At 43.8% G+C, this 56548-nt stretch carries 62 protein-coding genes and 1 tRNA gene (2 of these 63 cut by a window edge); 16 read left to right on the forward strand and 47 right to left on the reverse strand.

Annotation, left to right across the window (positions count from 1 at the left end; genetic code table 11):
* The 16 genes from D1155_RS07940 to D1155_RS08015 all read right to left on the reverse strand — a co-directional run.
* Window positions 1–141: the 5' portion of a hypothetical protein gene (locus D1155_RS07940; RefSeq protein ID WP_160201860.1), read on the reverse strand. 81 nt of this gene lie to the left of the window's left edge; only the first 141 of its 222 coding nucleotides appear in the window; the start codon lies at window positions 139–141; the stop codon falls past the left edge of the window.
* The gene (locus tag D1155_RS07945) at window positions 138–1796 is read right to left on the reverse strand and encodes a phage minor capsid protein (RefSeq protein WP_160201861.1); all 1659 of its coding nucleotides are present in this window, start codon (window positions 1794–1796) and stop codon (window positions 138–140) included. Before D1155_RS07945 ends, D1155_RS07940 begins: the two co-directional genes overlap by 4 nt.
* Complete coding sequence (locus D1155_RS07950) at window positions 1789–1974, reverse strand: hypothetical protein (RefSeq protein WP_243153693.1); 186 nt, start codon at window positions 1972–1974, stop codon at window positions 1789–1791. Before D1155_RS07950 ends, D1155_RS07945 begins: the two co-directional genes overlap by 8 nt.
* A complete protein-coding gene (locus D1155_RS07955) occupies window positions 1931–3520 on the reverse strand; it encodes a phage portal protein (protein ID WP_201759561.1) in 1590 nt (529 codons plus the stop codon). Before D1155_RS07955 ends, D1155_RS07950 begins: the two co-directional genes overlap by 44 nt.
* A 14-nt stretch (window positions 3521–3534) precedes the next feature.
* Window positions 3535–4893, reverse strand: coding sequence for a terminase (locus D1155_RS07960; protein ID WP_160201863.1), 1359 nt, complete (start codon window positions 4891–4893; stop codon window positions 3535–3537).
* On the reverse strand, window positions 4893–5390 hold the full coding sequence (locus D1155_RS07965) for a terminase small subunit (protein ID WP_160201864.1): 498 nt from the start codon (window positions 5388–5390) through the stop codon (window positions 4893–4895). The genes D1155_RS07960 and D1155_RS07965 overlap by 1 nt, the downstream gene beginning before the upstream one ends.
* 125 nt (window positions 5391–5515) lie before the next feature.
* Window positions 5516–6739, reverse strand: coding sequence for a hypothetical protein (locus tag D1155_RS07970; RefSeq protein ID WP_160201865.1), 1224 nt, complete (start codon window positions 6737–6739; stop codon window positions 5516–5518).
* Window positions 6740–6935: 196 nt separating this feature from the next.
* Window positions 6936–7367 carry a hypothetical protein gene (locus tag D1155_RS07975; protein WP_160201866.1) on the reverse strand — a complete coding sequence of 144 codons (432 nt, stop codon included), beginning with the start codon at window positions 7365–7367 and terminating at the stop codon, window positions 6936–6938.
* A 28-nt stretch (window positions 7368–7395) separates the two neighbouring features.
* The gene (locus D1155_RS07980; protein ID WP_160201867.1) at window positions 7396–8202 is read right to left on the reverse strand and encodes a hypothetical protein; all 807 of its coding nucleotides are present in this window, start codon (window positions 8200–8202) and stop codon (window positions 7396–7398) included.
* Between the two features lie 137 nt (window positions 8203–8339).
* Complete coding sequence (locus D1155_RS07985) at window positions 8340–8561, reverse strand: hypothetical protein (RefSeq protein ID WP_160201868.1); 222 nt, start codon at window positions 8559–8561, stop codon at window positions 8340–8342.
* An 11-nt stretch (window positions 8562–8572) separates the two neighbouring features.
* Window positions 8573–8839, reverse strand: coding sequence for a hypothetical protein (locus D1155_RS07990; RefSeq protein ID WP_160201869.1), 267 nt, complete (start codon window positions 8837–8839; stop codon window positions 8573–8575).
* An 11-nt stretch (window positions 8840–8850) separates the two neighbouring features.
* Complete coding sequence (locus D1155_RS07995; protein ID WP_160201870.1) at window positions 8851–9294, reverse strand: single-stranded DNA-binding protein; 444 nt, start codon at window positions 9292–9294, stop codon at window positions 8851–8853.
* 198 nt (window positions 9295–9492) lie between these two features.
* Window positions 9493–10473 (reverse strand): DUF3102 domain-containing protein, encoded by a 981-nt coding sequence (locus D1155_RS08000; protein WP_160201871.1) that lies wholly within the window; start codon window positions 10471–10473, stop codon window positions 9493–9495.
* A gap of 6 nt (window positions 10474–10479) precedes the next feature.
* Window positions 10480–11997, reverse strand: coding sequence for a PcfJ domain-containing protein (locus D1155_RS08005; RefSeq protein ID WP_160201872.1), 1518 nt, complete (start codon window positions 11995–11997; stop codon window positions 10480–10482).
* A 9-nt stretch (window positions 11998–12006) separates the two neighbouring features.
* The gene (locus D1155_RS08010) at window positions 12007–12321 is read right to left on the reverse strand and encodes a Cas9 inhibitor AcrIIA9 family protein (protein ID WP_160201873.1); all 315 of its coding nucleotides are present in this window, start codon (window positions 12319–12321) and stop codon (window positions 12007–12009) included.
* Entirely contained in the window at window positions 12302–12643 is a 342-nt protein-coding gene (locus tag D1155_RS08015; RefSeq protein WP_160201874.1) for a hypothetical protein, read from the reverse strand. Before D1155_RS08015 ends, D1155_RS08010 begins: the two co-directional genes overlap by 20 nt.
* A 55-nt stretch (window positions 12644–12698) precedes the next feature.
* On the opposite strand from D1155_RS08015, the gene D1155_RS15970 reads away from it, so the two are divergent.
* Window positions 12699–12827 carry a hypothetical protein gene (locus D1155_RS15970; RefSeq protein WP_279261630.1) on the forward strand — a complete coding sequence of 43 codons (129 nt, stop codon included), beginning with the start codon at window positions 12699–12701 and terminating at the stop codon, window positions 12825–12827.
* A gap of 4 nt (window positions 12828–12831) precedes the next feature.
* On the opposite strand, the gene D1155_RS08020 is transcribed toward D1155_RS15970, so the two are convergent.
* The 9 genes from D1155_RS08020 to D1155_RS08055 all read right to left on the reverse strand — a co-directional run bounded on the left by D1155_RS08020 (window position 12832) and on the right by D1155_RS08055 (window position 15239).
* Complete coding sequence (locus D1155_RS08020) at window positions 12832–13047, reverse strand: hypothetical protein (RefSeq protein ID WP_160201875.1); 216 nt, start codon at window positions 13045–13047, stop codon at window positions 12832–12834.
* Between the two features lie 9 nt (window positions 13048–13056).
* Window positions 13057–13188, reverse strand: coding sequence for a hypothetical protein (locus D1155_RS15975; protein WP_279261631.1), 132 nt, complete (start codon window positions 13186–13188; stop codon window positions 13057–13059).
* Window positions 13154–13513, reverse strand: a complete 360-nt coding sequence (locus tag D1155_RS08025) for a hypothetical protein (RefSeq protein ID WP_160201876.1) — start codon at window positions 13511–13513, stop codon at window positions 13154–13156. Before D1155_RS08025 ends, D1155_RS15975 begins: the two co-directional genes overlap by 35 nt.
* A complete protein-coding gene (locus tag D1155_RS08030; RefSeq protein WP_160201877.1) occupies window positions 13510–13905 on the reverse strand; it encodes a hypothetical protein in 396 nt (131 codons plus the stop codon). The genes D1155_RS08025 and D1155_RS08030 overlap by 4 nt, the downstream gene beginning before the upstream one ends.
* The gene (locus D1155_RS08035) at window positions 13902–14267 is read right to left on the reverse strand and encodes a hypothetical protein (protein ID WP_160201878.1); all 366 of its coding nucleotides are present in this window, start codon (window positions 14265–14267) and stop codon (window positions 13902–13904) included. The genes D1155_RS08030 and D1155_RS08035 overlap by 4 nt, the downstream gene beginning before the upstream one ends.
* A complete protein-coding gene (locus D1155_RS08040) occupies window positions 14267–14518 on the reverse strand; it encodes a hypothetical protein (protein WP_160201879.1) in 252 nt (83 codons plus the stop codon). The genes D1155_RS08035 and D1155_RS08040 overlap by 1 nt, the downstream gene beginning before the upstream one ends.
* A complete protein-coding gene (locus tag D1155_RS08045) occupies window positions 14490–14717 on the reverse strand; it encodes a hypothetical protein (RefSeq protein WP_160201880.1) in 228 nt (75 codons plus the stop codon). The genes D1155_RS08040 and D1155_RS08045 overlap by 29 nt, the downstream gene beginning before the upstream one ends.
* Window positions 14718–14720: 3 nt before the next feature.
* Window positions 14721–14873 (reverse strand): hypothetical protein, encoded by a 153-nt coding sequence (locus tag D1155_RS08050; protein WP_160201881.1) that lies wholly within the window; start codon window positions 14871–14873, stop codon window positions 14721–14723.
* A 156-nt stretch (window positions 14874–15029) separates the two neighbouring features.
* A complete protein-coding gene (locus D1155_RS08055; protein WP_160201882.1) occupies window positions 15030–15239 on the reverse strand; it encodes an antitoxin Xre-like helix-turn-helix domain-containing protein in 210 nt (69 codons plus the stop codon).
* 163 nt (window positions 15240–15402) lie between these two features.
* Here D1155_RS08055 and D1155_RS08060 point away from each other — a divergent pair, with 163 nt between their 5' ends.
* The 4 genes from D1155_RS08060 (at window position 15403) to D1155_RS08075 (ending at window position 18999) form a co-directional block, all read left to right on the forward strand.
* The gene (locus tag D1155_RS08060) at window positions 15403–15747 is read left to right on the forward strand and encodes a helix-turn-helix transcriptional regulator (RefSeq protein WP_160201883.1); all 345 of its coding nucleotides are present in this window, start codon (window positions 15403–15405) and stop codon (window positions 15745–15747) included.
* 22 nt (window positions 15748–15769) lie between these two features.
* Window positions 15770–16186: a hypothetical protein gene (locus D1155_RS08065; protein ID WP_160201884.1), complete on the forward strand. Its 417-nt coding sequence runs from the start codon at window positions 15770–15772 to the stop codon at window positions 16184–16186.
* A 368-nt stretch (window positions 16187–16554) separates the two neighbouring features.
* Window positions 16555–17418 carry an Abi family protein gene (locus tag D1155_RS08070; RefSeq protein WP_160201885.1) on the forward strand — a complete coding sequence of 288 codons (864 nt, stop codon included), beginning with the start codon at window positions 16555–16557 and terminating at the stop codon, window positions 17416–17418.
* An 18-nt stretch (window positions 17419–17436) separates the two neighbouring features.
* The gene (locus D1155_RS08075; protein ID WP_160201886.1) at window positions 17437–18999 is read left to right on the forward strand and encodes a recombinase family protein; all 1563 of its coding nucleotides are present in this window, start codon (window positions 17437–17439) and stop codon (window positions 18997–18999) included.
* Window positions 19000–19005: 6 nt separating this feature from the next.
* Here the strand turns inward: D1155_RS08075 and D1155_RS08080 are convergent, their stop codons facing one another.
* Window positions 19006–19569 carry a glycosyl hydrolase family 18 protein gene (locus D1155_RS08080; protein WP_160201887.1) on the reverse strand — a complete coding sequence of 188 codons (564 nt, stop codon included), beginning with the start codon at window positions 19567–19569 and terminating at the stop codon, window positions 19006–19008.
* A 48-nt stretch (window positions 19570–19617) separates the two neighbouring features.
* A complete protein-coding gene (locus D1155_RS08085) occupies window positions 19618–20118 on the reverse strand; it encodes an NUDIX domain-containing protein (protein WP_243151049.1) in 501 nt (166 codons plus the stop codon).
* Between the two features lie 65 nt (window positions 20119–20183).
* On the opposite strand from D1155_RS08085, the gene D1155_RS08090 reads away from it, so the two are divergent.
* Window positions 20184–20357: a hypothetical protein gene (locus tag D1155_RS08090; protein ID WP_160201888.1), complete on the forward strand. Its 174-nt coding sequence runs from the start codon at window positions 20184–20186 to the stop codon at window positions 20355–20357.
* A 223-nt stretch (window positions 20358–20580) separates the two neighbouring features.
* Here D1155_RS08090 and D1155_RS15980 read toward each other — a convergent pair whose 3' ends face one another.
* From D1155_RS15980 to D1155_RS08110, 4 genes are all read right to left on the reverse strand, one after another.
* A complete protein-coding gene (locus tag D1155_RS15980; RefSeq protein WP_279261632.1) occupies window positions 20581–20709 on the reverse strand; it encodes a hypothetical protein in 129 nt (42 codons plus the stop codon).
* Window positions 20710–20824: 115 nt separating this feature from the next.
* Window positions 20825–21247, reverse strand: coding sequence for a flavodoxin (locus D1155_RS08100; RefSeq protein WP_160201889.1), 423 nt, complete (start codon window positions 21245–21247; stop codon window positions 20825–20827).
* Between the two features lie 32 nt (window positions 21248–21279).
* Window positions 21280–21828, reverse strand: a complete 549-nt coding sequence (locus tag D1155_RS08105; RefSeq protein WP_160201890.1) for a DUF3793 family protein — start codon at window positions 21826–21828, stop codon at window positions 21280–21282.
* A 164-nt stretch (window positions 21829–21992) separates the two neighbouring features.
* On the reverse strand, window positions 21993–22520 hold the full coding sequence (locus tag D1155_RS08110; protein ID WP_160201891.1) for a hypothetical protein: 528 nt from the start codon (window positions 22518–22520) through the stop codon (window positions 21993–21995).
* Window positions 22521–22747: 227 nt separating this feature from the next.
* Here D1155_RS08110 and D1155_RS08115 point away from each other — a divergent pair, with 227 nt between their 5' ends.
* Both D1155_RS08115 and D1155_RS08120 read left to right on the forward strand, forming a co-directional pair.
* The gene (locus tag D1155_RS08115; RefSeq protein ID WP_160201892.1) at window positions 22748–23068 is read left to right on the forward strand and encodes a helix-turn-helix transcriptional regulator; all 321 of its coding nucleotides are present in this window, start codon (window positions 22748–22750) and stop codon (window positions 23066–23068) included.
* Window positions 23069–23216: 148 nt separating this feature from the next.
* The gene (locus tag D1155_RS08120) at window positions 23217–23450 is read left to right on the forward strand and encodes a helix-turn-helix transcriptional regulator (RefSeq protein WP_160201893.1); all 234 of its coding nucleotides are present in this window, start codon (window positions 23217–23219) and stop codon (window positions 23448–23450) included.
* 717 nt (window positions 23451–24167) lie between these two features.
* Here D1155_RS08120 and D1155_RS08125 read toward each other — a convergent pair.
* Window positions 24168–24242 (reverse strand) — tRNA-Arg (locus tag D1155_RS08125).
* A gap of 508 nt (window positions 24243–24750) precedes the next feature.
* Here D1155_RS08125 and D1155_RS08130 point away from each other — a divergent pair.
* Window positions 24751–26109, forward strand: a complete 1359-nt coding sequence (locus D1155_RS08130) for an acetyl-CoA hydrolase/transferase C-terminal domain-containing protein (RefSeq protein ID WP_160201894.1) — start codon at window positions 24751–24753, stop codon at window positions 26107–26109.
* Window positions 26110–26188: 79 nt separating this feature from the next.
* Here the strand turns inward: D1155_RS08130 and D1155_RS08135 are convergent, their stop codons facing one another.
* The 4 genes from D1155_RS08135 to D1155_RS08150 form a co-directional block, all read right to left on the reverse strand.
* Window positions 26189–28627: an ABC transporter ATP-binding protein/permease gene (locus D1155_RS08135; RefSeq protein ID WP_160201895.1), complete on the reverse strand. Its 2439-nt coding sequence runs from the start codon at window positions 28625–28627 to the stop codon at window positions 26189–26191.
* A gap of 3 nt (window positions 28628–28630) precedes the next feature.
* Window positions 28631–30901: an ABC transporter ATP-binding protein gene (locus D1155_RS08140; RefSeq protein ID WP_160201896.1), complete on the reverse strand. Its 2271-nt coding sequence runs from the start codon at window positions 30899–30901 to the stop codon at window positions 28631–28633.
* Between the two features lie 192 nt (window positions 30902–31093).
* Window positions 31094–32224 (reverse strand): DUF362 domain-containing protein, encoded by a 1131-nt coding sequence (locus D1155_RS08145; RefSeq protein ID WP_160201897.1) that lies wholly within the window; start codon window positions 32222–32224, stop codon window positions 31094–31096.
* A gap of 61 nt (window positions 32225–32285) precedes the next feature.
* The gene (locus D1155_RS08150) at window positions 32286–33020 is read right to left on the reverse strand and encodes a potassium channel family protein (protein WP_160201898.1); all 735 of its coding nucleotides are present in this window, start codon (window positions 33018–33020) and stop codon (window positions 32286–32288) included.
* A gap of 452 nt (window positions 33021–33472) precedes the next feature.
* On the opposite strand from D1155_RS08150, the gene purB reads away from it, so the two are divergent.
* From purB to alr, 3 genes are all read left to right on the forward strand, one after another.
* Complete coding sequence (gene purB, locus D1155_RS08155) at window positions 33473–34906, forward strand: adenylosuccinate lyase (protein WP_160201899.1); 1434 nt, start codon at window positions 33473–33475, stop codon at window positions 34904–34906.
* A 60-nt stretch (window positions 34907–34966) separates the two neighbouring features.
* On the forward strand, window positions 34967–36256 hold the full coding sequence (locus tag D1155_RS08160; RefSeq protein WP_160201900.1) for an adenylosuccinate synthase: 1290 nt from the start codon (window positions 34967–34969) through the stop codon (window positions 36254–36256).
* A 125-nt stretch (window positions 36257–36381) separates the two neighbouring features.
* Window positions 36382–37521, forward strand: a complete 1140-nt coding sequence (alr, locus tag D1155_RS08165; RefSeq protein WP_160201901.1) for an alanine racemase — start codon at window positions 36382–36384, stop codon at window positions 37519–37521.
* A gap of 433 nt (window positions 37522–37954) precedes the next feature.
* On the opposite strand, the gene D1155_RS08170 is transcribed toward alr, so the two are convergent.
* Window positions 37955–38671 carry a TIGR01906 family membrane protein gene (locus D1155_RS08170; RefSeq protein WP_160201902.1) on the reverse strand — a complete coding sequence of 239 codons (717 nt, stop codon included), beginning with the start codon at window positions 38669–38671 and terminating at the stop codon, window positions 37955–37957.
* Between the two features lie 163 nt (window positions 38672–38834).
* Between D1155_RS08170 and D1155_RS08175 the strand changes: the two genes are divergently transcribed.
* Together D1155_RS08175 and D1155_RS08180 are read left to right on the forward strand one after the other, a co-directional pair.
* The gene (locus D1155_RS08175; RefSeq protein ID WP_160201903.1) at window positions 38835–40193 is read left to right on the forward strand and encodes an NCS2 family permease; all 1359 of its coding nucleotides are present in this window, start codon (window positions 38835–38837) and stop codon (window positions 40191–40193) included.
* Between the two features lie 143 nt (window positions 40194–40336).
* Window positions 40337–42331, forward strand: a complete 1995-nt coding sequence (locus tag D1155_RS08180; protein ID WP_160201904.1) for a thioredoxin domain-containing protein — start codon at window positions 40337–40339, stop codon at window positions 42329–42331.
* A gap of 8 nt (window positions 42332–42339) precedes the next feature.
* Here the strand turns inward: D1155_RS08180 and D1155_RS08185 are convergent, their stop codons facing one another.
* The 3 genes from D1155_RS08185 to D1155_RS08195 are packed head-to-tail and all read right to left on the reverse strand — an operon-like array spanning window position 42340 to window position 46146.
* Window positions 42340–43278 (reverse strand): glycosyltransferase family 2 protein, encoded by a 939-nt coding sequence (locus D1155_RS08185; RefSeq protein ID WP_160201905.1) that lies wholly within the window; start codon window positions 43276–43278, stop codon window positions 42340–42342.
* A complete protein-coding gene (locus D1155_RS08190; protein ID WP_160201906.1) occupies window positions 43271–43669 on the reverse strand; it encodes a GtrA family protein in 399 nt (132 codons plus the stop codon). Before D1155_RS08190 ends, D1155_RS08185 begins: the two co-directional genes overlap by 8 nt.
* Window positions 43666–46146 (reverse strand): YfhO family protein, encoded by a 2481-nt coding sequence (locus tag D1155_RS08195; protein ID WP_160201907.1) that lies wholly within the window; start codon window positions 46144–46146, stop codon window positions 43666–43668. The genes D1155_RS08190 and D1155_RS08195 overlap by 4 nt, the downstream gene beginning before the upstream one ends.
* A 343-nt stretch (window positions 46147–46489) precedes the next feature.
* On the opposite strand from D1155_RS08195, the gene D1155_RS08200 reads away from it, so the two are divergent.
* Both D1155_RS08200 and D1155_RS08205 read left to right on the forward strand, forming a co-directional pair.
* Window positions 46490–48076 carry a D-aminoacylase gene (locus D1155_RS08200; RefSeq protein WP_160201908.1) on the forward strand — a complete coding sequence of 529 codons (1587 nt, stop codon included), beginning with the start codon at window positions 46490–46492 and terminating at the stop codon, window positions 48074–48076.
* A complete protein-coding gene (locus D1155_RS08205; protein ID WP_160201909.1) occupies window positions 48076–48861 on the forward strand; it encodes a serine hydrolase in 786 nt (261 codons plus the stop codon). The genes D1155_RS08200 and D1155_RS08205 overlap by 1 nt, the downstream gene beginning before the upstream one ends.
* A gap of 497 nt (window positions 48862–49358) precedes the next feature.
* Here the strand turns inward: D1155_RS08205 and D1155_RS08210 are convergent, their stop codons facing one another.
* The 7 genes from D1155_RS08210 to D1155_RS08240 all read right to left on the reverse strand — a co-directional run.
* Entirely contained in the window at window positions 49359–50159 is an 801-nt protein-coding gene (locus tag D1155_RS08210; protein WP_160201910.1) for a M55 family metallopeptidase, read from the reverse strand.
* A 14-nt stretch (window positions 50160–50173) separates the two neighbouring features.
* Window positions 50174–51199 (reverse strand): P1 family peptidase, encoded by a 1026-nt coding sequence (locus tag D1155_RS08215; protein WP_160201911.1) that lies wholly within the window; start codon window positions 51197–51199, stop codon window positions 50174–50176.
* Window positions 51200–51464: 265 nt separating this feature from the next.
* A complete protein-coding gene (locus D1155_RS08220) occupies window positions 51465–53024 on the reverse strand; it encodes an ABC transporter substrate-binding protein (protein ID WP_160201912.1) in 1560 nt (519 codons plus the stop codon).
* A gap of 101 nt (window positions 53025–53125) precedes the next feature.
* Window positions 53126–54100 carry an ABC transporter ATP-binding protein gene (locus D1155_RS08225; protein WP_160201913.1) on the reverse strand — a complete coding sequence of 325 codons (975 nt, stop codon included), beginning with the start codon at window positions 54098–54100 and terminating at the stop codon, window positions 53126–53128.
* 1 nt (window position 54101) lies between these two features.
* A complete protein-coding gene (locus tag D1155_RS08230; protein ID WP_160201914.1) occupies window positions 54102–55076 on the reverse strand; it encodes an ABC transporter ATP-binding protein in 975 nt (324 codons plus the stop codon).
* Window positions 55077–55096: 20 nt separating this feature from the next.
* Window positions 55097–55942, reverse strand: a complete 846-nt coding sequence (locus D1155_RS08235) for an ABC transporter permease (RefSeq protein WP_160201915.1) — start codon at window positions 55940–55942, stop codon at window positions 55097–55099.
* A gap of 1 nt (window position 55943) precedes the next feature.
* Window positions 55944–56548 carry the 3' portion of an ABC transporter permease gene (locus D1155_RS08240; protein WP_330588366.1) on the reverse strand. Its footprint extends 355 nt past the window's final position, so only the last 605 of its 960 coding nucleotides appear in the window; its start codon lies off the right edge, out of view; the stop codon is at window positions 55944–55946.

The following is a 56548-nucleotide window of genomic DNA, read 5'->3' on the forward strand; positions in this document are numbered from 1 at the left end:
CGCCCTAAGATGCTCTTTATACTCTTCAAATCCTGAATAACAATCGTGATTAAAGCCAAGATGTCGACCTGTCATATCATATAGCTGCTTTCGCAATTCTTGAATTTCTTCGTTTGCCAATAATCTATCAATTATTTTCAACCAATCATCTCCCTATATGCTTCATATAATTCATAAAAAATGTCATTGAATTCTTCTTTCTCCAGAAGATTCAACACTTTAATCGTATTAAGATTCGCAAAAATCTCCGCCGCTTTCGCCCCTGGTTTCGACCAATAACTTTCTCTATGTCCTACCATTCCCGAAATTCTTGCATCAGATAAAGCACTGACGATATCAGAAATAGCAAAACTCGTTTCGTATTTACCCCCTGGCTCAAACCATTTCCTTATTCTTTCTTCTTCAGCATACACTTTTTCCGAGCAGATTTCAATAGCTCTGATAAAATTATCGTTTTCCCAACTATGATACTCAAGACTATCTATCCTGTGTGATAACTCGTGTGCAAAAGAGTAGTCTAAATCGTAATCTTCCAAGGATAACTTTGGATTATAAATCATAGCATCCAGCTCAATGTCATATGCAAGGGGAGACCTGCAGTTTAGGTCCTCTCTTAGTTCCGTAAATTCTGCATAAAGCGCCATTTTGTTTTTCTGTGAATCCGAATCTTCTCTTAGTCTGCGTATAAATGCATCGTACTCCGTTTGTACTTCTATTTTTTTACCCTTTAACGAATCGGCCTTATCCTCCCATTCGGCGAGCTTCCATGCATATTTTTCTTGGTTCTCCGAATCCTGTGAGTATTTTTTAAGTCTATCATATTTCTCAATTTGACGCTGTATGTGCTGTTGCCTCTGTTCATGTGCGTACTCACGCTTGACTTCACTGATTTCTTTTGTCGTAATCTTCCCATCCGGCGGCGTACTGATTCCGGGAAAATACGTAGTGTGACTATCCTTGCAATTTGGGTGATATAAGCCGGCGGCGATGGCGCTACTCAGCAGTGGGTATGGTCCGTCACCCTTCTTTCCACCACTCCATACGTCATCAATCAGTACTTTCCCACAAAATGGCAAACATTTCGGGCAAGGGTTTCCGCGTTTATTTACAATTACGGTACTGATTCCCCATTCCTGCCGCTTCTCTCCCTCTCCCTGCAGATATGCCCTCTTGCTGGCTGTCCTAATTGTCATCATCGCATAGTTTTTCAGCGTGTGACGTGCACCGTTCGCATATTCCACGCAATTTAATCCGGCTGCAAGAAAATCGTGGGTCGCCATATCAACCGCTTTTTCATAGGTTCCCGCTCCACTGTTTGCATAAACCTGCGCATCAAAGATGATTTTCCGGTACTTGTCATTTGCCATACGCAAGACCGCCGTTTCCGCTTTCTCCACATCCTTGATTGTGGCGCTTATTAATGCATCCATTTTGCGGTCATTCAGGCGAAAAAACGCAGCCTGAGTCTTTACTGACCCGCTGCGTGACTTTGGAGGTTTATAACCTTTTCGGAGTGCTTTTAGAATCTCAATTTCCTGTGCCATGTTCCCGTCTTTTCTCGCCTCTTCAATTGCCTCTTTGATTCTGCTGTTAATCTGGGAAAACTGCTTGCTGAATTTTTTCTTATTAATCTGCTTATACTGATCCAGCGCTTTCAGCTGCTCTGCCTGCCACATGGACCAGTTAAAGCCCTCCGCATCTTCCCATTCGCTATGCTTTTTCATGTTCCGAATCATGGAACGCAGAAGTTCATCTTCAACTCTGGCAAAGGCCCTCTCAAAATCATAATCAGCCATTATAGCGCACCTTAAAACCTTGACTTCTCAGATTTCGTTTCAGTTTTTTCAGTTCAGTAATACTTTCGCACTTATAATTGCAGAGTTCTGCATATCCTTTTTTCTCAATCGCATAAATACCAAAAGACACTTGCTCACTTGCTATCTGCAGCAGTCCCTGATACTCCTTCTGGCTCATTTGGTACAGATTGTTTGCCACCTTTACTTTCATCGTCTACCTCCAAAGAAAAAGAACCTGCCCCATGGTTGACTGCCGGTTCTTCTATTTCTGTGATACCCTGCTCCTCTTTCAGGCGTTTTACCTCTTCAGCTTTCCAATCTTCATCCTTGCTGTCGCCGTAAAGTTCCTCCACCGCTGCCTCAATACTCATGATTCCGCCCGTCTTTGCCTTGGTCACTGTTTCAACCTGACTTTCAAAGCTTGGATTTGCGTATTCGCCAAAATCAATAGTGACCTCCGGTTCCTCCTCGACATTACCGATATGATTAATCTCTTTATAGGCTCGCACAACCGTTATTACTACCTGTGGCAAATCCTCTTCAAGGGCGGATACAATCGCATTTCTCGTGTAAAGCGTCGCTTTCTCCTTTTCGCGCTGCGCCTCAGCGTTGTCAAGCTTTTTCACATCGATGCCAAGCGTCGACGGAGAGATAAGCCCCTGCAGGCACTGATCCAGCGCCGTAATATACGTCGCAGCATAACTGTCGTGTGGAATCTCCGGCTGCTCCAAAGAAATTTTGTTGGCTGCACCTTCCGACATATCCGAATCCGTTTTGATGTACCTGTTATCAAAAGCGTTCGGCTTTAGAACTTCTCCGGTGTGAGGGTCTCTTGGCAGCAAACACTCTGGGATATACTCTTTACTTCTGCCGGCACGCAGCGCATCCATCCACTGAGACCAGGCTTCATCCAAACTGTCAAAGTTATCTACTTTCTTGTCAAAGATACTCTGACCCCGTTCTTCCCAGCGCCCCGACTCATAAAACTTGATAGGTACCGCAAGCATATACTTGCCCTTCTGTGTTACTTCCCCGGCTGTATTTTCCGTGTATCCTGAGAAAGTGACATCTTTTAGGCCCTTCGTCTGCGGAATTTCATCCAGCGGTACCTCTGCTTCGCCCCTGTATAAATGGTTTTTAATGTAACCATACCCATAGTGCTCGTAAAGACAGTATCTTTTGCTTTCCTGTTCGTACATGGTTTTGAAAATTATCTCTCTAAGCCTGCCTCGATCACTCCTGATTTCGATCCGGTCACCAGCGTAATATTCAATGATTGGATAATCCGATATTGCACTGTCATAGGTGACTTTAAATGCACCATCTCCGATGTATAAAGTCTCTTTCACGGCTTTTTCCAGCCTCTTCATAAACCGGTTATCCTGGCATATCTGTTCCCAGATTTCCTTGTCCAATCCTTTGCTGATATCAAATTCTCCAATATCAGCAAGCACGACGGCTGTCAACATGTCTACGATGAGCCCCGGAAGTCCTGTGTGAATCTTTCGGATTTCCATGCCCGGGCTAGACTTGCACGCCCAGAATTTATACTGGTCTACGCCATTTCTCAGCTGAGCGTAAAGCTGTTGCAGCTCATTGCTGTCTCCCCGATACCAGATTCTGTTCTTTATCGCATTTCCTTCATAGTCCAGCGTCTCAGTGATGTCTATGTATGTAGGGTCCGCCGCCCTGACATTCAGCCAGCTTCTAATGCTTTGTTTCATTCTCTCTACTATCCTCACTCTTCTTTTACTCCTATCTCAAAACGGTACGGAATCCATCCGTATTGACTGGCATTGATGGTATGGTCATTTCCGTCTTCCGGTTCAGGCTTATCCTCCTGCCAGCTATAAATTTCAAGTTCCCGTATATGCTCTGCGCAGTTCTCACAAACTAAATAGCAGCCCTGCTGAATCCAGCTGAGCTGCAGATTAATTCTGTCTATAATTTTAATTTTCTTGTAACTATCTATGAAATTGTATAGACAACCATGCTGGCGTTTATACTTTCTCAGCTCTGTTATAGTTGCCTGGTCAGCGTTGTCTATAAAGACATCCCGTGCGATGCCCCACTGCCTGCCGCATTCATCAAGAAAGTTCACAAATCTTACTACTGTGTCTGACGGCGCCAAGGGATTGCCGAGCATTGCGTTATTGTACACCTGTTCTTCCAGCGTAATTACTTTTCCGCACTCCGTAATTCCCTGAAAAAGCATCGCTATAGTATCTGGGCTTTTCTGGGAGTAGGCAGTATCAAGTCCGGCCGCAAACCTCTTCATTCTGATATTTCCGGCTCTGACTTGCTGTTTCACCCACTCTTTTGTCACTACGTGTTTTGCCCGCTCAAAGTTCGGAAATACAAGCCCTGTTGCTCTGCCCCGAAGCCCTTTGATTTTGTTCTTCCAAATTTTTGTTCCTTTCGGAGTATTGCTGATAATCTTTTCCAGCTTTTCTTTGGTTAAACCCGAATTATGGGTAAAAGAAAAGAACCAATGTACCCATCCAGGTTTCGGTTCTTCTTTTAACTCTGCTATAATCTCCGGTGGTGTTTCTTCCGCCCATTCTGGAAGCGGTCTTGCGCAATTAATGTACTCCTTGTAAATCGGCAAACTTGGATCATCGGGATTCAGCGTTGCCATTAGATAGTCAGACCTCATGGCCGCTTCCCTGACAAAGTCAATGTCCGCCGTGTTGATTTCATCAATGTACAGGCAGCCGTACTGACCGCCCAGTGCATCTTTCCACTTTCGCTTGTTGCCATAGCCTATGACGAATATAATCTTATCTCCGGCAGAAGTGTGGAAAATGATGTGCGGCATCTTGTACTCGCCGGAGCCATTTCCTTTGTATTCTGCCAGCACACCGAAATCGTCTAGTATGCCCAGTTCCTTGTTGATGATGTTCTTTTCAGCAGCACCGGTATCGTCTGCTGCAAGAATGTGCAGTTTCTTTGGAGACTGCGCCACTTTGAGCATGAATTTGAATAAACCCACTGTGGTTTTTCCCGCCGCAGTGGTGCCTTCGAGAAATTCCACAGGGGCGGTGCAGCGGAGGAAGGCTTTGTATTTTGGAGAAAGAATCAAGTGCTCAAATCCCATTACGCCTCCTCTAATTGAGAAATAAGTTTGTCCAGTTTCGACTGTTCCTCTTCAAGGCCAGAAATTTCAACACGATTTTTGAACATTCCCAAGTGTCTTCCAATAAGCTCCAAGGCCTTCAGTTTATCCGCAACTTTGACCTCCCGTTCTATGCCATCATCAAATCGTTTTACCTTCACGGACTGAATTGCCGCGGTATCTTCTGCTACTGCCATTGGTTTTACTGTTGCAGTCTCGGTGTCAATCAAATCAATTGGATTTATAAAAGCTATCTTTGCCAGTTCTCTGATAACCCTGTCTGCATTTACACCTGTTCTTCTTGATCTTTCTGCCATAGCTTTATTTATACGCGAGGCAATGTCAGGTTTTGTTAGGTTTTCTGAGCCAATCTCTTTTGCGCTGGCCGGCGAATATCCGGCTCTGATTGCTGCCTGTGTAGCGTTTAAATCTATCAAGTACTCTTCTACAAAGAGTTTCTGTTTTTTCGTAAGTCCCATCAATCTGCCTCCTTTCATGGTATAAAAATACCCCGGGTCTGAAGGACACCGGAGTACATTCACTCAAATATTCAACTCGAAAATCTCGCCACAATTGCATGACTCATAACATATCATCTCTTTAATTATGATATACTCAGTATTCCTGTTGATTCTGATAATAGCCTTACACAATCTCTTTGATCCAAGCTCCCCTGTTTAAATTGCTCAAACATTTTCAGCAATGTGAAAGTATCTATAATCAAACTTCCATTTCTTTTCGCCAAATTAATCTGTGTTTCATGTATCTCACCTCTTTCCGATAAAGGTTTGTTCCTCTGATAATTCATTATTAACAATGCTTTAGTTTTATCTAAATTGTCTGGATAATCTTCAATATACGACTGATAATGCACATCTAATTGAGATACATTTTCTGACCGGATATTATGGTTTACCCCTTTGATTTCACCTATAAACACATAGCCCATTGCCTCAAATAAGAAGTCTTCATGCTTTTGATCAACAAAATTAGACAAATCGCCTCCTGTCATTTCTTGTAACATCTCAAATACTACTTCCACTAATTCGTCTGATTGAGTGTACAAAATAGATTTGTAGCGGTTATTTCTCGCTAAAACAAGTTCAGCCTCATCTATATTTTTTTTATATTGCTCAATTAGTGCACTATTTTCATTTATCAATTCAAGTTGCTTTTCATCATCAAACATCTTTATTTCCTCAATCCATTCAGGTATAGATTTTTTACTTTCAATTAAGCCAATACCTTGTAAAAAAGCTTGTATATCTTTTTCAGTTTCTAAATTTAATGTTGTGAAAATAAGTTTTCCATCTCTTATCGTAGTTGCTTTTTTACTCCTGTCGGACTTTGTTAATATGTTTTTTGCATCTACCCCATTAAAATAAAAGTCCGCTTCAATCATATGGTTTTCAAAATTAGTCTTAGTCCGTTCATAAAACAAGTCGTGCCATTGTAATCTACTTGATAATGCTTTTAGAATTAATCTCAGTTCTTCTATCATATCTTTTAAAACGCAACTAGCTAGGGGTTCTTCATTCCAAAAATTATACAAAAATTTGATATTCTGTGGTAGAACTACAATAACTTGTGCGCTAGTGCAGTTCTCTATAATTTTATTTATACTTATAAAGTCATTTTGCGCCTTTACTCTGTCCGTATTATTCCCTCTATTTTGCCATATATTTTTATCGTTTAAAAGAATAATATCTATGTCATATGCATCAAAAGATTGTGGTCGGCTAAGACCGGAAATTTCCATTTTAAGCTCTGTCTTCGCTTCAGTTTTCAAATCAAATCTCCCTGCATAGTTCACAATCTGTATCTTCATTGAAACTTTCTCCTTTTTCTTTTAATTATACCTCATCTTAGGTATTTTGCCAACACAAAAGCGCCACCGCTCGGCAGCGCCTTGATGTCAGCAATCATAAAAATAAGGAGATTCACCAGAACGTTAGAGTTGTTAAACTCTTTTACTTTTTCCAGTTTAACTATATCACAAAAAAAGCGGACATAACCGGACATTTTTATTGCTTATCAGAAAAATATTCTCTTACAAGTCTTCTCGCATGGTCCGGCGCAATGAAATTCTGTTCTCCAATTTCTTCCCATTTCATGCAATCTATGAATCTACACCTCATTACTTCTCTCAGCTGCGGATTATCAATACTCTGTACACATCGTTCCACCTTCACCGCCTCTGCCTGAGATTCTTTGATGTTCTTTTCAATTTCCTCTTCAAGAAGCTTTATCATGAGCGGAAGAGTAAACTCCTCTTCAGGCACACCCTCTATCCGGACAGGAATTCCTTTACCCGTTTTATAATCTCTGACCGTATCTCCTACTTCGCCCTGTTCTCTAATGAGCTGCTGTTTTTTTCTCAATCGAGCCAGGCGCTTTTCCTGTCTCTTCACTTCATGCTGCAACCAAAAGTGTCTGCTCAGTTCCTGTTTTGTCATAACTCCCCTCCTCGCACTGCAAAGAAGCCTATTTCCATAGGCTCTGCTGCTCCTCTTCATAGTTGATATACTGTCGGTAATTTTCTTCCCGCTTTTTAGGTTTTCCCTTGTAATACTTCTTGATCCTCGGTTCTTCGTCTATCGATATCATCATGTACTCAAGGTGCTCTAGTCCTGTTATGGGATGCTCAAATCTTCTTACAGTATCCCAATCTATGTAATATCCTTCTCTCGGTTTTGGATCTGCAAACAGCTGTCTCTCGTCCACCTCTTCAATGTTTGGTGTCGGTATAATAAGACCTCTCGAATGACTATACCTGCTTCCAAACGGAGATTCTTTTTCTCTGAAGCTTTTAGAAGTCTCTTTGATTATGTATTCTGCTAATTTATAATAATTGGGATTTTCATCGAATGGTCTTGGCAGGATGTGCCCTTCTTTCCAACATTCTCTAACCATCTCTACTGGGGCATTGGTTATCAGGTGATGGTGGAGCTTGCTGTTTTGCCATTCTGTTGTGACTACCCACTTGAATTTCAGTCCTCTTTTTTTCATGCGATACCTAATTCTTCCCAAACACCGATCCAGTTTTTTCTTTGCTTCCTCCGGCGACGGATTTCCCGCATAGGTCATAGTATCATGCCAGCATGTTTTATCAAAATTCGCATTGATGATTCTTGCCAGCTTTTTAATTGCCATTCTGTCGTTATTCTTTTGTACTTTTTCAGCAGTCACAGTTCTTTTTTTTGCTCTCGGCTCTGTATGGCGTCCACTCGGAACTCTAACTGTCACATCAATCACTCTTCCCGCTATACAGGTCTCTCTGACAACTTTCATCTTTTGCTCCTAACTTTAATACTCTAATCAAGGTTTAAAAGGAGGCTTTCACTCCCTGCTCTGTTTTCCTATAGGTATGCCTGGGACTGCTTTTAGGGCTTGTCCCAGGCTTGTTTCTTCTTATATTTAATGTAGGTTTAAATCAATTCTTCGTTCAGAATGACTTTTAGTCTTTCGACTTCTTCCCTAGTCAGACCAACTCTTCTCTTGGGTGTTCCGTCCGGGGCAAAGGTTCTCACTTCGTAGACCGGCGCTTTGCCGAACCATTCTGCTTTGATGAAATGCTTTACATTGCCTTTCTGGTCTTCTCCGACTACGCCGTAGTCTTCAATGATTTTTACGTTGACTTTCTTTTCCATCTGGATCCTCCTTACTTCATATATATTTGGATATTCAATTCTGTTTTTGCATCTTCCTTTAAACGGGCTAAAATTGATTCAACATTATGTAATAAGTGCATTACTTTTGCAATGCTTTCCTCTGCTTCTTTAATCTGGTGCGGGCTTACGCTTCCGCGTGCAGCACTTAACGTCAGCCTTTGTATTTCTTCGTTCACCTGGCTGGTGGTATATTTCAGTCTCTCAGACCGGTCATATAGCTGTGCTGCGAAAATCATGATTTTCTCTTGGCTGTTCATACTCTCCTCCTTTAAAATGGTACATCGTCTTCAATTGGTTCAAATCCTCGCGGTATCTCCGGCTTAAGCTCTGCCATGCTAGTTTGCTTTGTTTGCTCGCCTTGGGCTCCTTGGTTCTGTCCATTTCTCTGCGGTCTGTCGCCCCACTCTAAAAATTCTACTCTGTCTGCCACAACATCGGTTGTGTAAACAGTGACGCCGTCCTTGTTCTGATAGCTTCCGGTCTGGATTCTACCCTGAACACCGACTAATCTGCCCTTTGCCAGGTACTTCTCGCAGTTCTCTGCCTGCTTGCCGAAAACGGTCACGCGAGGAAAATCTGTCTGCTTCTCACCACCTGCTCTTACAGGTCTGTCAATGGCAACGGTAAAGGTTGCAACTGCCATCTGTGTGCTTGCGGTATATCTGACTTCCGGGTCACGGGTAAGTCTTCCGATTAGAACTACACTATTCATCTTCCTGCCCCTTTTATTGCGCAATTTGTGCAAGCCTTTAATATGCCCGGCATTTTTCGCATTAAGATTCGGGCTTGTCCGGATTCCCAGCAGTCTGCGCCACATATAGGGCATATCGCCGGTTTCCAGTCATCATGCCTTGGTGCAGGTACGTTTTCCTGCAGTGGCATCATCAAAATATTTCCTATCGTCATGTCCTTAAATCCTCTCTATCATCTGCGTCATAATCTGCTTTAGGGCACAGCGCATTTTTTCTGCCTGCTCTGTGTCTTCGGTTTCCATGGTCACAATAGACTCTGCGCAGCTGCCGAATGCTTTCTGCAGCTGGTCAGCGTGAACTTTGAAGGTGGCAACTTCAACATTTGAATTGTTATCCAGTTTACGGGTTAAGCGTTCTATTTCCTCTGCGGCTTCCCTGTTGCTCTCCTGTAAGAGTCGCAGTTCTTCGTCTACCTTCGCTTTAGCTTCCCTCTCTGCTTTTGTCCGTGCCTCCGCTGCTGCCTTTTCTTTCTCTGCGTCTATGGATTCTTTCAGCTTCTTGGACTTTTCTTTTTCCTTGTCCAGCTTGTCCTGCATGTTCTGCAGTTCTTTCTCTTTTTCAGCAAGGATAGCAGGATTCATTTCTGACCGGTTTCTGAGTTCTCCCTTTAGCGTTTCAATCTCCATTTCTAAAACAGTTCTGTCCGTTTGCCATGTGTCTTCGCAAATTACCAGCTCTTCCTCTATTTTCTTCTTTTCCTCTTTGATGCGCTTAATTTCGTCCTTTAATTCTCGTACGCTCATGTCTGGCATTTCGGGGTTTTCCATGACCTTTTCTGCCACCTCTTCCGGCGCTGCTAAGAGTTCCCAAACCTTTGAAATTCCAATATCCGACAACTTGTCGTTTTTGCAGAAAAAGCTGTCTTCATCAGTCATTTTTTCCGCCAGTTTCATCATTCTATTTGCCTTTCTTGTAGAAAAGCATAAATTATTCTCTGCCCAGTCTTCCCACTCTCCATGTTTCAATCTTGACTTGATGACATTCAGCCTCTGCCCTGCTCTGGCGGCAAATTCAAAGCCGAGTCTTCCTAATGCCTCCATCTGATTCCAATAAAGGTTTACTTCCTGACAGAGTTCTTCGTTGGTCTTATCTTCCAGTTCCGTAATTTCTTTAAACTCTACATCTATAATTTCTCCCATGGTTCTTTACGCTGCAGGCGCAGCTGCTCCTTTCTTCATTTTGTTCAAAATATCTTTCTTCCACTGCTCAATAAACGCTTCAACCTCCGGGGGATATGCACAGTTGTGATTGCCACGACACTGAACAATCTTCCTTTCCCAGTTCAGTTCAAGGGTAAAATATGGCTTGTCCGGTTCGTTTATCTTGCGAATGAATAAAATAGCACATCTTTTTTTGCATACTCTATCAACATAGGTTCTAACGCAATGATTGAGTGCCTGGCTCTCCTTGTGTAATTCCTCTATGGATACCGCTGACCTTATCAATAAATCTCCGCACTGATATGCCTCTTCTGCATAAATGCTTTTCATGCCGACCGCAAAGTCTTCCTTTTTCTTTTTATCTTTTTCTATAGCGACTTGCATCGAGGTCTTCTCGTGGGCTTTCTGAAGATTCTTTGGTCTAAGTACGCGCTTATCTTTCATGTCATAGCCAAGTGAATTGCATTCTCTGAGATAATCTGCATAGATTCCCATATCATTATTTCCGCCCTGCTTTTCCAGATATTTCACCGCACTGTCAAGGGATATGTATTTTTCAATTTCCTTTATATTTTCTTTCCTTCCCCAATATCCAAAAAGATCTAACTGACTAAAATTAACCTTCGGGTAGACTTTCTGAATCTCTCGATATTTCTTCAGTGTCTGCATCGTGCCTCCAGCAGTTCTAAAGTCTCTGATTTCTTTTGCGTTCATCTTTAGTGTCTTTCGCAAGTCTTTTGCTCTCCAGTTGATATACCTGCATCTGCCCCCGCTTGCCCGAGCACCAACCAGCTTTTCAAATCCGGCTTTTTCTAGAATCTCAATGCTGGGATACTTCAGGAAATTTGACAGGTAGCCGATAATTCCATATGGGTTTTCTGGATCCTCCCACCCTTTGATGCGCATGTCTGTATTAGCATATTTCAAGTCTGTTCCAAGTCCGTCAATATGTGATGTATGTGTCACCGTTTTTTTATAGCGGCTCATTTTATTGCTGTTCCACATGCCACATTCCGGATTCGGCAATTTTATTTCCTTTCGCTTCTCCCAGTATTCCGAATTCCAGTATCCTACTGGAATGCACTTATAATATGCCTGGCTTTCTTTGCAGAATCTGTACTGTGCTGATGCCCAAAAAGAAACGCTGGGCATGCTAGTACTTTCTGTGTAATCAATCTGATATTCGTCCAGCTGGGCATAGGTAACTCTGCCATACTTTCTAAACCAAAGTACCCGCCCGTACTCTGTGATATTCTTTCGCCCATACTGGGCAGCCTTTCCGATTGCTTTTTCTCCGCAAAACGGACAGTAGGTCTCAGCATTATGTTTGTATACGCCTTCTGCCAGATTTGACAATTTGCCGATTTTTCCACAGCAGGTGCAGCGCACCTTGTCCTGTTTTTGGTCAAAGATTACGTAGGTATAGTCAGCAGTTGCCAATATAAACTCCTTTAAATCTGCAGGTCTTCTGATGTTGTAAGGCGGTTTTGTTCTTACTTCCATGTCAGCCTCCTATAACAGGTCGGTTATGTCTATGACACTTCCAGCAGTTTTCTTTAAATCCGAATCTGTAATCTCATAATAGTCTCTGATGATTTCAAATCCTTCCTCATTGGGGATATATGCACAGCCGTTTTTCTGCCTGCTCCTGGCCACTTCCTTCATCTTCTTGAAGCAGTCTTCCAGCGTCTTGTCCTCTTTCAGGATTTTTTCTGCAACTGCGTCGTTGCAAATGGATGTCAGATATTCCTCAAAAGGGATCAGGTAGTCCTTTCCTTCGCATTCCGCTGTAAGCTTGGCGATGGCTTCATCTGTTTTCTTGCTCATTTCTTCCTCCTAATTTCAGCATATACATAACCTGCTGCAGTTCGCCGTAGGTCATGTGCTTTTCTTTAGCCAGCTGGTTCTTTTCTGTTAAAGATAGTTCTTCCCACATGTGGCAGGCGGTTTCAACTGCTACTCGGAAGTCCGCAAGAAAGCGCTGTACGTTTTCCACCGGCACCCTGATGGCACCTGTGGTTGTTACGATAGCAATTTCTCTTGGACTTATCGCAAAGCAGCGGCTTCTTCCGCTTTGCATCACCTCACAGCCTGCCTCTTTTGCAGCTTTTTCAAATTCTTTTAAATTGATTTTTTGATTTAGATTCATTGCTTTTTCTCCGTTTTTATGGTAAATTAGGAGTAGGTATTGCAGTACCTACTCAATGACTGGACTTGCTTCGGCAAGTCTTTTTCTTTTGGAAACAGGTTTCGTTGCCGCATGGCCAGCGACCGCGCCTGCGGTAACCTACGTGCAAAGGGCACGCCGGACAGCGCCGGATCCGGTGCCATAGTTTCTTAATTATGTTCATGTCGTTTTCTCCATTCTTCTTCTACTTCTTCCAGTATGCCGGCACATTCCAGTCCCGTTTTGAAAGCCCATAGCTTCTCTTTTGCGATTGTCTCTTCATGGATGCTTGCTATAGTTGGGCTTTCCTCGCAATCGTCCTGTGCTTTTCTCAGTGACTCTTTCATGATTTGATAGTGTTCTGCGGCCAGTCCAATGTCTTTCATCATTTCCTCCTATCTGCAGCCGGCGCCATAAAGGAGCAGCCACAATGTGATGAGCGGCGCCGCTGTCAGTGCCAATGCGCACGCCGCGTATATGTAAGTTATCACACTATATGTCATTGCCAGCTTTTTTAGTTTCTTCATCTCGTTTTCTCTCCCATTCTCTTTTCTGTCCCCGGAGCCAGCTTACTTCTCGCTCGATTTTCTCAGCAATCCAAGGCTTGTTATCCCGATAAAAGTGCTCCGCCTGTCGCTCTTTGATTTCAATCTGTCTGCGCAGTTTATCGATTTCTCCGTCGTAGTCTGGCCTAGGATTGTAGATGTAGTACCTGCAGTGCAGGCCCATCGGAGACGGATTATAATATCCGCACTCCCGGCAGCACCTGATGCAAACCGGCTTTCCATCGTACTGTGGACAGCACCGGCCCTCTCGGTAGTCAAAATTTCCACATTTCGGACAAGGTATCATCTCGGAATCAACTCCTCTATGTAGTTGCGGCCGATTAGGCGCATCCAACTCTGCAGAGCATCTTCTTCTCTTTCTCCCTCATCCATTAGGCGGTCAATGTATGCTCGTTCATAGGTTGACCTCCATTTCTGGTTCTCTGCCTTTGCCCAGGGCGTGATGTTGTCTTGAAGCTCCCGGTGCTTCTCCGGGCAAATGTCCACTTGGAAACCATACTCAATGCTGATTTGCCGGTTCGGTCTTCCGGGGAATACCTCATGGCGTTCGGCATACGGTCGTCCGGTATAGAAACAGATCCGCTCCGGCTTGTCCTTGTAGCCGTTGTATTTTTTCTTCTCCCGGGAAGCACGCTCCATCTGCTCTGCTGCGTAGCGATAGTATTTGTCATCAATCATGCCTCTGCCTGTTCCTCTCTGGTTGTGGTTCGCTTTACTTTGTACTTTTCACCTGCATCCCAAATCGTCACTTTTGAACTTCCAAAGTCAAAGACAGCTTTAAGGCAGTTGCCGTCAACGATTTCAGAGGCTGCCCGCTTTAACAGTTTCACCTGCTCTTCTGCCAGCTGAGACAGTGCTTTCCCCTCGTTTTTCCTTGCTATAAAGTTGATGTTCGCCATCAGCCGTGCTTTAACTTCTTCCAGCTTCGCGCCGCCGCAGGCGCATTCATTGCTGACTCTTTCGTCAGCGGCTTCCTGGCTTTCTTCTATGATCGGTTTCATGTTGCCGCAGTACTTACATGTACCCTGGTATGTATCCATCAGTAGACCTCCTTTACAATTGCCTTTAATATGGCGCCATTGCTGTATCCTGTTACCAGTAGCTTTTTAGCGCCGCCTGTCTCCCAGGCGATTCCAACATATTCGTCATAAACTTCGCCGGCTTCATCCTGCATATCAAACTTGTATATGAGGCTGTCCACCATGCTATTTTTGTCCAGGCTTAAAAGCGTTTCTATTCCCCTGACAAAGCGTGACTTTTCTTCAATCATCTGCACTGTCTCTGCTCTCATTCTTCCTCCTTTGGTTTAGCTGGGTTATAACGAACTCGCGCGACGGCGTCTTTACTCCTTGTAAAATCTCATCAAGGTGGCGTCGCTGTGCTTCCATCTGCAGCTGGCACGGTTCTTTTTCTTCCGTCGTTTCTTCTCTTCGAGGCGCCGGCACTTGTCCAACTTTCTTCCGGCGCCGGCGATGTGATTTTCTTGGCATGCGTCACCTCCTTGGGTTCAGCAAAATCTGCGAAATTACCTTATTCACATTCTCCCGCAGCTTCTGCTTTTCTTCCTCAGTCTTATCTGCGTAAGCTGCATCATTAAACCTTATAATCACGCCCTTGGCGGTCTTGTACTCTTTTATGATTGCCATATTATGTACCTCATTTAATTCATACAGCTTTACGGTTTGTCCTATGCTTCAAATCACAGAGTTGCCCGCATCAATATCACGCAATCCCGATGCAACATATTCCGTTATTTTCAGAAATTCCGTTTAGCTTTTACTTTCCTCTTCAAATTCTCGCATTTATGCGAGTTTCTTTCCAAAAAAAATTTCATATGCTTCATTTGCATCTAACTTCAATAACTTGCTAATTCTTTGTGCTTCATCAACCGAAAAACTTTTCTTTTTCAGTTTTCTATAAAACGTCGATTCTGCCATTCCTAATTCTTCGGCAAATGTTTTATTTTCATATCCAGCACGTTTTACGAATTCAATTAGCCTATCTGTATTCATTTGTACTCCTTTCTAGCATTTATGCGAGTTTTGTTTTTATATTACTATCATTCATGCCAGTTGTCAACAGATAATCGCAAATCTGCAAGTTTTTCTATTTTCACTTGCAAATTTGCAAGTCATGTTGTATATTATAACTAAACCAAATGGGAGATATGAAAATATGGATATTGGAAAAAGAATAAAGGCACGCAGAAAAGAATTAGGTTTATCTGCGGAAGAGGTGGCGGAAAGAATGGGGGTCTCCGCTGCCACCGTCTATAGATATGAGTCAAACTATATTTCTAATATGGGTGTAGATAAGCTCACACCAATTGCTACAGCTCTAAAAACCAGCGAAGCTTACCTTATGGGTTGGACGAATAATAAATCCGAAATTGACAATCCCTCTGATCTTACCGACGCAGAACAACAGCTACTCGAAAAATACCGAAAACTGAATCCGGAAGGTCGAGCAAAATTGCTGGATTATGCCATCGATCTAGTTGTCGGTGGTCGATATGCTTAATTTTTTAAGGAAGGATTATACTATGGCTCTATTTAAGAAAAACAAAACTGAAAACATTATGGAAAAATATAGCACATCAAATATGCCAAAGTGCAACTGTGATGGCTGCCCAAAACAAGATACTTGTCAATATGGTCATGTGATTACCGATTATTTTGACGGTTCTAGGCTTTCGCTTGCAGATAAATATATGCTTCTCGACACTTCTGAGCCGGAAGCACCTAAAGGTATTGCCACTTTGGAACAATGTCACGATGTTCGGAAGTTAAAAAAACTAAATAGGGAATGTTTGCAAGAAACCCTCGAATATCTGGTTCAACTACGACAATATTATTATGACTATGGCAAATGTGGTTCAGCCTATTATCGATTTATGAATATGTCAGGTGAACTTCAATTAGTAAAGCAAGCACTAAAAGAACTTAATTCTTCTAAGTGAAGACTTACAAAAGTATCTAATTATGAAAGAATTCTCGTTCGGAATTGCAAGGCATTTTAACACTGAAGATGAAATCATTAGTAAACCGGTTAATATTATTGGCAAAGTTGTCGAGCTGAGAGCGAAATTTTAGAAAATACGATTATAAAAAAGAAAAACAGTCTTCAAAAATTTGAAAACTGTTGAAATTACTTATGACAGCCTATTAAGTATACTACCTTTGTGCTGTTTATGCAAGAAAAAAATCAAAATTGGAATTTATTTACATTGACAATCTGAGAGATTTCGCATATACTATGTACTAACAGAAGCTCCCACACCTCTCAACGATGTGTCAAATGGGAGCACATTTATTTTTTGGAGAAGCTATGAAACTAAAAGAAGCAACTACTTTTGAGGAACAAATTGAATTACTCGAACAAAAGAATATCCTCATAGACAATCGCGAGCAGTGCCTTAATCTGTTGAAAAGAATTAACTACTATAGACTGTCTGCTTATTATTTGCCGTATAAAGGTCCTGACGGGAAATGCATTTACAACATTCCCTTTTCACAAATTGCAGAAATTTATGAGTTTGACAAAGAACTCCGAAAGTTAATTCTGTCTACCGTTGAGCAGATTGAAATCTTTCTCAGAACACAAATGGCTTATTATCACGTACATAAATATGGGCCCGATGGCTATATGTCCCCAAAGGTGTACAACAAAAAACACAATCACGCCCTTTTCTCTAAACATGTTACATCATGTATAAACGAAAACAGCAAGACTCTCATCGTGCAGCACCATATGCAAAAATACAATGGCAAGTTTCCACTATGGGTGATTATTGAATTTTTCTCAATTGGAATGCTCTCTCACTTTTATCGGGGAATGAGTAATCCGGATAAAGCAGCACTAGCCAAGTCTCTCTATGGTGTAAATTATCAAACTATGGATAGTTGGTTGCGTTGTTTAACAGATTTAAGAAATAGATGTGCTCACTATTCAAGATTGTACTACGTAAAATTCCCTGCAATACCAAAAATGCCAAAAGGGGAGAGTTATACGCCTACTCGCAGACTTTTTGCACAATTTTATATGCTGAAATTGATGTACCCTGAAAAAGATAAGTGGAATGATGATGTTTTAAAACAATTAGATAAGCTGATGAAAAAATACAAGCCGTACATCAGCAAAAACCACCTTGATTTTCCTTACCGTTGGAAATCATTACTAACCATAAAGTAACCCTTTAGGAGGTATCCCATGCACACCAACCTCTCAAACGGCCTATACTCCATCTACCTCCGTAAATCCCGCGAGGACATGGAAGCGGAGCTGCACGGCGAAGGTGACACCCTGCTGCGTCATGAGCGCCGGCTAATGGAGCTTGCCAAGAAAATGAATTTGAATATTGGCCAGGTTTACCGGGAAATCGTTTCCGGTGAATCTATCGACGCCCGCCCGGAAGTCAAGAAGCTGATTCGCGATGTGGAACAAGGCAAATGGAAGGGTGTTCTTGTGGTGGAAGTAGAAAGGCTTGCCCGCGGCGACACCCTGGATCAGGGTATCATTGCCAGGGCCTTTACAATCTCCGGTACCAAGATTATCACACCGCTGAAAATCTACGACCCGGCAAACCCTTCCGACATGGAATACTTCGAGTTCGGCCTCTTCATGAGCCGCAGAGAATATGCCACCATCAACCGCAGAATCCAAGACGGCAGAAAGATTTCCACCATAGAAGGCAAATGGATTTACGGCGATGCCCCTTACGGCTATGAGCGCATTAAAATCTCAAACGATAAAGGCTACACGCTGAAACCTCTCGAGGAAGAAGCGGCAGCCGTTCTTTTGATGTATCAGTGGTATGCGAACGAGCATATTGGCTCCTATACCATTTCAATCCGTCTCGATGAGCGCGGGTACCGCAACCGGCGGGGCGAAAAATTTTCACCCTCCTCAATTCGTGATATCCTGAAAAATCCGGTCTACGCCGGATATGTAACCTGGGGCAAGCGCCCGGAGGTCAAACAGATTGAAGATGGTCACGTCGTAAAAAAGAGAATCCAGGGCGGCCCCGAAATGATTCTGAAGCGCGGGCTTCACGATGCCATTATTCCGCAGGAACTTTTTGACGCTGCGCAGGCAGTTCGCTCCACAAGAGCAGTCAGACCTAATAACTTTGTCTCAGGCAGCCTGCAGAACCCGCTGGCCGGCATTGTTTGCTGTGCGTGCTGTGGGCACACTATGCGCCGACAGAAAGATAATAAAGGCACCGACCGTTACCGCCTTGTCTGCAACACGGTCCGCTGTGAGAATATCTCAAGCCGCTTTGACCTTGTGGAAGACGCCGTCATCGACGCCCTGCAGGCATGGACCGATAACTATATCCTGAAATTGGAAAAGCATACGAAAGAAACAGATACCTTTGAGGAAGATTTAGAGCGCCTGAAAAACGAGCGTACCACGCTGGAATCCCAGAAAGGGAAACTCTTTGATTTTCTGGAACGCGGCATCTATGATGAGGATACCTTCATCGAGCGAAACAAAAATCTGGCCGGCCGCATCGAAGAGGTGCAGCAGCACATTGAAAATCTGATTGCCCGCCATCAGGAGCAGGCTGCGCAGATGAGCACAGAAGAATTTATAAAACAGGTGCAGCACGTCCAGGACGCTTACGGCAGCTGCAGTACCAATGAAGAGAAAAACATGCTTCTGAAGAGCATTTTCAAGAGAATTGACTATGTCAAAAAAGAAAAAGGCCCGGGAAAAGAAACCGCCTTTAGCCTTGATTTCTACCCGGTTGTGGATTTTTCGCGCCATTGACATTCATCATTGATGGTAGTACGTGTAGCCCCACTCATAGGTCATAATCAGCGCATAATCCACAATTTCCCCAATCTGCCTGTAATCATGCCCCTGATAAATGCTTCCCTGCTGCGCATCGGAAGTCTTAGGTGCCAAAGCCGCCGTTACATAGTAGCCCTGCGGTCCCAGCAATTCTTTCGTCTGTCGAATCAATTCTACATAGTCCTGCCTATTTTCCACTGGTACAAACTCAAAGTCAAAATCTATCCCTGCGAGTCCTTTTCTTTGAATCGTCTGCAAGATGTTGTTTACCAAATTTGTGCGTGCCTGCGGATTCGAAAGTAAAATGCCTGCGGTTACATCATTAAAAGTTCCCGACTCGTCCAAGGGTGTCAGCACCATCATCGGTTTTACCCCTGCAGTGTATGCTGCCTGAATCAGGTTCTCGTCGTTCAAATCCACAACACCGCCCTCTGCAGTGATTCCATAGCTAAAATTTCCCAGAAATGTCAGATCCGGCAGCCAGGAAGAAAGTACCCATGGCTCAATAGACGGATAAGCATAGCCGCTCACAACAATTATTTTCATTTATAAGCCCCCATTCTCATATTACAGAATACGGAGCCGGGCATCTTTTTAGAACTCCTGCAGCACAGCAAATTCCATTCCCGCTTCACCAGTCACGCCGCAATAAATTTCCTCAGTAAAGCGTCCAACCCCAAAATAGTGCGTCAGCATTTGTTTTGCCGTTACGGGCATTTCCAACTCTAAAACGTCCTTTATAGGGATCCAACGCAGTATGCCCTCGTCTGTACATTCATTTACAGCCGCGCCTTCCCTTAGCTTTGCAAAGAAATAGTAATTCTGTCTGATTTCTCCATTTTTTAGCCGCAAAGTTACATATCGCATTTCTACAGAAGTAATATCGCTTTCACAAAGCCCTGCTTCTTCTTGTAATTCCCGCAGCATACAGGCTCTTGGCTTATTCAGTTCCTGCGGCTGAAAGTGTCCTCCGATGCCGCACCAGGAGGGCGCAACTACCTTAGAACCAATCCTGTAGAGCATAAGCATTCTTCCATCTTTCTCTATATAAATCGCAGTCATATTTCGCAGCGCAGCTTCCTTCATACTTTTCATTGACAATTCCTCCTTAGCCTTCATTTTACTCCGAATTTTTCTTCTGAGCAATCCTTTCCTAAAATATGGACGCGCTGATTGACATTTCTGAGGTGCTTAACGCATCTATTGATTGGTTGCTCCTCAACGAAAAAGGTGATGAGACGGCTCCTTTGCAGAAAAGTGATGTTGAACTGAAAACAGTCCAGGTCAAATGCCGGGATGAAATTCAATCTGATTTAATGATTGGTATGCGGTAGTTCGTGCTGCAGAGAATCCGGCGCGCCATAATCTCAAGATTTTTTTGGATATCCGGCGCTCACCTCCTGGAAAATGCCATATTCAAAGCGTTTTTTTGTATACATGGCGTCCGCCATCTGCCAAACGCCATATTGAGATTGATTTTCTAAAAAACTGGCGCGCGCCTGCTGCCTGATACCCACTTTTTTGATATTTTACTGTAGGACGCTAAAGTTTTTCCGGCTATCTGTCTGCATTTCTTTCTGCCGCCGCCATTTTTTCTAAAAAAGCTTTTCTACCTGGCACTTTCTCAAAGTTCCGCGCCATGTATACAGAAATCAAGGTCAAATATGGCGCGCAAATCATCGACATATCTCCATTCTCTGTCTGTTAAGCTTACTCCCTCAAATAGGTGCCGGACGAAAAACGAAAAAAAGCTGTCTCATTTTATTTTGAGACAGCTCGTCATATATATTAGTAACGATAATTAAGCCAGACTTTTGCCCAGCGCTCTGCAATCAGCCTCTGCCTCTGCATCTGGTGATTCATTGCAAATTACGCAAGGGCTCGCGATGACAGCTTCAGCTTCAATGCAGCGATCTTCCCAGCTGCGCATCCATTCGCCATCACCCCATCCATAAGAACCAAACAGCGCAATCTTCTTTCCTGCAAGCTTCTTCTCGCACTGTTCAAACATCGGTAAAAATTCACTGTCTTCCAGTTCCTCTGCGCCCATAGACGGGCAACCGAAGGCGATAGCCTCATACTGATCCATCAAATCTGCAGAAAACTTTGATGCACGATAAAGCGTCGCATCTGCACCAGCTTCTACTGCTCCGGCAACAACCTGCTCTGCCATCTTTTCAGTATTTCCTGTACCACTCCAATATACGACTGCAATTTTACTCATGTTTTATACCTCTTTTCTTTCATTTATTATATTTACACAGCCACCGTGAGCTGCAGCAAAGACTTGCCTTCATAAAAAAGCCGTTTATAGACCATTTTACATTTATCAAACTTTGCAAACATTTTCACAGCCTCGCACTCGTTGCAGTAAACCTTCCAACATCCGCTGCATTTACTGTTTCTGCCTGCATTTTCTATAAAGCCAATCACATCACCTAACGGATAACCTAAAAACAATCCGATCTCATGAGGGAAGTCTCCTTCTTCTACGAATCGCTGGCGCAGCTTTGCAATGGCGCGCCTCGGCGTAAATGTCTCATATCCCTGCTCTCGCAAAAATTCTGCTGCTCCAGGGCGGTTAAGGTCTTCCCGCAGTTTTTTCTCACGATAGACATAGATCAGTGCGCTATGATCAAACTTCCGAAGAATCGCAACAGAAACACCTTTCAGCGATAACTCACTATTTAAAGTTCTAATGTAACCGTATAATGCCCGCTCTGATTCGAATTGATAGTTAAATAAGTTCGCTGTTTTTAGTGATGCCAGCGTTGGTGAGCAGTGCTCAATCAAATAGTTCTCCATTTTCCGTTCTCCTGTATCAAATCCTGTTATTCTTCGCCTTTGGTTAGTTTCAGCTAACTCATGTCCAAAAATAAAACCGCCTCTCGTTTCTCTCAGTTCTAGTTAGTTTAAGCTAACTATACTACGTTTTTCACCCCATGTCAATAGAAAAATTCATTTCACTATTACTGCTCTTCTGTATGGAAAATTTGCAATTCAGCTTTTTTTAGTCTATGCTGCCGAATTTTTTCTTCTATGTTTGAGATTTCCTCTGAACAATCCGTAACTTGTACCTTGTCATACAATTTGAACGTCAAATTAATTGCTAGCCCCTTATCTCCCATAGAAATAGAAACATCATCTGCAGAAGATATAATTGCAATAAAATCTGACAAGCCCATATCATTATCCAATATAAGTTCGTCGCCTATATAAGTCAGAGTACCAATAAATTCTTGCTCGTCAACATTTAATATGATATGCCCGCCTTGTATCCACGCAATTTCATAAAGTAACGGGTATAATACTTCTGTAAGCACTCGATATCGCTCGTCATTTCTTTTTTTCAGAAATTGCGATTCTTTTGCTTCTAATAATGTTGCCAACAACTGAAATTCTTCTTTTCCATAGTCCGTCATTGAAATTTTTTCCATTTGTTTTAATCCCAGCGTTCTTTGCCGATGTTTCGTTAGAAAATCTGCTTCTTTTCTCATCATATTCTCCTATTACAATTTGACCTTTCACCACTCTACGCACAAATTACTGCAATTCAATAGCGTATTGACGTTATTATGAGTTTATAAGAATCTTAAAAAGAATTATACCACATTTCAGCCCGATAAAAAACAATTTTTACTACATATTTTAAAATAAATTCAACATTTCAGCCCGATAACAAGGCTTATAAAAAAGTTATTCTATATCACAGGGAGGTATGAAAATGAATGTAAGTTTTATCGGTGAACGAATAACGGAGTTACGTCTAAAAAAGAACGTCTCTGAATATCAAATGTCCTATGATTTAGGACACAACAAAAATTATATCAGAGCGATTACGTCTGGTCGCTCATTGCCATCAGTAACAGGATTATTTAATATCATCGAATACTTCGGACTAACGCCATCAGAGTTTTTTGACAATGAACGACCACAAATGATTAGAAAAGCGATGGAATATATGGAACAACTTGATGAAGAAGACATGGTAATACTGCTGAATATCATGCAGCTAATTTGCCAAAAAAGAAAACAATCTGACTAAAGATCATTTTGGTAGTTTAAATCTCCTTATTCCATATATAAAACACAAAATAGAGAATTATTACCGGCTTATTTACAAAAAAGCCACATTTCAGCCCGATATCATATTTTTTAAAAAAGTTATCATAATGAAAATGGAGGTGGCAGTAATGAAAGCAAAATATATAGGTGAACGCATCACAGAATTGAGACTAAAAATGGAGGTCTCTGAATATCAAATGTCTTACGACCTTGGACATAATAAAAACTATATTAGAGCAATTACATCTGGCAGATCGTTACCGTCAGTAACAGGCTTGTTTGATATTATTGATTACTTTGGTTTAACACCATCAGAATTTTTTGATACTGACTACTGGAATGATATGTCCGAGGATCTATAAGCATAATAACACTTTATAGCAAGATAGCACTTTGCGCAAAAACCTTAAAACCTCTGAAAAATTAAGGCATTTAAGGTTTTTTTGTAGTACTTCTGATGTTCTGACCTTAAAAATAAAAAGCCCGCACATGGCAGGGTGAATTGACTATTGCATAATCTTTTCATTCGTGGTATATTGGTGTCAAGAGGAAACCGGAAAAAACGGTTACCAAAGTTTTACGACTTAGCCGCTACATTTTGATCGATGGGAGCGGCTATTTTTTTATGTAAGCAATGATTAGTGATACTACTATTCCTAAGACTGTAAATACAACCATTAAGATTTCATAATCCGTCATTGTAACACCCCCTCTCTGAGGGGTAACCGCTTTAAACCTTCGTCCTCTTGACTATATGTATTATACTACACCCCGTTCCTGCGGACAAGGCACTTTATTTTGCATTACTTTCCGGCAACCCCGCTGCTGTTAAACTGCTAGAAGATGCAAATTATAGAAGACAGCGACATACAAGTATCGAAGTTAATTAAAGCCCCCTATCACCAGACAGCTCTTAAAGCAAACATTTCACAAATGTTAGCACGCAATCCCCCTCAAAAGTCTTTATCTTGACATCAAAACTAAAATTTGAATATAATGGTCGTTCGTTTTCCAAAAGAGTAAAGGCAAAAAGAAGAAAGCCGAAACCCCAGATAATTCAAGGTTTTCAGCTTTTCTAGTGGTACCCCCGGCGGGAATCGAACCCACAACTATGCTTTAGGAGAGCACTGTTATATCCATTTAACTACGGAGGCGTATTCAGTTTAAAGAAGTGTCCTTAACGAACACTTTTTTATCATACCACTTTTTTGACAGAAATTCAATGTCTTTTCAAAGTTCTACAAAGTTAATGTTATTTTATGGAAGATTGCACGCTTTCACAAAAAGATTTCAAACTCTGCAAAAACAGATCTCTTTTTTCGTAAGAAAGACAGATTTGGTAATCAGTCTATGTAAGATTGAAAACTGGAATAAATACACAGGAAAAATTTTATTGTAAAATCCGCTCAGTTTGACTTAATCCCCCTTAAATTTACAGGCATAGTCATTTTTATTTTGCTGATTTCACCATCGTTTTCTCTTTACTTGTAATTTAGGGGTTGATAATTATTTGACAATGTAGTAGAATAGAGGAAGGATTTGTTAAAAACTAGACAAACTTTAACAGACGAAATAACGATGCCATGCTGAGTCACCGTGCCTGTGCACCGAAAAGTTTGCTGGTCATTGAATTAGGACGTTTTTATATAAGGGAGGAACATTATGTACAAAGTATCTTCACTTGCAGAAGAATACCAGAAGAAACTAATTACTGCGGACGAAGCAGCCGCAATGGTTCATAATAACACTCGTATCCACTATGGAACAGGCTGCGGTGTTGTCAATGATATCGACGAAGCTCTTGCAAGGCGCGCAGATGAACTAAAGGGCATTGAAGTGCTCAGCACGGTAGCCCTCAGAAAAGAACCATTTAAGCTTTATCAGGCAACTTCTTCCAACGAACAGGTAAGATTTGCCTCAGCCCATTTCAGCGCATTTGACAGACAAATGAACAAAGAAGGGCGATGCTGGTACATCCCAATGCTGTTCAATGAACTGCCGTACTACTGGGTCAACAATGAAAACGACATTGACATCGCATTCTTCCAAGTTGCGCCAATGGACAGCCACGGTAACTTCAATCTGGGACCGCAGGTTGCTGACATGTGGGGCGTTATTAAAAGTGCAAAGAAAATCATCGTAGAAGTCAACCAGAACATGCCAATCGCTCACGGTCATCAGACACAGCTAAACCTTTACGGAATCGACCATATCGTGGAAGGGTCCAATGCACCTTTGGCAGAACTTGGAACAAAGCCCGCTTCAGACATCGACAAACAGATTGCCGCCCACGTAGTGGAACTGATCAACAGCCACAGCACCCTGCAGCTGGGCATCGGCAGTCTTCCAAACTGTATCGGTCAGATGCTGGCAGACTCCGATGTAAGAAATATCAACGCTCACACTGAAATGTTTGTGGACGCTTATGTGGACTTATTTGACGCAGGAAAATTAACTGGAAATAAGCCGGTAGATAAAGGCAAAGCCCTTTATACCTTTGCAGGCGGCACAAAAAAATTATATGATTTCATCGACAATAACCCGATTTGCTGCAGTGCGCCGGTAAACTACGTAAATAATGTTAACGTTATTTCCAGCATCGACAATTTCATCTCCGTCAACAGCTGCATCCAGGTTGACCTTTACGGACAGGTATGTTCCGAGTCTGCAGGTCATCAGCAAATTAGCGGCACAGGCGGACAGGTGGACTTCGTAATGGGCGCATTCCTGTCAAAAGGAGGAAAGAGTTTCATCTGCACACCGTCGACCAGAACACTGAAAGACGGAAGCAAAGAATCACTGATCTCCCCAATTTTGACGCCAGGTGCAATTGTCACCACTCCGAGAACTGCAACCAACTATATCGTAACCGAGTACGGCGCTGCTAACTTGAAAGGAAAATCTACTTGGGAAAGAGCCGAAATGTTAATCAACATCTCCCACCCTGACTTCAGAGAAGACCTTATCAAAGCAGCTGAAAAGAACGGTATATGGAAAAATACAAGCAAGTGTACATTCTAATCCAAATATATCTCAATCTTAAGAAGAAGTGGGTTGACCCAAAAGGGGCAACCCACTTTTTCATATTTTTTCGTGTATCTTAATTCACGTCGTTTCTTGACAAAATCGCTGCCGGCGTTTTGCGCATGGTGTTAAATACAGGCAGTAGTCCCGCCACCAGATTAAATCCAAACACAAGGCCAAAGCTGATGAGCAATACCAGCGGATTCATCAGATACTGTTCTCCGATCATTGGAATCTTTGAAATTCCATTTAAGATGTATGCCATCACCGCCATGCCCGGAATCGTAGTCAATGTAGTCATTGCGATGATTTCGCCGACAAACATTTTGTAAATATCTTTCTTTTTTAGACCGATTGCACGAAGCACGCCGACCTCTTTAATTCTCGAGAGGAAAGAAGATCTCAACATGAGATACATTTCCAGAAGAGAAATGAGCAAGATAATGCCGGACACCAAAATTGTTGCGATAATCTTTTTTTTGCAGCTATCGATATAGGACTCCCTGTCGGCAGTATAATTATCTGTGACCTTGACATTTTGCGCCGATAGTTTTTGATAGGTGGCTTCCTTATCCTTTGGAGAAAGCACTATCTCTGTCTGGTCCTCCATCAGATAATCTATGGCTGTATTCTTGCTGACATAAAGTGCGTCTGTACCGCGTTTATCGTTGTAATAACCGCAGACAGTCAGCTTCTTACCATTCACCTTCACATCGAGCTTACTTCCGATAGCTGACTCGTATCGATGCATTTCATGAATCAACACTTCCCCGGTTTTCTTTGGTGCCGCTCCTTCGACAAGCGTCACCGTTTCCCGGTCACGAAGTCCGTAGGACAGCACCAACGGCATCGCCTCCTCGCTTTCTTCAGTGTATCCGGAATCTTCTTCCGTACGCATTTCTGCCTGCACCATCAGAATATCCATAAAAAACTCTCTGTCTGCGTAAATTGAAGGGCTTCCCTGATCAGTAATTCCCACAATCGTGAATTCTCCCAGACGCGGTAGCGTTACCTTTCTTCCAATAATCTGTTCTTTTGAAAGCAGGCCAATCATTTTCGGCATATCGTTAGAAAGAAAGCTATCCGCCGTGATTCTATCGATGACAATCTCCGAACTGTCCTTTGCATTTCTGCCCTCCAACAGTTTTTCTTCCTCTACCATATCCAAAGCTGTCAGGGATCCTGCTAAGCTGACCTGCGCACCTTTGGTCTGGTAATAATCATCCAGAGGAAAGGCGAAATTCACCTGGGAATTGCCCGGAAGCGCATAATCAATGCCGTCCATATTTTCGTATTTTTTAAAGTTCTGCGGTGTCACCTTTGCCCCGTTCACCGTCAAGTAGTTCTGATTAACCTGGACAAATTTATCGTCTGTAATATTGGTAATTCCAGCAATACTGCTTACCGCATAAACGGCAAACATAGACGCCATGATGAACCCTACAAGCAAAATTTTCTTAATGAGGGAATAAGAAAAAATTTTCTTGTATCCACCTGCAATCATAGTCACCGGATTAAAAATGGAGGTGTACTTTGGCGTAAAATTCTGATCCAGCATATTTGCATAGTCAAATTCATACGCCTCGTAAACGTCTTTGGAAATTTTCCGGTAATGGTCATCGACCAGTTCCACCGCTTCTGAACCTTCTCCTATTCCAGCGGGAGTTTCGATATATAGATTGTTGTTTTTGAGAACTACCTTGATTTCCAGCTGCTGGTCCTTCTTATCACTGTAAAATTTTAACTTCACATTTTCTAATTCCAGCTCCTGCTGCACCTGCATATCCTGAAGATAGATTTTGTTTTCCAGCCGATAATCCAGTTCGCTATTGTGGGCATTTTCTCTGTCACTGACGATTTTTCCATCCACAATTTCCACAATACGGGATGCGTAAAATTCCGCGATTTCTCTCTCGTGGGTGACGAGAATCACCAGCTTTTCCCGGGAAATTGCCTTAATAATATTCATAATCTCCAGCGTATTTTTACTGTCCAGATTACCTGTCGGCTCATCAGCAATGATAATCTTTGGATTTTTTACGATGGCACGGGCAATCCCCACACGCTGCCGCTCTCCGCCGGAAAGCATTTTCGCCGGGCGGTTTTTGTATCGATCAATGCCTACACGCTTTAGGATATACATGACCCGCTCTTCGATTTCTCTCTTATCTTTAATCCCCATCATGCGCAAAACCAGCGCTACGTTGTTAAAAACTGTATCATCCTCAATGAGATTATAGTTTTGGAAAATATATCCAATATTTGCATTCCTGATTTCGTCTTTCTTCCCGTCAGAACGACCGGTCAGTCTCTCCTCGCCGATGTAAATTTCACCGCTGTCAACTTTGTCGAGACCTCCGATTGCATTGAGCAGAGTCGTCTTTCCGCAGCCGGAATTTCCCAAAAAAGTGACGAGACCCTTATCGGCAAGTTCTATAGAGGTGTGGTCAATGGCTCTGATTTCGTTGTTTTTCTTCCTATTAAAATACTTGTTTACATTTGTTAATCGAATCATCTCTTACACCTCCTCTTTATACGCATTCATCGCTGTCTTTTTAAATAGCTGTCTGGCATATCTGCCCGCCAGAAGTACCGACATCAGGCAGAGCACTACATACAGAATCACTACATCCCCGATAGAAAGGAAAGACACCAACTGCTGCAGATAAGCGACTTTCACCACTTCCAACTTTACCAGCGCCAAAAGCCCCATGCAAATAAAGTAAGCAATATTGAACACTGCAAAAAGTTCTACTTTCAGCAGACTGCTGCAGTTTTCTTTGCTTGCACCCAGCATACGGATAGTCGAAAAATAGATGTTCCTCGACTTCAAGATTAGCTTAATGATGAAATAAGTGATGAAGAACAGCACAATCAGCACTGCCGCCAGCATGATGGTGTAAAATGTAGTGAGAATGACTCCAAAACCACCGGCGTAGCTCACATATCCGTCATGTACACAGAAAGTGTGGTAACCCGCCTTTTCAATTTCCGCCGCTGTTTCTTTAGTCAGCTTATCGTCTTTTACACGGACGGAGGACTGGAAATTCCCTTTGTCAAACAGGGCTGCATAGTCCTTCGGATTGATAAAGAGACTGCCGCTCACCTCTTCAAAATTCTCGCTTTCAAGGAGGGTTTTCAGATTACTCTGGTTGTAAACCGCACCCACACTGAAGTTGATTTCGCTTTCAAAATACAAGCTCTTATTGATCAGTTTCAAAGTTTTACCTACTGCGCTTTCCGTACTGAGCGCAGCAATGTCTGCAGGCACGTAAATTTCACCCTTAGGCACTTTGTCGCTTGCTTTGATTGGTAAAACGCCTGCACCGGAGTCCCCGCTTAAAATGTTATCCGCAAAGACAATCTCCTGGCTGCACTGGTGCTCCAGCACTGTCAATCTGATATCATCCAAAGTCTCTTCACCGACACAATATAAAGCTTCATATAAAATATCTGATTCATCTAAAGTCTCCTGTTGTTCTTTGGTCAGATAACCGTAGCCGACGATTTTCATTTTTTTACGCAAGATACTGCTTCCCGTATTCTGGTTGCGCACATCGACCTTGTCGGCTTTCATCACCATATCGATAACCGCCTCAGCATAGCCGCCTCCCGGAATCATCAGGACTGCTTCGTTATACGATTTCGGCATTCTGCCCTCCACAAGCTGTCCTTCCATAACCTTTGCTTCTTCTATTTTAGAAGTAATGTAAAAATCTCCATTTTCAAAATCGTCCGATACATCGGTGATTAAATCCAGCATGAGATCATTTTTGATAATTCGCTCTACATTATCTATTTTTCCAATCTTTTCATAATCGTCCTCGGTCAACTCGCTTCTATCCTCTTTAGTAAAGAGAATTCTATTTCTGTCAGTATCCATGAAATAGTAGTTATAGCCGCCTGTATCCATATCCCCCATGTTCTTAAAGGATGTGTACTGGCTGATTACACTCATGCACAGGAACAGAAAAACCGTCAGCAGCAGGAAAAATTTTGCAGGAATATTAAAGGTATTGCGCACACCAAGCCGTCCCATACTTCCTAAGGTAAGACCGTCTGCCTTCGCAGTTTCGACAGACTCCTCCGCATCACCGCAGCTGCCGATGGTCACTGCTATCCGTTTATCTTCTGCCACTTTTCCATCGTGCATAGTGATTTTTCTGGTCACGTAAGGCTCAACCTGCTCATAATTATGGGTTACGATGATGATCAGCTTATCTTTAGAAAGCTGGTGCAACAACTCTATAATTTCCGCCGCTGACTTACTGTCCAGATTTCCAGTCGGCTCATCAGCTACGATAATCGGCGTTTCTTTCGCCAGCGCTCTGGCAATGGCAACGCGCTGCTTTTGTCCGCCGGAAAGTTTGGAGGCCTTGGTTTTCTCGTAGGAGGAAAGTCCGACCTTCGCTATAATTTCTCGTACCCGCTCCGGAATTTCTGACTTGTCATATCCGCTCATCAAAAGTACCAGCTCTACGTTCTGATACACAGTATAGCTGTTGATTAAATGAAACGTCTGGAAGATATTTCCGATATATTTCTTTCTGTATTCTTCTAGATCCTCTTTGGAAAATCCGCTGGTCGGCTGACCCATGATATACATTTCGCCTTCCTCAAAGGAATCCAGTCCAGAAATCACGTTGAGCAGTGTGGATTTTCCGCTCCCGCTTTCTCCGGTAATTGCGACAAACTCACCCATTTCAAAATTTAGGTCAATCTTGTTGAACCCTGTAGAAACCAGTCCGCCGCTTGAGTAGAATTTCGATACTCGTTCTAATCTTAACATATTTCTCCCCTTTCCTAATTCTTCCACTACTATATCACGACAATCTCACAACCGTCTATAACTTTGGAGAAAATTTAAGAAATGTAAGGAAAATGTAAGAAAGGTTGGGGCGCCGACTTCCGCAGCACCCCTGCACTACTTCTGCACAAAAAACAGACAGCGGATTCATCTGCTGTCTGTCTGTTTTAAAAATTATTTTACGTCTATCAGTTCATATTCTCTGGTGCCGATGCCTAGCTTTTCACCGTGAATCAGTCCCGCTTCCCAGTCAGTATCAGGGTGCATGATTTTGAACACGTCGTGACCGTGTACGTGGTCGTGTCCATGATCATGACAGGCGCACTTATCAGCCGCACTGCCAGCAATCACTGGCTGCTTGTTGGCTGCATCCACACAAGCCTGGTCGATGGCAATGGGATCAAAGGAAGCGAACATGCCTACATCAGGAATTACCGCAACGTCATTTCCGCCCTCGCAGTCGCAGTCAGGAGATACGTTTATCAGCATATTGATGTGGAATGCCTCTTTTCCGGCTAACGTTGCTTTAGTGTATTCCGCAATTTTTCTATTCATCACCGGCTTTGCCTCATCCCACTTCGTTGCGATAGCACCCTTCGGACAGTAAGCGATGCAGTAGCCGCATCCAAGACATTTGTCTTCATCAATCACTGCTTTTCCATCGATCACATGGACACCATCGTTGGCACAGTTCTTCACGCACATGCTGCACCCGATACAATCCCCTGTGTTAATCATCGGAGTGCCGCTGCTGTGCATTTCCATCTTACCTTTCTTTGAACCGGCTCCCATGCCGATATTTTTGATAGCGCCGCCAAAGCCAGCACCAACGTGCCCTTTAAAATGGGTTAAAGAAATGATTACATCTGCTTCTGCAATCGCAGCGCCAATCTTTGCAGTTTTTACATATTCGCCGCCCTCTACCGGAATTTCACGTTCATCAGTTCCGCGCAGACCATCGGCAATAATGGTATGTACACCTGTTGCCAGTGGGTTATAGCCGTTCATATATGCTGCATCCAAATGATTCAGTGCATTGTTGCGATAACCCACATACAAGGTATTGCAGTCTGTCAGGAACGGCTTGCCGCCCTTCGCCTTGATATGGTCACAAAGTACCTTAGCATACTGCTGACGCAGAAATGCCATATTTCCAAACTCACCGAAGTGGAGTTTCACTGCTACAAATTTATCCTGAAAGTCAATCTGATCGATGCCTGCTTTTGTGATTAAACGTTCAAACTTGTCCAGCAAACTATCGCCCATGCCTACATGCATGTCTGTAAAATAAACCTTTGAACTCATCTTTCATCCTCCTTGAATTAATATACCTTGATTATATGTTATCTGGCAGGATTGGTCAACACTAGCTTATTCTATTTCGAAAAAGCTCCTTTTCTCTATCTGATAGCGTCTCATACAAGGTCAGCACCATCTCAACCTTTTCTGATTTGCACGCATCTGATGTAGGCGCTTTTAAGAAAAATGATGTAATTGCACTGGTCAAGGAACCAATCAGACCAATGCCAACCAGCATTAAAATTGAAGCGATTATTCTTCCAACAGCAGTCTCAGGAGATAAGTCTCCATAACCTACGGTTGTCGCTGTTACAAAAGACCACCAAACGGCATCCTGCAAATTCATTCCCTCAAAGTACACCATGGCACATGAACTAGCAATTACCGCAATTACAGATAAACAAATCATATATTTAAATCCGTTTGTATTTAAAAATCGCTTTGCTTTAAATGCACCTTTCGCAGATAATGCCCCAACTCTTGCCAGTTTAGCCAGCTTTAAAAACTTCGTCATTCTCACAAGCCGAAGTCCTCTAAATGCAGAGTTCAGTGGAATTATCGCAATCAGATCAATTATGTTTGCCCTAAAAAACTGACCTTTATTCTCTGAAATTAAAAGCCTGGCAATATAGTCAGCCACAAATAAAATGTAAATAATGCGGTCCATCCATTGTTCTATCTGACTTAATCCTTGTGTAAAATCCAAAATTGCAAGTGCAACAGATGCAAGGCAAAAAATACAAACAAGCAGATCATAGGTCTTGGTGGATTTACCATCCATCGCATCTCTGAAATTATACATATATATGCTCCCTCTGAGTTATATCCTTATTCATATAAAATTATATGCGAACGACCTATGAAAGTAAAGAGATTCAACCTATATTGCGAATTTCTAAAAAAAGTGTATAAATAATTCATCTTGACCTTTCTCGTATCTTGCATTTTTTGTAATCATTCAAACAATTTCACGCAAAACTTGCATAAAACGCAAGTTTTTAGGGTGGAGAACAGTAATAGATGAGCCTTCCATAACTATAATGAGAATCTGACCGATTACTTTTATACATTATTTTAACATTTTCTAATTCTCGGTTAAGATTCAGCCTTTTTCTTATACACTTTTTCCAAAAACAACCGTTTTAAGTTAATCCTTAATGATTGCAAAAATACGATAGTCCTGCTCTTGAAATTCCCCGTGTAAAATGCTATAATAATATGTTATTTTTATAGATTACGTAGGGAGGTTTTCGTATGTCAACAAACAATTACACCAGTCCGCTTTCAGAAAGATACCCGAGTAAGGAAATGCAGTATCTTTTTTCGCCGGACATGAAATTCCGCACCTGGAGAAAACTTTGGATTGCACTGGCAGAAGCTGAGAAAGAACTGGGGCTTGCCATCACGCAGGAGCAGATCGACCAATTAAAGGCTCACGCCGAGGACATCAACTACGATGTCGCAAAGGCGAGAGAAAAAGAAGTCAGACATGATGTCATGAGCCACGTGTACGCTTATGGTCAGCAGTGCCCGGATGCAAAGGGAATCATTCACCTTGGCGCAACCAGCTGCTATGTTGGCGATAACACAGACCTGATTATCATGCGCGAAGCTTTAACGCTGGTAAAAAAGAAAATCATCAACACCATTGCTTCTTTAGCTAAATTTGCAGATACCTACAAAGACCTTCCAACGCTGGCATATACTCACTATCAGGCAGCGCAGCCTACCACTGTCGGCAAGCGCGCAACCCTTTGGCTCAATGATCTGGTCATGGACCTGCAGGATCTGGAATACGTTCTGGACAGTCTCAAACTGCTCGGTTCCAAAGGAACTACCGGAAGTCAGGCTTCCTTTATGGAACTCTTCGAAGGCGACCACGAAAAATGCAAAGCCTTAGACCAGAAAATTGCTGACAAAATGGGATTTCCCGGCTGTTACCCGGTTTCCGGGCAGACCTATTCCAGAAAAATTGACAGCAGAGTGCTGAACGTGCTGGCAGGTATTGCCCAATCCGCACACAAATTTTCCAACGACATTCGTCTGCTGCAGCACATGAAAGAAGTTGAAGAGCCCTTTGAAAAGCACCAGATTGGCTCCTCTGCCATGGCATACAAGAGAAACCCTATGCGTTCAGAGCGTATGGCAGCCCTTGCCAACTACGTCATGAGTGATGCCATGAACCCGCAGCTGACAGCTGCAACCCAGTGGTTTGAAAGAACTCTGGACGATTCAGCAAACAAGAGAATTTCCGTCAGCGAAGCATTCCTTGCGGTGGACGGAATCCTAGAATTATATATCAACGTTTCCAACGGTCTTGTGGTCTATCCGAAAGTCATCGAAGCACATTTGATGGCAGAGCTTCCTTTTATGGCTACAGAGAACATTATGATGGATGCCGTAAAAGCCGGCGGAGACCGTCAGGAACTGCACGAGCGAATCCGCGTACATTCCATGGAAGCGGGCAAAGTTGTTAAAGAGCAGGGTAAGCCAAACGATCTTTTAGATCGTATTGCGGCAGACCCAGCCTTTCATATTACAAAAGAGGCTTTACAGAAGGCTTTGAAACCGGAAAACTATGTGGGCAGAGCTCCACAGCAGACAACAGAGTTTCTCAGCGGGGTCATAAAGCCTATTCTATCAGCAAATGAGGCGCTGCTTGGTCTCACTGCTGAAATTAACGTTTAATCGGGGAGCGCATTTGTAAGGCAAAACCCGTCTGAACGTGAACGAATAGGAGGTTACACTATGATCAAAGCAATTGTCGGCGCCAATTGGGGCGACGAGGGAAAAGGTAAAATCACAGACACACTGGCTGAAAACTGCGACATCATCGTCAGATTTCAGGGTGGAAGCAACGCAGGACACACCATCAAAAACAATTACGGTAAGTTCGCCCTGCACATGTTGCCATCGGGCGTCTTTTACGGACACACCACCAGCATTCTGGGCAACGGCGTAGCACTGAACATTCCGAAGCTGATTGAGGAAATCAAATCCTTGACAGACCGGGACGTCCCTGCGCCAAAAGTTCTGGTTTCAGATCGCGCCCACATCGTCATGCCGTATCACATCTTGCTGGACGAATACGAGGAAGAACGCCTTGGCGGAAAATCCTTCGGCTCCACAAAAAGCGGTATCGCACCTTGTTACTCCGACAAATACGCCAAAATCGGCTTCCAGGTGAACGAGCTCTTCATGCCGGAGGATAAACTTCGTGAGAAACTGGAAAACGTCTGCACATTAAAGAATGTGATGATTGTCAATTTGTACGGCAAACCTGCACTCAAAGTTGACGATCTCATGGAAACCATGAAGCAATATAAAGAGATGATAAAACCATATGTTGCCAACACTTCCGCTTTCCTTCACCAGGCTATTTCCGAAGGAAAAAACATCCTTCTGGAAGGACAGCTGGGTGCGCTGAAAGATACAGACCACGGCATTTATCCAATGGTTACTTCATCCTCTACGTTGGCGGCATTCGGCGCTGTAGGCGCAGGTATCCCGCCATATGAAATCAAAGAAGTTACCACCGTCGTAAAAGCTTACTCATCCGCAGTTGGCGCGGGCGCCTTCGTCAGCGAAATCTTCGGAGAAGAAGCTGACGAACTTCGCCGCCGCGGCGGCGACGGCGGCGAATTCGGCGCCACCACCGGGCGCCCGCGCAGGGTTGGTTGGTTCGATGCAGTTGCTACCAGATATGGATGCAGAATGCAGGGAACTACAGAAGTTGCCTTAACCGTTATCGATCCGCTCGGATATTTGGATGAAATTCCAATCTGTGTCGGCTACGAAATCGATGGAGAAATCCATCAGGATTTCCCGAATACCACTTATCTGGAAACCGCCAAACCAGTACTGAAAACAATGCCCGGCTGGAAAAGCGATGTAAGCGGCATTCGCAATTGGGAAGATTTGCCGAAAGCCTGCCAGGAATATGTCAACGAAATCGAACGTCAGATTGGATTCCCAATTACACTAGTATCCAACGGACCAGGCAGAGACGATATCATTCACAGAACCCCGCAGCTGTAATTTGGTTTTGCTGCAATCTTTGGCACCAGACTTAACAAATACGACAATCGTAGAAAGGGGAAACAGGCGGTGCCTTTCCCTTTCTAAAAACACAGTTCCTATTACGAAGAAAGGATTTTGAGATTATGTATAAGGACGCAATCAGACCCGCATGGGCTGAAATCAATTTAACCAATTTAGATTACAACATTAAAAATATCAGAGCAAAAGTTGGCGCAGATAAAGAAATGATTGGCGTCATCAAAGCTGACGCTTACGGACATGGCGCAGTAATGTGCGCAAACGTGTTGCGTGCTAACGGCGTAAAAACCTTTGCCATCGCCACACTGCAGGAAGCCATCGTACTTCGCCAAGCTGGCGCAACAGAAGAAATCATCATGCTGGGACTGACGCCGGACATGTATGCAGACACCATCGTAGAATACGACATCACACCGGTGGTCTGCAGCGCTTCCAATGCTAAAGCCATCAGCGACGCCGCTCTCAAAGCAGGCAAAACTGTTTCCGGTCTAATCGCTGTTGATACCGGCATGGGTAGAATCGGTTATCTTGCAGATGACATTGATAACGCAATTTTTGATATTAAGAAAATCACCATGCTGGCAGGTTTCAAAATCAAAGGTCTGTTTTCCCACATGTCCACCGCTGACGCATACGACAAGACCTACTCCCACCAGCAGGAAGAAAAATACAATCGTTTTTACGAAGCACTGGTTGCAGCAGGCGTTGACGTGCCGATGAGAACCCTTGCAAACAGCGCTTCCATCATGGAACTGCCGAGCATTCACTTTGATGCAGTGCGTCCAGGCATTATCCTTTACGGCTGCTATCCTTCCCATGAAGTAGATAAAAACCAGCTGGCGCTGAAACCGGTTATGTCCGTCAAGGCTAACATCGTCCACCTGAAAGACGTGCCGGAAAACTTTTCTGTGGGCTACGGCAGAAAATACATTTCCAGTAAACCATCTAAAATTGCTACCATTGCCCTGGGTTACGCAGACGGCTATCCTCGTCCGTACTCCGCACAGGCAAAAGTCATCGTAAACGGTGTAGTTTGCCCGATTGCCGGAAATATCTGCATGGACCAGTGCATGATTGATGTATCAAACGTTCCAAACGTAAAAGTTGGAGACGAAGTCATCATCATGGGTACAGACGGCGTAAACACAATCCTTGCCGACGACATTGCAGACGCAACTGGCACCATCAATTACGAAATCTGCTGCGCTTTCGGCCAGAGACTTCCAAAAGTTTACGTTCGATAAACTTCGTGTTTTTGCAAAAATGACCGCAACATGCCAATTCTAAGACATTGCGGTCATTTTTTTAATTCTTGTTTTACAAAAATGACCGCATTTGCTCAGATCATCCAACTTGCGGTCATAAAATCCATTTCCTCTGCTACCAACATGCTGCCTATCCCCTTAAACTCCCTCAAATCCACACGAATTTCCAATTTTTAGTATTATATTTACAGGCAAATTCAACGAATCTCCCATTATTTTACATATCCCTGCAATTGCAAATATCATTGAGCTCCCAATTTTGACCGCATTTCATATAAAACGCATCAGTACGGTCAAATCCTCAAAAACAAAAATTTTAACTCTGACCGTCATCTGCCCAAAACAAGGCTTTGCGGTCAAAAATCTAAAAACTAAAGAATTATAACACTGGTCCAATCGGCAAATGTCCTGCTCACGCCGCAGTCCGTCTTGTGTCATGGGACTGACGCTGCATCACACGCTGCCGCCACACGAAAAAGCTGCAAATCATAAGCACCGCCACCAGCCATCCGCCAAAAGTCAGCACAATCCGCAGCGTTGTATCCACAAAGAAAGGCTGCGGTACAATGCGAATGAGCAAATCCGTCTTTGGATCTAAAAGCCACAGGTCGTTGTCGAAGAAGATATGATGGAAGATGACAAAGTATTTGTGAAAATCCGTCGCCACAATCAAGCCGGAGACAGCACAGACCACAAGCACGCCCAAAATCCCCCAAAGTAAAAACTTAGGAGTCAGCAAAAGCCGTTTTCGCAAAAACAGCCAGCCAAAGCACACAACAAAGACTACAATCGCCCACCGTCTTATCATCATACCACCAAAAAACAATTCTTTCACATCTGCCATATGCGCAATTTCCCTGGCGCTGAAAAATCCGCGGGACTGCCCGGCAACCATCGTCGGCACCTGCAGTTCTTCCCTGTCCCCACGCAAATATGCCATCATTTCATCAGTGACATGAAGCAAATCATCCATTTCCATCTCCACACTCGTTGTCACATCATATTTTTCGTATTCACTTTTAAAATAGTCGGGACTCCAATAAACGACCGCCTCCACTGCAGTAATCAATAGTATCAGTACCAGTGCAAGGCTCATGACAAATCCCACAATATACTCTAATATTCTCATGCTTTTATCATACTGCCGAACACAGACAAACTCAAGCACCAATTTCGACAAAACTATCCAAAATCTGCCCAAATTCAAATTTTTTCTTGGACATTGCGCCCTCTAGCATATATAATGGACATATCTATTTTTATTTTTTAAGACAAAGGAGAAACGTACTACTATGGAGAAATTATTCAAGCTACAGGAACACGGCACTGATGTGAAAACCGAAGTTATCGCCGGCGCCACTACGTTCCTCTCAATGGTTTACATTCTTGCAGTAAACCCGGGCATGCTCGCAGCAGCCGGTATGGACAGCGCAGGTGTTTTCACTGCAACAGCTGTTTCCGCTGCTATTGCAACTCTGTTCATGGCATTCTTTGCCAACTACCCTATCGCCCTTGCTTCCGGCATGGGACTGAACGCATACTTTGCATTCACCGTTTGCGATGACCTTGCTGCAAAAGGCATCAACGATCCTTGGAAAATCGCACTGGCTGCGGTCCTTGTGGAAGGTCTGGCCTTCATTCTGCTGTCTCTGTGCAATTTCAGAGAAAAGCTGGTAAACGATGTGCCTGCTAATCTGAAATACGGCATTACTGCCGGTATCGGACTTTTTATCGGTTTAATCGGTTTCAAAGGTGCAGGAATCGTCATCGGCGATGCTTCCACTCTGGTAAACTTGGGCTCCTTTGCAACGCCGCAAGTGGTACTTGCACTTGTTGGTCTGATTCTGACCGCAGTTTTGTTCCACTTCAACGTTAAAGGCTATATCCTCATCGGCATTCTGGCTACTTGGATTTTGGGTATGATTGCAGAAGCAATCGGCTGGTATGCAGTTGATGTTGAAGCTGGCGTGTATTCCTTGTTCCCTGATTTTTCCGGTGCAAGCTTTATCCCAGCTGCCCCTGCATTCTTCTCTTTTGACTTTGCATGGATTGGCGAAAACATGGTGCAGTTCCTTGTCATCGTATTCTCTTTCCTTTACGTTGACCTGTTTGACACTGTCGGCACTTTAATCGGCGTTGCTTCCAAAGGCAATCTGCTGGACGAAAAGGGAAATCTGCCTAAGGTAAAAGGCGCTCTCATGGCGGATGCCTGCGGTACTATCGTCGGCGCATGTCTGGGCACTTCCACTGTTACAAGCTATGTAGAATCCAGTGCCGGTGTTGCTAACGGCGGCAGAACCGGTCTGACTGCAGTAACCACTGCTGTTCTCTTTATTGCTGCACTATTCTTCTCCCCAATTTTCCTTGCAATTCCGGGATTTGCAACAGCACCTGCTCTCATCTGGGTTGGGCTTTTGATGATTGGCGCTGTGAAAAATATGCACTTTGACGGTGACATTGCAGACGTGGTCGGCGGTTTCCTCGCACTGGTACTCATGCCTTTCACTTACTCCATTGCTAACGGAATCATGTTCGGCATTCTGGCATGGGTTATTCTGAAGGTCCTCACCAAAAAAGTAAAAGATATTCCTTGGGTTATGTGGATATCCGCATTACTTTTCGCAATCAGAATTTATACACTGATTCGCTAATTAATAAAGAACTAAGAGGCAGTCTTGTTGATTGCCTCTTTTTTTGTCTTCATTTAACCAGCCTCCACTTTATTCTCCTGTCTAAATTTCCCTAAATCGGTCATACTAAGGAATATAAAAAGCTTTGAAAGGACGTTTTTATTATGAATCATCTGAAACACGAAAAATCTCCTTACCTTCTTCAGCATGCTGAAAATCCGGTAAACTGGTATCCCTGGTGTGAAGAGGCCTTTGACCTCGCTGCAGAAAAGGACCTTCCCATATTCTTAAGTATCGGCTACTCCACCTGCCACTGGTGCCATGTCATGGCACACGAATCCTTTGAGGATGAAGAGGTTGCCGCTTTCTTAAACGACCATTTTATCTCCATCAAGGTGGATCGTGAAGAGCGCCCCGATATCGATAGCGTCTACATGCGCGCTGCTCAGGCTATGACCGGTTCCGGCGGCTGGCCGCTTACTATCTTCATGACGCCTGAAAGGACACCTTTCTTCGCCGGAACCTATTTTCCAAAACATACCAAATACGGTCAAATCGGTCTTTTAGAACTGCTCTCCGCAGTCTCTCAAAAATGGACCGAGGACAGAGACTCCCTCCTTACTCAGGGCAGTCAAATAGTTGCCTTTCTTCAAAAGCAGGAAGCAGCTGCACCGCAGACAAAACAGAATCCAGAAAATTCTATTGCAGAAGCCCTGTCATACTTTGTAAAAAACTTCGACAGAAAATATGGCGGCTTTGGCAGCAGTCCTAAATTCCCCGCAGCGCACAACCTGCTGTTTCTCATGGCGCAAAAAAGTAAAAAAGGTGACAAATACCTGGCTATGGCAGAAAAGACTCTAACCCAAATGTATCTGGGCGGCATTTTTGACCACATTGGCGGCGGCTTCTGCCGATACGCAACCGACGATAAGTGGCTTATTCCCCATTTTGAAAAAATGCTCTATGACAATGCCCTGTTGCTCATGGCGTACAGCCAATGTTACTATGAGACAAAATCTCCCCTTTATCTGACTGTAGCAAATAAAACCGCCTCCTACATGCTGAGAGAACTGAAAGATCCAGAAGGCGGCTTTTACTGTGGACAAGATGCCGACAGCGACGGTGAAGAGGGCACCTATTACCTCTTTACACCGGAGGAAATTCGCAGTGTTCTTCATCTGGAACCTGCGGCAGCCTTCTGTTCTCAATACGACATCACACCACAAGGCAATTTTATGGGGAAAAATATCCCCAATCTTCTGAGTACCAAAGACCACGGTCTTCTGCCCGACGAAGACGTGCTGCGAATTTTATACGACTACCGCTTAGAACGCACCAAACTCCATAAGGATGACAAAGTTCTCACCAGCTGGAATGGAATTGCTATCGCCGCCTTTGCAAAAGCTGCAAGACAGCTGAAAAATGCTGATTATCTGGAAGCTGCTCTTTCCGCGGCGGAGTTTATCTGGAAACATCTCCAAGATGAGGGAAAACTTTTTGCCAGATGGCGGCAGGGTCACTATGCCTTTTCGGGAACGCTGGACGATTATGCTTGCTACATCTGGGGACTTTTGGAATGTTACAGCACGACCTTCAATCCTATCTTTTTGGAACGCGCAGACCGGATTGGCCGCACCATGATAAAACTGTTTTTCGACTCTAAAGAGGGCGGCTTTTACCTTTATGCTGCCGACAGTGAGGCACTTTTTCTGCGCCCTAAGGAAACTTATGATGGGGCTATGCCTTCCGGCAATGCCGTCGCTGCTCATATTACAAAAAAACTGGCATTTCTTACCGGTGAAAGCTTTTGGGAGGACATTGCTGACAAGCAGTCTGCTTTCATGGACAGAGCCTGCAGTGATTATCCCTTTGGTAATAGTTTTTACCTTTGGAGTGTCAGCCAGGATCTTTTTGAAGAGGGCAAACTCATCTGCACTATGCCTGACGCAGAAAACCTATCCACAGACACGCTGTGCCGACTTTGGGATCTTCAGATGGACGTAGTGCTGAAAACAAGAAAAACAGAGGAGACACTGCATAAAGTATCTCCTTATCTGAAAAATTATGAGATTCCGGAAGAAGGCAGCGACTTTTACCTCTGCCGAAACCATGCATGCTATAGCCCTGTCCACAGTCTGGATGCGCTGGAATCCTTGTAATTACTGCATCAGCAGCTTTTTTCCTTTACGATGTAGATGGGGCGTCTCTTGTTTTCTAGGTAATCCTTAGACAGGTAGGCGCCCAAAATATAGATGAACAACATTTGCAGGCTGCCCAGAAGCAGTACCACAAAGAGTATCACGTCCAGACTGCTCACCGCCCCCGGAACCCAGATACTCTGTATCAGGTTGCATCCCATGAACACCATACCGGCGAGAAAGAGGAAAATTCCCATTAGACCTGCCGCTTTCAGCGGTGCCGTTGAAAAGGAAAGTATTCCCTCAAATGCATAAGCAAACAAACTCTTAAAGCTCCACTTGGTACATCCCATTGCACGCTCCACACCCTCGTACTCAATCCACTTGGTATCAAATCCCACAAAGGAAAAAAGTCCCTTCATATACCTGTTATATTCTTTCATTTCCAAAATGGCATTAACCACCGTGCGGTTCATCATACGAAAATCGCCGTGTCCGTCGGTCATATCCATGTGGGTGAGCCCTTTGCTGATTTTGTAAAAGGCTTTAGAAAACAGACTGCGCAGAAAACCATCCCCTTCGCGGCTCAGGCGGAGCCCGCCGCAGCAGTCATAGTCCTCGCAGCTGACAACCTTGTACATCTCAGGCAGCAACGCTGGTGGATGCTGCAGATCTGCATCCATAATCACGCTATAATCCCCTCTGGCTTCTTTGAGCCCGGCGTACATCGCAGCTTCCTTCCCAAAATTTCTGGAAAAAACTACATAGCGGACCTTTTCATCTTTTTCTGCCAAATTTTTCATAATAGTTCTGGTTTTATCACTGCTGCCGTCATCTACAAAGATAATCTCATAGTCCACCTCCGTCATCTGACGCAGTACTTTCCCAGTTTCAATGTAAAATAAAGGTAAAGACTCCTCTTCATTATAGCAAGGCACAATAACACTGATTAAATCTCTCTTATTCATGTGAAACACCCCTTTGTTTAAAAATACTGTACTTGCAAGCAAAGTAATTAAGTACCACTGTGATAACGCTGACGAGAACCTTTGACACAAAGCTTCCTGCGCCAATGCAGTCTACCAGAAGCAGCAGCAGTAAATTCTCAATGACCAAAGTTGCCGCCCGAAGCGAAAAGAACTGAAGAAACTCCTGTTTTTTATCTCCTTTGGAGTGGAAGACCACTTTCCTGTTGGCGAAGTAGGCGAAAGTTACTGCGCCTAGCCATGCAAGCGTGTTTGCTGTTAAATAGTTGACAGAAAGTGCCATTAGTCCGATGTAAATGATATAGTTAACCCCTGTTGTCATGCCGCCCGTCATAATGTAACGAACAATTTGTGATTCCTGCAATTTCTTCATTTCTCTCTTTTCCTTTTCCTTAAAAATACTATAATTTGTGATAACAGCAGCATTGCCATCGCCGCTGCGCTGAGTGCTGCTCCTGCTGCAAACCCCGGCGCTTTATAACTGATTTGAATGCTGTGCTTTCCTTTCTCCAGTGGAAATCCCACGAAAGCGGTATTGACCTTTTCAGCCTTTTGCGCTTTCCCGTCCACCAAAATCTGAAAACCCTTCTTATATGGATAAGATGTAACAAAATAGCCATCTTGCTTCATCGTTACTATTCCCTGAAATATATCGCTGCCGTTTGCCTGAAAATCCTCTGCGAGAGTCGGCACCGCAATGTCCTGCGCTTCTGCTGTCGGAATATCCAAAGTGTAGACTTTGATATCCTCGATATTGTAGCGGCTCCTGCTCATCGCAATTTCCAGCTCTGAAAGTCCTGCAGAATCCGACAGTACATAAGTGAAGTCGTAGTTTTCATTAGGATACGGCGCATACCATGAAGACAGATTATTCGCCATTCCATTGATATTGATGAGCACCTGCCTGTCATCCTTTCTATCTATGTGAAAAGATATGGCAAGGACCTTGTCCTTTAAAGTTTCCTTTAAATGCAAAGTGTGTTTTCCTTGCACACTCTCATCGTAAACCGTTGGAAATGCTTCTTCAAAAAGTTCCTCTGGATTTTGCGCTTCTGCACTCACACCGCAAAGCTGTGCCAAAGTCTTTGGAAATTCACTAATTCCCCCACGCTCTGCTTTCTCCTGTAAAAGCACTTTGTCGGTGCCGTAACACATAGGCAGCACATCGGGATTTTCTGCAAGAACGTAACCGTTTCGCCTGAAAATCGGCTCATAGCCGTAAGGCACCTGTTGTTCTCCGGTCAAAACATACCTTATTCCCATGAAGTAATTGAATAGGCTGTTCTGATTTGGCATGAGAACTACCCGATTTCGTATGCTGATTGGGTTTCCCATCGTATCATAATAAAATTTCCCATAGGTGCTGCTTGTCACCGAAGAATACATTGCCGTCTTATTCAGACCGCCGTCCGGCAGCACGTTACTGTTGACGTAGTTATTGCTGAGGTAGTCAAAACGATATAACGGCTCTGAAGCAAACATGGTAATATCTCCGAAAGAAAACCAACTTTGTCGCATGTCATCTTTCTGCAGCCAGTGCTCTAGCTCTTTGTTTACCCCAAAGTTGATGCAGAGAGGAATCAACAGCAGACATGCCGTCAGCGCATGCTTTGTTCTTTGGGGAATTTTCCCCACTCTCTGAAAGAGCACCCATGCCAATACCACAAGTCCATCTATCAAGATTAACAGTACCCACGCGTCTTCCTTCCTTAGCACGATTGGTACGGCACAAAGCAGCGCCGGCAACATCAGCGCTTTCTGCTTACCCTCTAATATCCCTGCCAGCGTATCTGTGCAGATCCAGACAATCAACGGAACCAGCGGAATCAGAATCTTTTCTCTAGCATAGAGAAATCCGCTCAGTACGTACCAAACAGCTGGCACCATAAGAATCAGAAGCACCACTGCCGTCAGCCAGCGTTTTTTCTTATCCCATAGAGACAATAGCAGCAGATACAAAGAAATCAAGGTCATGCCGCAGCTGTAAGGCTGGTACAAAAGTCCGCTGAAAGATAAGTTGATAGTTTCGATGGACTCCTGCGCAAAACTTCCAGCATCTTTTTCCGTCGATAAAATGGCAAGTCCGGTTGGAATCAGAAGCACCGCAGCAAGGCAGATAGCGAGAGTGACTGCAAATGCAGTTTTCCCTGTCATTTTCAATGCCTCTTTCGTAGTATTTCCCGAATTTACAAGCTGATGTAAATAATATAGAAAACATACCACCATACAGGTCGGCGCATAGTAAAAACTATGTATGCAGATGAAAAACAAGTCGATTGTCAAAAGCAAACCATTTTTTCCTGCTAAAATCCGGTCGATTCCCAGCAGCGCCAGCACCAAAAATGGCATATAATTGATGAACATAATCTGGTGATGTGCATGGAAGAAGCATGTGGCTGCTGCCATTAAGATTGCTCCTGTAGCTGCTAAGCGAACGGTAAAATTTTTCCCCTTTAGCCAGAGATAAGTGATATTAACACTTGCCACTGCTCCTACCGCCGCGTAGACGGAAATAATCTCTTTCATCTCAACGTTTGGCAGCAGACAGGACAAAAGCACGTCCGGTCTGAGCAGTCCGTAGTAAGCTAAATCGTATGCGTTAATCCCTCCGCCGAGTCCGACAAACTGCGGGAAAATCCCCCCTGCTGAAAGCATGGTCTGCCTCAGTGCCTCCGCAGCTCCTACATGTTGACTGTACCAATCCCCTTCTGATCCAAAGATTGCTCCCTGTTCGACAGGCAAATAGAGAAGCAGAAATGTAAGTCCCGTCAGTAAAAGATACGGAAGTATTTCCTCCCCTGCCTGTCCTATTCTCTTTTCCCATTCCCTACAGTTCTCTAATGTCTCCATCTTTACCCTTCCTTTGTTTGTTTACATCTCTATCATAAGGTACAGTTCTTAAATAAACCCGAAAAGAAATCTTATGCTTTTCTTAAAAAAATCTTAACATCTTTGGGGAGATTTCCCCTAAATATGATACCCCCCCCCAATATATTTTTGTCAAGTTGAAGTTAGTTTAAACAACAAATCAGAAAATCCCAACAATCATATTAAAACCCATTATTCCGCATTTCTTCCCATTATTTTTTCCCCTCAGCCGCTCTCCTCCGCTATTTTCCCACTTCTCTGCGCTGCAAATTCTGGCACTATTCTTGCATTATATTTTCGATATAGAAAGAAAGGAACCCTGACTATGGTTGACTGCATTATAAAAAACGTCCGCATTATTGATGGTACTTCGGCTCCGTGGTATCTTAGCAGCGTTGCCCTCAAAGACGGACGTATTGATAAAATCGGCACGTTCAGTGCAGAAGAAGAAAACACCGCAAAGGAAGTCGTGGACGGAGAGGGTTTATACCTTTCTCCGGGCTTTATCGACCTCCATTCTCACAGCGATGTCTCACTGCTGGAATATTCGCTTGCAGAAAGCAGAATTCTACAGGGTGTTACCACAGAAATCGGCGGCAACTGCGGCATGTCCGTAGCACCGGTCAGCGCTGACCCTGAAAGAAAAAAACAGTTAAAAGATTATGTTGGTGATTTAACATACAACTGGGAAACCGTTGGAGAATATTTAGATACTTTGAAGGAGCATAAGCTGAGCGTTAACTTTGGAACCGCTGTCGGACACGGCACCATCAGGCTGGCGGCTATGGGATTCGATGCACGCAAACCGACCAGCGAAGAGCTTGCACAAATGCGCGGACTCCTTCGCAAAGCTTTAGAAGACGGTGCATACTTTATGTCCAGCGGACTGATTTATCCGCCGGGTTGCTATGCAGACGCAGACGAGCTGGCAGCTTTGTCAGAAGAACTAGTTCCTTTCGGTTCTTTCTACGCAACCCATATGAGAGACGAAGGTGACTATCTGGTGGAAGCGCTTTCCGAAGCGCTGGAAATCGCAAAACGCTCCGGCGCACCGCTGCAGGTATCTCACCACAAATGCACCCGCAAATCCGGCTGGCAGGTCAGCTGCAAAACTACTATTGCCATGATTGACAGAGCTAGACGCGAAGGTCTTGACGTAAAAGTGGATCAATATCCATACAATGCTTCTGCCACTACTTTGGACAGTAATGTGTCCTTATGGGCATTTGACGGCGGCATGGAAGCCCTCTTTGAACGACTTCGGAACCCAGAGACTAGAGCAAAACTAAAAGAAGAAGCCAGACAAAGCCACCTGGGCAGATGGGGAGACATCTGCGTCTCCTACGTTGCCAGCGAAAAAAACGCTTGGGTGGTAGGTAAAAATATAGAAGAAATTGCAGAAATTCGTGGCGTTGATCCGGAAGACGCATGCTTTGATTTGATTTTAGAAGAGCGTGGTCGTGTCAACGAAGTCAACTACGGCATGTGCGAAGAAGATATCGAATACATCATGCCACAGCCATATGTGATGATTGGCTCCGACGGTGAAGCTGCTTCCATGGATTATCCGGGACAACCGCATCCTCGCTGGTTTGGTACATTCCCTCGCGTAATCTCCAAATACTGCAGAGAGCGCAAGCTCTTCCCGCTGGAAACAGCCATTTTCAAAATGACCGGACTTCCTGCAAACCGTCTGGGCATTAACAACAGAGGTCTAATCAAGGAAGGCATGCAGGCGGACTTAGTCCTCTTTGACTTTGATGAAATTGAAGACACTCCGTCCTTTAATAATCCTAAACAGCCATGCAAAGGCATTCGCCGTGTCTACGTAAACGGCGTGCTGACAGCGAAAGACGGCATACACACCGGCGCAAAAGCTGGCGCTATCTTGAAAAGAGGAGAAACCCTATAATGAAAGAACAAATCTTAAATGAACTCTCTCAGATGGAGGGAAAAGTTGGATTTTACTACCATAATTTAGTTACTGGCGAGACTTACGGCTACCGCGAAAAAGAACCATTTCTTCCGGCAAGTGTCATAAAGTTCCCTTTAATGGCAGCTATTCTCCTGCTCCGCTCCCGTGGGGAAGCAGACTTTCGAGAAGAAATTCTAATTCATCAGGATCAGAAGGTGCCTGGCTGCGGTGCAGTACAGCACATAACCGGTGAGGTGACTTTGGATATGGAAACGCTGGGAAAACTGATGATTACCATTAGTGACAATACAGCAACTAACGCACTGCTGCGTCACTATACCGTCCCAAAGATTAGAGAAGCTTTTCTGGAACTTGGCTTAATCGGAACCCAGTTTAACAGAGAATTGTGGGATTTAGAGAGAGAAGCCCGCGGAATCAACAACTACTTTGTTCCTGAAGAAATCGGCATTCTCCTGGAAAAGATATACCATAAGACTCTAGTCAATGAGGAATCTTCCATCTGGCTGGACGATATCATGAGGCAGCAGCAAATAAACCACAAGATGGGCGGTCATCTGATTATGGACTATCCTATGGCGCACAAAACCGGCGACGAAGAAGATAAAGCCCACGATGTAGGCATTGTCTATGCAAAACAGCCTTTTGTTGTCTGCTTCGCCTCAAACGAAGTCGATGTCCCTATGTACGAAGACTTTATCCGCAGAACCACCAAGGCTCTTGTCGAGCAAGCTGAGCTGGCTGACAACGCCGAAACAAAATAGCGATACCAAGACTAAAATCTTTTCATTTTCATTCACAAAGAGCTGCATTTACTGCAGCTCTTTGCCATTGCAGCAATTCACATGAGTGTGCATATTTTAAGCATTTCTTTTCAAAATACGTACAACTGCGTGCATATTTTGAAATCTTTTCTCGAAAATATGCACATCACCTTTTCAAACTATGCATATTTTCGTGATAATCAGCAAATATATGCAGATTATCTGAATATGGCTCCCGATTTTCAAGTGAAATGTACATATTTTTGGAGTTTCTTCGAAATCTATGCACAGCCTCGTGCATATTTTGAAACCTTTTCTCGAAAATATGCACAATACCCAGCACCTCCAAAGTAAACTCCATCAAACCGCCGCTCCACCAAATATCAAAAAAGCGGAACGCTGCAAACCGGCGCGATAGCACGTCTTGCAGCGTTCTTTAGGTTAAGAAAAATGTATATTACTGGAATGGTAATTTCTATTTTGTAGACCCTTTGCCTTTATACCCCTGTCATAAACATTCTTGCAATGGCAAGGTCGGTCGGTGTCTTCGCGGTGATTTCTACAGTATTGGAGTCAATCTGCTTTGCGCCCGGATACCAGGAAGCGTGTCTGGCTTTCTGATGTTTCTTGAAGTTAATCTCCATACGATACTCATTTGCCAGTGGCTTCGACTGATGCTTTGCAGCCAGGGCTTTTTTTACACCGTCTTCAATCAGTGCGATAGCTTCTTCCGGATGAATATTCCAGGTCGCATTCCCTGTGCCGTGCTTTACAGCCACAGTCTCCATAGATGGATACAGAGATTTTGCATCATCGCAAATGCCTTTGTCTCCAGAAAGGAAAATGGAAGGTACACTCATTTCATCGGCAAGAAGCGCATTGAGGGAAAACTCAGAGGCAAGTTCTCCATTGACTTTAATCCAGTTGAAGAGATAATCTTCAATGGTATGGGTCAAAGGACTGTCATTGGACCACGCTTTTGCATGGTAACCGATATAAATTGCGCCATCGTAACTTTGATCAAGACCTGCCATCATAGCGTAAGGATCCGACATCCAGCTGCGAATCAGCTGGGTTCCCTTTGGCAGCAGGTTAGCGTCAATGTTCAGCCCGTCTTCATGACCGTCCTTAACTACAACCTCGTATCCTGCATCTAGAGCTGCCCTGCATGCTGCTGCAGTTTCCAGGCTCATCTGTCTGCATGCTGCGTCATAGCCCTGACCGCCATAGCGGGTTTCACACCAGCCAGTTACTCCGGTGATTCCTTCAATATCTGCACTAATAAATATCTTTCTCATCTTATAACCTCATCCTAGATGAATTCACGCAGTCCGTAGAGAACTTTGTTTCTGATTCCCTTTGTGGTTTCTGCATGGTACATGGAGCTGATAACAGCTTCTTCTACTACCTCTGCAGTAGCATCGAAGAGTTTATCCATAGCATTGTCATGGAACATCTTAGTTTCCAGAACATCTTCTTTGCTGTAATGCGGAATTCTATTTCCATTGGAGAATGCGATGGCGATATCGCCGCTTCCATTTCCAAGGAAAGAACCGACTCTGGCAAGACCGACAGTTGCTCTCTTTGCAATACGTTTCAGCTGTCTGTCGCTGAGCGGGATATCTGTACCAAGTACAATAATGATAGATCCCTTTTCAGGTTTGTCTTCCTTTGGAAGCTCCGTCTTAATACGCTTTCCGTCAATTCTGAGATTGCCTAGTACACCAAAGTTTGACATGACAATTGCGCCAAGAGTGTATTCTTTTTCGTTGCATGTGATAATTCTGGAAGCGGAACCGATTCCGCCTTTCAGCCCCATACAGCACATACCTGTACCGCCGCCGACACCGCCTTCGGTGAATTCCTCGTCAGCCTTTTCCAAAGCTTTCAGCACATGCTCTTCTTTCACGTGCATGCCGCGAATGTCGTTCAGTTCGCCGTCGTTACACTCCGTTACAACACAGTTTACGGTTCCCGTAGATACACCAATATCCTCATTATCTTTCAGCATATACTGAATTAATCCATTTAATCCAGCGCCCACGCTGAGGGTATTCGTCATCAAAATTGGTGTCTCGATGGTGCCCAGTTCTTCGATTTGAACAAGACCCGCACTCTTTCCGAATCCGTTGATGACACATGCACCGGCAGCAACCTTTTCCTGAAACAGGTTTCCTTCGTGAGGCAGGATTGCTGTAACCCCGGTATGTATAAATTTTTCGTCGTCTTTCAGCGTGACATGCCCAACCTTTACGCCGGGAACATCACTAATCAAGTTTCTTTTTCCTTTCGGAAACTTGTTCTGCAAATCTACTTTGCAATCCTTTGGCAAGCCCATTCTTTGCCCTCCTCTATTATTTTATGTGTCCTTTTACAAACCATAGTTAATGCAATTTTTGTGCCAATTGACATATCGCCCAAAAGCTTGTAAAAGCACACAGAGTAGCGATTCACCCATTTGCATGATGTGTTTCTATCTTATTTCATCTCGTTTCAACTTGTTCCTGCATTTCAGAAAGCATCCTTTCTGAAAAAAGGAGCCGCCCAGATAGCGGCTCCTCATTCACTACTTCATATTAGCATAATGCTCTATATTTTACAGATTAGTATGCCAGATCATTGAGCGGAGTGGAACCGTCAGCTAATACGTTGAAGCCCTTCAGATCTTTGTTCATAGCGGAGAAGGAAAGTTCAGCGTACATAGGAATCATGTTTACATTTTCAAACAGATACATCTGGATATCACCAACCATCTTAGTTCTTTCTTCACCGTCAGTTTCGTGAGCTGCTTTTTTAACCATATCAAAGTATTCGTCTGTGTTGCTTGGTGCGTTCTTGTCATAGTGGCAAGCATTCAGTACCAGCATTGGTTCTGCCCAGGACAGCCATTCGATACCAGCGTCATACTTGTCAGCACTGATGTTTTCGTATACGTAGTTCCAGTCAATTGCTTCGATGTTCATCTGGAAACCAACCTGTCTCAGCTGTTCAGCCATAGCTTCAGGAATGGTGGTAGCATCAGTCCAAGCATACCATGTGAACTCTAATTTCTTACCGTCCTTTTCACGGATGCCGTCTTTGCCTTCTTTCCAGCCAGCTTCTTCGAGGAGCTGCTTAGCCTGTTCAGGATCGTTTGCCAGATTCTTCTGGAACCAGTCTTTTGCATCCTGATTGAAGTTCTGTACTGTATCGTAAATCATGGAATAAGCAGGCGCAATCAGTCCGTCAACAGATTCTGCCAAACCGTCTCTGTCGATAGCCAACGCTAATGCTTTACGAACGTTAATGTCGGAGAATACATCGTGGTCAGTGTTCATTTCGAAGTAAGCAATGTTCGGATATGTAGTATCAACCATTTCGATATCTTCATTGTCCTGCAGTTCCAGATACTGGTCGCTGCCTACGGACATCAGAATGTCTACGTTTCCAGCCTTCAGATCTTCTGTCTGGGTAAATTCTTCTACATTAAATCTTACCTTTACCGTTTCAAATTTACCAGCGCCCTGGTTTTTTACCAGCGGATTTGCGCATTTGAAGCCTTCGTTTCTTACAAGATTTACTTCAGAACCAGATACATATCCGTCTTCAGCCAGCGCATACAGTCCGTAAGGGTGGCATCCCCACATGAGCTCTTCGTCACTCATATTGTCCAGTTCATCTTTGTCGATTACAATTACGAAACCAGCACAGAAGTAATACAGCATGTCGGAACGGAATTCGGACAGGTGCAGTGTAACTGTTCTGCCTTCCCATTCCATGGATTCGATGTTGTCATAACCATCGTTATAAGGGCTGACTTTCTGTCCGTGTTCGATGGAAGCGATTACGTCTTCCGGTTCAACCTGTTCGCCAGTGGAATACAGCATTCCTTCCGGTACATCAAAGGTAGCAGTCTTTCCATCTTCGCTTACTTTCCAGTTAGTGCATACGTTGTCAGCTACATCGCCTGTTTCAGCGTTCCACTGGAATAAAGAAGCTGAGTTCAGTCCCTGTCCGCCTGCAGTGCTGTCCAGCTGGTAAGTATCCAGTCCGTACCATTCACCGTCAATAATGGTCAGCTCAGTCTTTGCAGAAGCCTCATCTCCGCCATCGCCACCGCCGCAAGCGGTCATGCTGAATACAAATACAGCAATCAGGCTCAATACCAATAATTTCTTTTTCATGTTGTCCTCCTCTTTTCATTGGGTTAGGATACCCTCTAGTTTTTTCTCTACCGAGGGCAATATATATTGCAATTTATATTACAACCATCTTTAATTTCCACTTAATCAGCAAGCGGATGGAAGCAGGAAACCTGATGTCCCGGTGCGATTATCGTATCCTTTGGCATCGTTGTCTTACATTCCTCAGTCGCATATTTACATCTGTCGCAGAATCTGCAGCCGACTCCGATATTGATCAGGCTGCCCGGATCGCCGCCCATGACCTCTTTCTTTCTGTCACGAAGATTCGGGTCAAGAATCGGCGCTGCGTTAAGCAATCCTCTTGTGTACGGATGCTTTGCATGTTCCGCGATTTCAAGGGTTGGTCCGAATTCCACCAGACGTCCCAGATACATGACAGCGATTTTATCGCTAATGTACTTGATGACGTTCAAATCGTGAGTGATTACCAAATAGGTCAGATTCAACTGTTCCTGCAGGTCAAGCAACAGGTTGAGAATCTGTGCCTGCACGGATACGTCAAGAGCACTGGTCGGCTCATCGAGAATCATCACTTTTGGATTCAGTGCCAGCGCTCTTGCGATAGCAATTCTCTGCAGCTGACCGCCGGATAACTGGTGTGGGAAGCTGTCCAGATATCTCTGGTCCATCTTTACCATTTCCAGTACTTCCTTAGCCTTCTGCTTTGCTTCGGCTTTTGGCACGCCGTGAATAATCATCGGACGCATGATGGAGCTTTCTACAGTCTGTCTCGGATTCAGGTTGGAAGCCGGATCCTGGAACACGACAGCAATTTCGCTGCGAAGCTGCTTTATCTCAGCCCTGCTGGCATTTGCAAGGTCAATTCCGTTGATGGTAATGTTACCGCCGGTCATCTTAGTCAGGTTCAAAATTACACGCGCCAGTGTCGTTTTTCCGCTGCCGGATTCTCCAACCAGACCGACAATCTCACCTTCTCCAATTTCCAGGGAAATATCATCTACTGCCTTTACGTAGGTAGTTGTCTTTTTTACAAGGCCTTTAGAAATAGAAAAGTATTTTTTTAGGCCATCCAGTTTAATCATCACTTTCTCCATCTTACTTTTCTTCCTTTCCAGCCAAATGACAACGGCAGAAATGGCTTTCACTTACATAATTCATCGGAGGTGCTTCTTTGAAGCACACTTCCTCTGCAAACGGACAGCGGTTTGCAAAACGACATTCCGGTTTCTTCTCGGTAATACGAGGAACAGAACCCGTGATAGTCTGCAAACGCCCCTCCGCTTTGGTCTTGCTAGGCAATGCCTGCATGAGAAGACGAGTGTACGGGTGAGTTGGGTTTGCAAAGATTTCAAATACGTCTCCGCTTTCTACCATTTCACCGGCATACATGATACCAATCTTGTCTGCAATTTCTGCTACCAGACCAAAGTTATGGGTAATCAGCATAATTGCCGTATTATATTTATCTTTCAATTCTTTCATGATTTCCAGAATCTGCGCCTCGATCGTTACATCAAGAGCAGTGGTCGGTTCGTCTGCAATGAGCAGCTCCGGATTTCTGGATAACATCATAGCGATCATGACACGCTGACGCATACCGCCGGACAGTTCATGGGGAAAGCTCTTTACGCGTTCCTCCGCATCCGGCATCTTAACATCCTTAAATAATTGAGTTACTCTGTTCCATGCTTCTACTTTATCTACTTTGTCAAGCTGGATTGCTTCTGCAATCTGTCCGCCTACGGTGTACACTGGATTTAGGGAATCCAGCGGATTCTGGAAAATCATACCGATTTCTTTTCCGCGAATAGACTCCATTTCCTGCTGTGTACAGGTGCGCAGATCTTTGCCTTTGAACAGAATTTTTCCATGCATCTCCTCGTTGCCACCCGGCAGCAGATTCATGATGCTGTGGGCAACGGTGGATTTACCGCAGCCAGATTCACCGACTACTGCAAATACCTCGCCTTTATTTACTGTAAAGTTTACATCGTTGACAGCAGAAAGGTATCCATCCTTTACTTTGTAGTCGATGGACAGATGTTCAAGCTTTAATAATTCTTCACTCATTTCCATACTCCTTTCTTGCTTTACTGTGACTTCATATGCGGATCGAGGAGGTCTCTAAGACCTTCACCCAGCAGATTAAAACCAAACGTAGTGTATACCAGTGCAATACCAGGGTACAAACTGAGCCAAGGCGCTCTGGTAATGGATTTGATACCTTCAGAGATTGCAAGTCCCCAGTCCGGTGACGGCGGCTGTGAGCCAAGTCCCAGGAAAGACAGCGTAGTTGTCGACATGATAGTTCCCGGCAGGTTTAAGGATACCAGAACAATCAGAGACGGAACTACATTTGGCAATATGTATCTGACCATTAGAGCAGCGTTGCTTTCACCAAAAGCTTTTCCGGTTTCAACAAACGCCATATTTCTAAGGGATAAGGTCTTTGCTCTTACTGCACGCGCATAACTTGCCCATGCAACGAGGGAAATTGCGATAATAGTGTTGGTCAAGCCTTTACCGATTAAGGTAACTACAGCCAGCGCCAGAATGGTTCCCGGAATACACCAGGTCAAATCTGTCAGGAAGGACAGGATTCTGTCAACCCATTTTCCAAAGAAACCGCAGGCAAGACCTACAACAACGCCGATAACAAGCTGAATACTGCCGCCCAGGAAGGCTACCCACAGAGCCAGTCTGCTTCCGTAGATAACGCGAGAAAACAAGTCTCTCCCCAGTGCGTCTGTACCAAACCAGCATTTTGCACTTGGCGCCTCATAGCGACCGCCAACGCCGTGTTCATTGACACCGTATGGCGCAATCACGTCTGCAAAAGCTGCTATAATAATGAGGGAAACCAGAACGAACAAACCAATCATGAAGTTTTTGTTCTTCCAGCACTCATAGAGTCTTTCTTTCCATTTTTTGTTCATCTTAGTTGTCACCTCCGCTCAATGATAATCTAATTCTCGGATCCAGGATACCCATGATGATATCACTGAGCAAGTTGCAGATTACGGTCAAAATCGCAATCAAAAGCAATACCGCCTGTACAACCGGCATGTCCTGAACGATAATAGAGTTGAGAAGGAGGTTTCCCATACCTGGCAAACCAAATATTTTTTCGATGATAACGGCACCAGAAATCAGCCAAGGAATTGACATGAACACCAGTGTAGTAACCAGAATTAATGAATTTCTAAGTACATGCTTAATCAAAACAGTTTTCTTTGGAAGTCCCTTTGCATAGGCTGTGGTTACATATTTTTCGTTAAAAACTTCCAATACTTCTGTTTTAGTGATACGGAGCGTCCCCCCCATACCGGTAAGTACGGTTACTGCAATTGGAAGTACCCAGTTTTCAGGCTGTGCATAACCACTAATTGGAAGTACACCAAGCTTTACACTGAAGAACAGGATGAATAGCGCTGCCAGCCAGAACGACGGCACTGCGGTGAGCAGCAGCGAAAAGTTAACTGTAAATCGGTCAAAAAAACCGTCTTTCTTTACCGCACACAACAGTCCCAGTGGCAAGGCAA

The sequence above is a fragment of the Anaerotruncus sp. 80 genome, from assembly GCF_009936115.1.
Taxonomy (GTDB): domain Bacteria; phylum Bacillota; class Clostridia; order Peptostreptococcales; family Anaerovoracaceae; genus Senimuribacter; species Senimuribacter intestinalis.

Bases quoted from the DNA above. Each gene is read 5' to 3' on its own strand.
- D1155_RS08170 (WP_160201902.1), bottom strand. From the start codon at position 38,671: ATGAGAATATTAGAGTATATTGTGGGATTTGTCATGAGCCTTGCACTG.
- alr (WP_160201901.1), top strand. From the start codon at position 36,382: ATGTATAAGGACGCAATCAGACCCGCATGGGCTGAAATCAATTTAACC.
- D1155_RS08055 (WP_160201882.1), bottom strand. From the start codon at position 15,239: ATGAATACAGATAGGCTAATTGAATTCGTAAAACGTGCTGGATATGAA.
- D1155_RS08000 (WP_160201871.1), bottom strand. From the start codon at position 10,473: ATGGGAGAAATTATAGATGTAGAGTTTAAAGAAATTACGGAACTGGAA.
- D1155_RS08075 (WP_160201886.1), top strand. From the start codon at position 17,437: ATGCACACCAACCTCTCAAACGGCCTATACTCCATCTACCTCCGTAAA.
- D1155_RS08160 (WP_160201900.1), top strand. From the start codon at position 34,967: ATGATCAAAGCAATTGTCGGCGCCAATTGGGGCGACGAGGGAAAAGGT.
- D1155_RS07995 (WP_160201870.1), bottom strand. From the start codon at position 9,294: ATGAATAGTGTAGTTCTAATCGGAAGACTTACCCGTGACCCGGAAGTC.
- D1155_RS15975 (WP_279261631.1), bottom strand. From the start codon at position 13,188: ATGAAGAAACTAAAAAAGCTGGCAATGACATATAGTGTGATAACTTAC.
- D1155_RS08120 (WP_160201893.1), top strand. From the start codon at position 23,217: ATGAAAGCAAAATATATAGGTGAACGCATCACAGAATTGAGACTAAAA.
- D1155_RS08235 (WP_160201915.1), bottom strand. From the start codon at position 55,942: ATGAACAAAAAATGGAAAGAAAGACTCTATGAGTGCTGGAAGAACAAA.
- D1155_RS08085 (WP_243151049.1), bottom strand. From the start codon at position 20,118: ATGAAAAGTATGAAGGAAGCTGCGCTGCGAAATATGACTGCGATTTAT.
- D1155_RS08200 (WP_160201908.1), top strand. From the start codon at position 46,490: ATGGTTGACTGCATTATAAAAAACGTCCGCATTATTGATGGTACTTCG.
- D1155_RS08115 (WP_160201892.1), top strand. From the start codon at position 22,748: ATGAATGTAAGTTTTATCGGTGAACGAATAACGGAGTTACGTCTAAAA.
- D1155_RS07985 (WP_160201868.1), bottom strand. From the start codon at position 8,561: ATGGAAAAGAAAGTCAACGTAAAAATCATTGAAGACTACGGCGTAGTC.
- D1155_RS07960 (WP_160201863.1), bottom strand. From the start codon at position 4,893: ATGGGATTTGAGCACTTGATTCTTTCTCCAAAATACAAAGCCTTCCTC.
- D1155_RS08005 (WP_160201872.1), bottom strand. From the start codon at position 11,997: ATGGAAGTAAGAACAAAACCGCCTTACAACATCAGAAGACCTGCAGAT.
- D1155_RS08215 (WP_160201911.1), bottom strand. From the start codon at position 51,199: ATGGGCTTGCCAAAGGATTGCAAAGTAGATTTGCAGAACAAGTTTCCG.
- purB (WP_160201899.1), top strand. From the start codon at position 33,473: ATGTCAACAAACAATTACACCAGTCCGCTTTCAGAAAGATACCCGAGT.
- D1155_RS08210 (WP_160201910.1), bottom strand. From the start codon at position 50,159: ATGAGAAAGATATTTATTAGTGCAGATATTGAAGGAATCACCGGAGTA.
- D1155_RS07970 (WP_160201865.1), bottom strand. From the start codon at position 6,739: ATGAAGATACAGATTGTGAACTATGCAGGGAGATTTGATTTGAAAACT.
- D1155_RS08225 (WP_160201913.1), bottom strand. From the start codon at position 54,100: ATGGAGAAAGTGATGATTAAACTGGATGGCCTAAAAAAATACTTTTCT.
- D1155_RS08205 (WP_160201909.1), top strand. From the start codon at position 48,076: ATGAAAGAACAAATCTTAAATGAACTCTCTCAGATGGAGGGAAAAGTT.
- D1155_RS08180 (WP_160201904.1), top strand. From the start codon at position 40,337: ATGAATCATCTGAAACACGAAAAATCTCCTTACCTTCTTCAGCATGCT.
- D1155_RS08050 (WP_160201881.1), bottom strand. From the start codon at position 14,873: ATGGCAATCATAAAAGAGTACAAGACCGCCAAGGGCGTGATTATAAGG.
- D1155_RS07965 (WP_160201864.1), bottom strand. From the start codon at position 5,390: ATGGGACTTACGAAAAAACAGAAACTCTTTGTAGAAGAGTACTTGATA.
- D1155_RS08025 (WP_160201876.1), bottom strand. From the start codon at position 13,513: ATGATACCTTGTCCGAAATGTGGAAATTTTGACTACCGAGAGGGCCGG.
- D1155_RS08065 (WP_160201884.1), top strand. From the start codon at position 15,770: ATGGCTCTATTTAAGAAAAACAAAACTGAAAACATTATGGAAAAATAT.
- D1155_RS08130 (WP_160201894.1), top strand. From the start codon at position 24,751: ATGTACAAAGTATCTTCACTTGCAGAAGAATACCAGAAGAAACTAATT.
- D1155_RS08220 (WP_160201912.1), bottom strand. From the start codon at position 53,024: ATGAAAAAGAAATTATTGGTATTGAGCCTGATTGCTGTATTTGTATTC.
- D1155_RS07980 (WP_160201867.1), bottom strand. From the start codon at position 8,202: ATGAAAGTTGTCAGAGAGACCTGTATAGCGGGAAGAGTGATTGATGTG.
- D1155_RS07945 (WP_160201861.1), bottom strand. From the start codon at position 1,796: ATGGCTGATTATGATTTTGAGAGGGCCTTTGCCAGAGTTGAAGATGAA.
- D1155_RS07975 (WP_160201866.1), bottom strand. From the start codon at position 7,367: ATGACAAAACAGGAACTGAGCAGACACTTTTGGTTGCAGCATGAAGTG.
- D1155_RS08090 (WP_160201888.1), top strand. From the start codon at position 20,184: ATGGACGCGCTGATTGACATTTCTGAGGTGCTTAACGCATCTATTGAT.
- D1155_RS08190 (WP_160201906.1), bottom strand. From the start codon at position 43,669: ATGAAGAAATTGCAGGAATCACAAATTGTTCGTTACATTATGACGGGC.
- D1155_RS08195 (WP_160201907.1), bottom strand. From the start codon at position 46,146: ATGGAGACATTAGAGAACTGTAGGGAATGGGAAAAGAGAATAGGACAG.
- D1155_RS08140 (WP_160201896.1), bottom strand. From the start codon at position 30,901: ATGTTAAGATTAGAACGAGTATCGAAATTCTACTCAAGCGGCGGACTG.
- D1155_RS07955 (WP_201759561.1), bottom strand. From the start codon at position 3,520: ATGAAACAAAGCATTAGAAGCTGGCTGAATGTCAGGGCGGCGGACCCT.
- D1155_RS08110 (WP_160201891.1), bottom strand. From the start codon at position 22,520: ATGAGAAAAGAAGCAGATTTTCTAACGAAACATCGGCAAAGAACGCTG.
- D1155_RS08035 (WP_160201878.1), bottom strand. From the start codon at position 14,267: ATGGATACATACCAGGGTACATGTAAGTACTGCGGCAACATGAAACCG.
- D1155_RS08010 (WP_160201873.1), bottom strand. From the start codon at position 12,321: ATGAGCAAGAAAACAGATGAAGCCATCGCCAAGCTTACAGCGGAATGC.
- D1155_RS08060 (WP_160201883.1), top strand. From the start codon at position 15,403: ATGGATATTGGAAAAAGAATAAAGGCACGCAGAAAAGAATTAGGTTTA.
- D1155_RS08135 (WP_160201895.1), bottom strand. From the start codon at position 28,627: ATGATTCGATTAACAAATGTAAACAAGTATTTTAATAGGAAGAAAAAC.
- D1155_RS08230 (WP_160201914.1), bottom strand. From the start codon at position 55,076: ATGAGTGAAGAATTATTAAAGCTTGAACATCTGTCCATCGACTACAAA.
- D1155_RS08105 (WP_160201890.1), bottom strand. From the start codon at position 21,828: ATGGAGAACTATTTGATTGAGCACTGCTCACCAACGCTGGCATCACTA.
- D1155_RS08150 (WP_160201898.1), bottom strand. From the start codon at position 33,020: ATGTATAATTTCAGAGATGCGATGGATGGTAAATCCACCAAGACCTAT.
- D1155_RS08030 (WP_160201877.1), bottom strand. From the start codon at position 13,905: ATGATTGATGACAAATACTATCGCTACGCAGCAGAGCAGATGGAGCGT.
- D1155_RS15980 (WP_279261632.1), bottom strand. From the start codon at position 20,709: ATGTCGATGATTTGCGCGCCATATTTGACCTTGATTTCTGTATACATG.
- D1155_RS15970 (WP_279261630.1), top strand. From the start codon at position 12,699: ATGACTGGACTTGCTTCGGCAAGTCTTTTTCTTTTGGAAACAGGTTTC.
- D1155_RS08145 (WP_160201897.1), bottom strand. From the start codon at position 32,224: ATGAGTTCAAAGGTTTATTTTACAGACATGCATGTAGGCATGGGCGAT.
- D1155_RS08045 (WP_160201880.1), bottom strand. From the start codon at position 14,717: ATGCCAAGAAAATCACATCGCCGGCGCCGGAAGAAAGTTGGACAAGTG.
- D1155_RS08040 (WP_160201879.1), bottom strand. From the start codon at position 14,518: ATGAGAGCAGAGACAGTGCAGATGATTGAAGAAAAGTCACGCTTTGTC.
- D1155_RS07990 (WP_160201869.1), bottom strand. From the start codon at position 8,839: ATGAACAGCCAAGAGAAAATCATGATTTTCGCAGCACAGCTATATGAC.
- D1155_RS08020 (WP_160201875.1), bottom strand. From the start codon at position 13,047: ATGAAAGACATTGGACTGGCCGCAGAACACTATCAAATCATGAAAGAG.
- D1155_RS08015 (WP_160201874.1), bottom strand. From the start codon at position 12,643: ATGAATCTAAATCAAAAAATCAATTTAAAAGAATTTGAAAAAGCTGCA.
- D1155_RS07950 (WP_243153693.1), bottom strand. From the start codon at position 1,974: ATGAGCCAGAAGGAGTATCAGGGACTGCTGCAGATAGCAAGTGAGCAA.
- D1155_RS08185 (WP_160201905.1), bottom strand. From the start codon at position 43,278: ATGAATAAGAGAGATTTAATCAGTGTTATTGTGCCTTGCTATAATGAA.
- D1155_RS08080 (WP_160201887.1), bottom strand. From the start codon at position 19,569: ATGAAAATAATTGTTGTGAGCGGCTATGCTTATCCGTCTATTGAGCCA.
- D1155_RS08070 (WP_160201885.1), top strand. From the start codon at position 16,555: ATGAAACTAAAAGAAGCAACTACTTTTGAGGAACAAATTGAATTACTC.
- D1155_RS08175 (WP_160201903.1), top strand. From the start codon at position 38,835: ATGGAGAAATTATTCAAGCTACAGGAACACGGCACTGATGTGAAAACC.
- D1155_RS08100 (WP_160201889.1), bottom strand. From the start codon at position 21,247: ATGAGTAAAATTGCAGTCGTATATTGGAGTGGTACAGGAAATACTGAA.